This is a genomic window from Ruegeria pomeroyi DSS-3, assembly GCF_000011965.2.
Classification (GTDB): Bacteria; Pseudomonadota; Alphaproteobacteria; order Rhodobacterales; family Rhodobacteraceae; genus Ruegeria_B; species Ruegeria_B pomeroyi.
The window spans coordinates 265,001-319,192 of record NC_003911.12; the positions used below are offsets into that span (position 1 = coordinate 265,001).

Sequence of the window (54,192 nt, forward strand, 5' to 3'; positions counted from 1 at the left end):
GGAGGACCGAACCCACATCCGTTGAAAAGGATCGGGATGAGCTGTGCCTAGGGGTGAAAGGCCAATCAAACTCGGAGATAGCTGGTTCTCCGCGAAATCTATTTAGGTAGAGCGTCATCCGAATACCCCGGGGGGTAGAGCACTGGATGGGTAATGGGGCCCCACAGGCTTACTGATCCTAACCAAACTCCGAATACCCGGGAGTACTAGATGGCAGACACACTGCGGGTGCTAACGCCCGTAGTGGAGAGGGAAACAACCCTGACCTCCAGCTAAGGCCCCCAATTCATGGCTAAGTGGGAAAGCAGGTGGGATGTCCAAAACAACCAGGAGGTTGGCTTAGAAGCAGCCATCCTTTAAAGATAGCGTAACAGCTCACTGGTCTAATCAAGACGTCCTGCGGCGAAGATGTAACGGGGCTCAAGCCATGAGCCGAAGCTGAGGATGCCGTAAGGCATGGTAGCGGAGCGTAGTGTGACATAGTCTCATGTCTCTTTAGCTCATTTGATCTCGACCAATCGCTGAGTGGGTGCAGGCAACTGCCCTCAAGTAGCGAAGCGGTAGGGCATCAAAAATGAGCGTCGGAGACGCGAGGCTTTCGATGAAGCCGGGGCGTGAGCCATCCGGTGGAGAGATCACTAGCGAGAATGATGACATGAGTAGCGACAAAGAGTGTGAGAGACACTCTCGCCGAAAGTCCAAGGGTTCCTGCTTAAAGCTAATCTGAGCAGGGTAAGCCGGCCCCTAAGCCGAGGCCGAAAGGCGTAGGCGATGGGAACTAGGTTAATATTCCTAGGCCAGGAGGATGTGACGGATCACGGATGTAGTTCAGCCTTATCGGATTGGCTGGGCTGCTGAGTGGTCCCTGGAAATAGCCCTCCATCAGACCGTACCCTAAACCGACACAGGTGGACTGGTAGAGAATACCAAGGCGCTTGAGAGAACGATGTTGAAGGAACTCGGCAAAATACCTCCGTAAGTTCGCGAGAAGGAGGCCCGGGTTCAAGGCAACTTGGATCCGGGGGCACAAACCAGGGGGTGGCGACTGTTTATTAAAAACACAGGGCTCTGCGAAGTCGCAAGACGACGTATAGGGTCTGACGCCTGCCCGGTGCCTGAAGGTTAAAAGGAGGGGTGCAAGCTCCGAATTGAAGCCCAGGTAAACGGCGGCCGTAACTATAACGGTCCTAAGGTAGCGAAATTCCTTGTCGGGTAAGTTCCGACCTGCACGAATGGCGTAACGACTTCCCCGCTGTCTCCAACATCGACTCAGCGAAATTGAATTGCCTGTCAAGATGCAGGCTTCCCGCGGTTAGACGGAAAGACCCCGTGCACCTTTACTACAGCTTCGCACTGGCATCAGGATTGTGATGTGCAGGATAGGTGGTAGGCTTTGAAGCAGGAACGCCAGTTCCCGTGGAGCCAACCTTGAGATACCACCCTTCGCACTCTTGATGTCTAACCGCGGTCCGTTATCCGGATCCGGGACCCTGCGTGGCGGGTAGTTTGACTGGGGCGGTCGCCTCCTAAAGCGTAACGGAGGCGCGCGAAGGTTGGCTCAGAGCGGTCGGAAATCGCTCGTTGAGTGCAATGGCAGAAGCCAGCCTGACTGCAAGACTGACAAGTCGAGCAGAGACGAAAGTCGGCCATAGTGATCCGGTGGTCCCGAGTGGAAGGGCCATCGCTCAACGGATAAAAGGTACGCCGGGGATAACAGGCTGATACTGCCCAAGAGTCCATATCGACGGCAGTGTTTGGCACCTCGATGTCGGCTCATCTCATCCTGGGGCTGGAGCAGGTCCCAAGGGTACGGCTGTTCGCCGTTTAAAGAGGTACGTGAGCTGGGTTTAGAACGTCGTGAGACAGTTCGGTCCCTATCTGCCGTGGGTGTAGGATACTTGAGAGGAGTTGCCCCTAGTACGAGAGGACCGGGGTGAACGATCCACTGGTGGACCTGTTGTTGCGCCAGCAGCAGTGCAGGGTAGCTATGATCGGACAGGATAACCGCTGAAGGCATCTAAGCGGGAAGCCCCCCTCAAAACAAGGTATCCCTGAGGGCCGTGGAAGACCACCACGTCAATAGGCCGGAGATGTAAGCGCAGCAATGCGTTCAGTTGACCGGTACTAATCGCCCGATAGGCTTGATCCGATCCAGTAACAGAAAGACTGATCAAATGGCCTCAAGTAGCGCTCCGCGCGCCAGGCCAAATCAAGAACCAAAAGCACCAACTCGACTTGGACAACACCCGATTGATACTCCCGCCCGGACAATACGGGTGGCAACGCGCTTTCCTCCGGAAAACGCTGCCTGCCACCCTCACTGTCCGCAAGGCGGACAGTGAGTATTTATTCGGTTTGGTGGTCATAGCGAGCGCAATACACCCGGTCCCTTCCCGAACCCGGAAGTTAAGTGCCTCCGCGCCAATGGTACTCGGGCTCAAGCCCCGGGAGAGTAGGTCACCGCCAAACCTAATAAATACTCAATCCTCTCTACAACGATCAAAAACTACTCAAAAAAACAAACAGCCAGAAACGCATACATGTCGCGTTGTCTTCTGCATTCGTGCGTGCCGCAGGCGCGCATCGGTACCTGCGTCAGGTAACAGTTGACCCAATGTCGTAAGCGTCAGGTTTCACCGGCCGCTTACTAATGTCTGGGTCAGGCGCGCTTTTCGCCGATACGCCCGATACCAAGCACATCAAGCACTTTGGCTTCGATCTGGGGGGCGTTCATGCCCGCAACGGCATACATGTCGGCCGGGCTGGATTGGTCGATGAAGATGTCCGGCAGCACCATAGAGCGGAATTTCAGCCCGTGGTCGAACACGCCCTCATCCGCCAGAAGCTGCGCCACATGGCTGCCGAAGCCGCCCACGGCGCCTTCCTCGATGGTGATCAGCGCCTCGTGGTCGTGAGCCAGGTTCAGGATCAGGTCGCGGTCGAGCGGTTTTGCAAAACGGGCGTCGGCGATGGTGGGGGTAATGCCACGGGCGGCCAGCGCCTCGGCGGCCTTTTGCACCTCGGTCAACCGGGTGCCGAAGGAGAGGAGCGCGACGCGAGCGCCCTTCTGGATCATCCGGCCCTTGCCGATTTCCAGAACCTTGCCCAGTTCGGGCATTTCGACCCCCACGCCCTCGCCGCGCGGATAGCGGAAGGCGATCGGACCGTCATCATGCGCGGCGGCGGTGGCGACCATGTGCACCAGTTCGGCCTCGTCGGCGGCGGCCATGACCACCATGCCGGGCAGGTTGGCGAGGTAGGCAATGTCGAAACTGCCCGCATGGGTGGCGCCGTCGGCGCCGACCAGACCGGCGCGGTCGATGGCGAAACGGACCGGCAGGCGCTGGATTGCCACGTCATGCACGACCTGATCGTAGCCGCGTTGCAGGAAGGTCGAATACATCGCGCAGAAGGGTTTCAGCCCGCCCGCAGCCAGCGCGGCGGAGAAGGTCACGCCATGCTGTTCGGCGATGCCCACATCGAAACAGCGCGAGGGGTAGCGTTCGGCAAAGAGGTTCAGCCCGGTGCCATCAGGCATCGCGGCGGTGACGGCGACGATCTTGTCGTCGCGGGCGGCCTGATCGACCAGCGCCTTGCCAAAGACCGCAGTGTAGGAGGGCGCGTTCGAGGGGGCCTTTTTCTGCTCGCCCGTGACCACGTCGAATTTGGCGGTGGCATGGCCGCGGTCGCGCGCGCGTTCGGCAGGGGCATAGCCCTTGCCCTTTTTCGTCAGCACATGCAGCAGGATCGGGCCGGTGGCGCGAGCCTTGACGGTGCGCAGGACCGGCAGAAGTTGGCCCATGTCATGCCCGTCGATGGGGCCGATATAGGAAAAACCCAGCTCCTCGAACAATGTGCCGCCGACGGCCATGCCCTTGAGCATTTCCTTGGCGCGCTTGGCACCTTCGCGGAAGGGTTCGGGCAGGAGCGAGACCGCGCCCTTGGCGGCGGCTTTCAGCTCCTGAAACGGTTCTTCGGCATAGAGGCGAGAGAGATAGTTCGACAGCGCGCCGACCGGTGGGGCGATCGACATCTCGTTGTCGTTCAGGATGACGATCAGGCGCTTTTTCAGGTGACCCGCGTTGTTCATCGCCTCAAACGCCATGCCGGCCGACATCGAGCCGTCGCCGATCACGGCGATGGCGTCGCCCAACCCTTCGGGCGTCACCCCGCCCAGATCGCGGGCGACGGCGAACCCGAGTGCTGCACTGATCGAGGTGGAGCTATGGGCGGCGCCGAACGGGTCATAGGGCGACTCGGAGCGCTTGGTGAAGCCCGACAGACCGTCCTTCATCCGCAGGGTGCGGATGCGGTCGCGGCGTTCGGTCAGGATCTTGTGCGGATAGCATTGGTGGCCGACGTCCCAGATCACCTTGTCGCGCGGGGTGTCGAACACCGCATGCAGCGCCACGGTCAGTTCCACCACGCCAAGGCCCGCGCCCAGATGGCCGCCGGTGACCGAGACGGCCGAGACGGTTTCGGCCCTCAGCTCGCCCGCCAGCTGGGTCAGCTGCGCGTCCGAGAACCGTTTCAGGTCCGCCGGGCGGGTCACCTGGTCGAGAAGCGGGGTATGTGGGCGGTCAGACATGGCGATCCTTGCTGTGTCCCCTGCGGGTCAGTTGTCGCGGGCAATAACGAAACGGGCGGCTTCCTTCAAGGTTCCGGCCCGCTCACCGTAACCGTCCAGAGCGGCACAGCCCTGATCGACAAGGTCGCGTGCCCGCGCCTTGGCCGCATCCAGACCCAGCAGCGAGACAAAGGTCGCCTTGCCCGCGCCCGCGTCCTTTTGCAGCCGTTTGCCCGCCTTCTCGGCGTCGCCCTCGACATCCAAGATGTCGTCGGCGATCTGGAAAGCAAGGCCCAGCGCGCGGGCATATTGGCGCAAGGGGTCCGGATCGGCCCCAGCCAGCACGGCACCGGCGGCGGCGGCCCATTCGATCAGCGCGCCGGTCTTGCCCGCTTGCAACCGGGTGATCTGGTCCAGCGTCAGCGGTTTGGGCGCGGTTTCAGCGGCGATATCCAGCGCCTGACCCAGCACCATGCCGCGTGCGCCCGCGGCTTGCGCCAGCGTCAGCGCCAGGGTGGCGCGGGTCTCGGCGGTTCCGACCTCGGGGCGGGTGCAGAGCTCAAACGCCAGCGAATGCAGCGCATCGCCGGCCAGCACGGCGGTGCCCTCGTCCCATTTCACATGGGCGGTGGGTCGGCCCCGGCGCAGGTCGTCGTCGTCCATGCAGGGCAGGTCGTCATGCACCAGGCTGTAGGCATGCAGCGCCTCGATGGCGGTGGCGGGCCAGATTGCGCGGGCCTCGTCCACATCATGCAGCCGGGCGCTTTCCAGTACCAGAAAGCCGCGCAGGCGCTTGCCGCCCTCGGTGGTCCAGGCCATGGCGCGGGTGATGTCGAGCGGCTCCAGCGCGCCCAGCACAGTGTCGAAACTGCGCTGGATCAGCGCGGCGTCCTGCGCCAGCCTTTCATGGAACATGCTCAGAGACCTTCGACCGGCTTGGTCCCGGTGGGCTGGCCATTACTGTCGAGCGTGATGGCGGCAACCTTTTCCTCGGCGCGCTTCAACTCGTCCTCGCAGCGTTTCTTCAGCGCCGCGCCGCGTTCGTAAAGCGCGATGGACTGGTCCAGCGCAACATCGCCGCGTTCAAGCTGACCGACCACGGTTTCCAGCTCTTTCATCGCCTGTTCAAAGCTCATCTGGTCGACGGGGGTCTCGGTCATGTCGCGGCCTTTATCAATTCCTGTACATGCGCGCGCGTTGCGGCGGCGAGCGCGTTCAGATCATAACCGCCTTCGAGAGTCGAGACGATACGGCCCTGACACAGCTCTTGCGCCAATGCGCACAGCTCGGCGGTGAGCCAGGCGAAATCTGCGGTCGACCAGTTCAGGTTGGCCAATGGGTCGTCCTGATGGGCGTCGAACCCGGCAGAGATGATGATGAGTTCTGGTTTGAAGGCGCGCAGGCGGGGGAAGGCTTGCGCCATGTAGGCCGCGCGCATCTCGGCGCCGCCGGTGCCCGGGGCCAGCGGGATGTTGACGATCTGGCCATGCGCGCCGTCCTCGTCCGGGCGGCCCGAGCCGGGCCAGAGCGGCATCTGCTGGCTGGTGATCAGAAGCGCGCGCGCCTCGTCCCACAAAAGGTCCTGGGTGCCATTGCCGTGATGCACATCGAAATCCACCACCGCGACGCGGCGCAATCCGTGATGGTCAAGCGCGTGTTTCGCGGCCAGCGCGGCATTGCCGAACAGGCAAAACCCCATCGCGGTTTCGCGTTCGGCATGATGCCCCGGCGGGCGAATGGCGCAGAAGGCGTTCTGCGCCTCGCCGCCCAGCACCATGTCGACCGCGCGCACGACCGCGCCCGCGGCGCGGAACGCGGCATCGACCGATCCAGGCGACAGGAACGTGTCGCCGTCGATCTGGGCAAATCCCTCGTCGGGGCGGGCATCACGGATATCGGCGACATAGCCTGCGGGATGGATGCGCAGCAGGTCGTCTTCGGCGGCCAGCGGCGCGGTGACGCGGCGCAGGTCAAGCGGCTCCAGCGCGTGTAGCACATGTTCCAGGCGGGCCACCCGCTCGGGGTGTCCGGTCGGCGTGACATGGGTCAGGCAGTCGGCATGGGTGATCAGGGCGGTCGTCATCGGCGTTCCTTTGGGCGGGCGGGGATCAGTCCGGCGCCAGCATGTAGCCCGCGCCGCGCACGGTCTGCAGATAGCGCGGCTGTTTCGGATTGGGTTCGATCTTGCGGCGCAGGCGGGTGATCTGAACGTCGACCGCGCGTTCCTGCGCCTGGCCCCGATCGCGGCCCAGGTCTTCGACCAGCTTGGTGCGGGTGATCGCCTCGCCCGGGCGGGCGGCAAAGATCTTCATCAACTGGTTCTCGGTGGCGGTCAGGCGGACCAGCTGGTCGCCCTGCCACATCTCGCCGCGCTCGATGTCATAGCGGATTGGCCCCAGTTGCAGGAATTTGGGTGCCGCATCCTGGGCGCTGGTGTCGGGCACGCGGCGCAGGATCGCATTGATCCTGAGCAACAGCTCACGCGGCTCGAAGGGTTTGGCCAGATAATCGTCGGCGCCGGCCTCCAGCCCGGCGATCCGGTGCTCGGTCTCGCCACGGGCAGTCAGTAGCAGGATCGGCGTGCTCAGGGTCTGACGCAGGGCGCGGGTCAGGCTGACCCCATCCTCGCCCGGCATCATCACATCCATGACGATCAGGTCGAAATCCAGCCCAGACAGGATGCGCCGCGCATGTTCGGCATCACGCGCTGCGGTGACAAGGAACCCGTGGCGCATCAGGAATTTCTTGAGCAAATCACGAATGCGCTCGTCGTCATCGACGATCAGCAGATGGGCGTCAAATGCACTCATGAGCCGCTGTCCCGCAGCTTGGCATAGGCCCGGTGCATCTCGCGGTCCATCATCGCCTCTAGCACCTGGCGAAAGCCGGTTACCGCCTCGGGCCCGGCCTCCTTATAGGCGGCGCGCATTCGGGCGCGCTGCGCGTCGGACAGTTTCGCCTCAAGCGCAGCACCCGCCTCGGTCAGGAACAGATGCCGCTCGCGCTTGTCCTGGGTGCCGACCCGGCTTTCGACCAACCCGTCGGCGATCAGGGTGCGCAGCACCCGGTTCAGCGACTGCTTGGTGACGCCCAGAATGGCCAGCAGGTTGTTCACCGTGGTGCCCGGCGCACGGTTGATGAAGTGGATCGCGCGGTGATGGGCGCGGCCATAGGCCATCTCGGCCAGGATCCGGTCGGGATCGGCGGTGAAGCCGCGATAGGCAAAGAACATCGCCTCGATCCCCTGCCGCAGCTGCTCGTCGGTCAGAAACAGCAGGCTTTCACCCCCAAAGACCGGTGACGGTCGTGCCTCGGACATGGTGTGCCCCTTTGTTGTTCAGGATCACTTTATGTCAGTCTTGTTGACATTCCAATACTGAACAGGTAGTGAGTCGCAGTTTTTGCGCAATATAGTGTCCGGTGCGGAACTTATTGGCGCAATAATCGGAAATACTGCCTGGTCTGGAGGGAACACAATGGCGAGTTATGACGATCGCGATGGCGTGATCTGGATGGATGGGGAGCTGGTCGATTGGCGCGACGCCAAGGTGCATATCCTGACCCATGCCATGCATTATGCCTCGTCCGTGTTCGAAGGTGAGCGCGCCTATAACGGCAAGATTTTCAAAAGCCGCGAGCATTCCGAACGGCTGGTTGCCAGCGCCCAGGCGCTGGACATGCCGATGCCCTATACGGTCGATCAGATCGAGGCGGCCAAGGAGGAGACGCTGAAGGCCAGTGGTCTGACCGATGCCTATGTGCGCGCGCTGGTCTGGCGTGGCTCGGGCGAGGACATGGGCGTGGCCTCGGCTCGCAACCCGGTGCGGATGGCGATCGCGGTCTGGCCCTGGGGCGCCTATTACGGCGACGCCAAGATGCAGGGCGCCAAGCTGGACATCGCCGAGTGGAAGCGGCCCAGCCCCGAGACGATCCCGGTGCATGCCAAGGCGGCTGGCCTTTACATGATCTGCACCATCTCCAAGCACAAGGCCGAGGCCAAGGGCTGTTCGGATGCGCTGTTCATGGACTGGCGCGGTTATGTGGCCGAGGCGACCGGCGCCAACGTGTTCTTTGTCAAGGACGGAGAGGTGCATACGCCGCTGGCCGACTGCTTCCTGAACGGCATCACCCGGCAGACAGTGATCGGGATGCTCAAGGACAAGGGCATCACCGTGCACGAGCGCCGCATCAAGCCGGAAGAGATGGAAGGGTTCGAACAGTGCTGGCTGACCGGCACCGCCGCCGAGGTCACCCCGGTGGGCCAGATCGGTCCCTACACGTTCGAAGTGGGCCAGATGACGCGCGATATCGCGGCGGAGTACGAGGCGCTGGTTCGGGCGTAAGTTGCGACCCAATTTTTTTGGGAAGGGGCGCCGGGTTTCCGGCGCCCTTTTTCGTTCATGCGATCTCGGTCGTGACGACAATGTTGCCACGGGTGGCGTTGGAATAGGGGCAGATGGCGTGGCCCGCATCTGCGATGCGCTGCGCCTCGGCGGCATCGACGCCGGGCATCGAGACCTTGAGCGCCACGGTCAGGCCGAACCCGCCCTCGGCGCGGGGACCGATGCCGACCTCGGCATCGACCGAGATATCGGCGGGCACCTTGGCCAGCGTCTTGTCCTGGGTCGTGGCGAATTGCATCGCACCGATATAGCAGGCGGCATAGCCGGCGGCGAACAGCTGTTCGGGGTTATGGCCCTTGCCATTGCCACCCATCGCGGGCGGGGTGGCAAGCACCAGGTCAAGGCCGGATTCGGCGACCTGGGCCTGGCCATTGCGGCCGCCGGTGGCGCGGGCATGGGCGGTATAGACGGGGGAAACGGTCATTTGGGGCTCCATATATCGGCTGCGATTATATCGTGAGCGATTTAAATAGGGGTGCCTGTCAAAAAATGCAAGGCATTGCGAAATAATCGCGCGCGATCTATGTCTGAGGCATGCTGGACCGCGCCCTGACCCTCGACGAACTGCTTTGTTTTTCGCTCTATTCCGCCAATCACGCGATGGGGCGGCTGTACCGTCCGTTGTTGGCACGGTTCGATCTGACCTATCCGCAATACCTGGTGCTGGTGGCGCTGTGGCAGCGGGATGGCCGCAAGGTGAGCGCTCTGGGCGCGGAACTGCAGCTTGAATCGAACACGCTGACGCCGCTTTTGAAACGGATGGAGGCAGCTGGGCTGATCAGGCGCGCGCGCAACCCCGAGGATGAGCGCAGCGTGATCGTGACGCTGACCGACAAGGGCCGTGGGCTGGAGGGCGAGGCGGCGGAAATCTCGAACTGTATTCTGGCGGCGGCGGATGCGGATATCGCCGAACTGGCCGAGCTGCGCGACCGGCTGCACCGGTTGACGGCGCGGTTGCGCGAGGCCGGATAGCGGCCCCGCGCCTCAGGCGGTCACGATGACCGTCCCGGTCATGTGGGGATGATAGGCGCAGAAATAGGGATAGGTGCCGGGTGTGTCGAAACGGATCGCGGCTTGTGCGTCCTTTTCCAACTCGCCGGTATCCCAATTCACCTCGTCATCGGTGGCGGTATGCGGCGCGAAGTCGTGGTTGATCCAGACAATCGTCTCGCCCGCGCGGATGGTGATCTCGGCCGGTTCAAACACAAAGGACCGGATATCGACCACCACCGGGGTAGAGCCCGATGCGGGAAGGGCGGAACCCACGATCGCCCCCCCCGCACCGAAGCAGACCTGTCTGCGGGTTAGCCGCATTGCAGGCCGTTCACCATCTGCTCGGCATGGCCTTCGTGCACCTTGAAGGTGACAAGCGCGTCGGACAGCAGATCCTTGAGCGGTTCAACGGTCACGGCGGGGATGAACACGCCTTCGACCGTCTTGTTGACCACCTGGTGGTAGCCAAGTTCGTTCTGGGCATAGGCGCAGTCAAACGCCTTGCCGCTCAGCGATATCAGTTCGGCCCGCTTGTCGGCAGCGCCCTTGACCAGCGTGCGGCTCAGGTCGTTGTCCTGCGGGGTGACGTTCAGCTTGGTGATCAGGTCGCCGGCGGCCGCGTTCACCGCGGTATGGTCGCGGATCATGGTTTCGGCGAATGCGCGCACCTCGGCATTGTCGGACACGGCCAGCGCCAGATGCGCATAGCGGATGTCGAGTTGACCGGCGGTATATGCGGTATGTGCAATCTCGAGGTCATTCATCTTGTCGGCGGCGGAGGCCGATTGCGCGACAAAACCGACGGCGATGGCGGCGGCGAGAGTAAGGGTTTTCATTGTTCAGGCTCCATGAAAGGTTTCAGTGCCTATTGACCTAGCGAGATGCTGCGAATTTTGAATGCGCATGAGGTCAAAGAATATTGCAGATCGTTCAGCTATCTGGACGAGCCGAGGAAAATGGATATGCTGGCGTCATGTTGGACCTGCTCAGCGATATCCTCACCCGCCTGTCCCTGAAGGGGACGCTGTATTTCCGCACGTCGTTCACACCGCCGTTCGGGGTGCACGTGCCCTCGTATCAGAACGTGGCCCGGTTTCACTTCGCCTATCGCGGCGAATGCATGGTGCATGTGCCGGCGGCTAACGAGACGCTGCGGCTGACTCAGGGCGATCTGGTACTGATCCCGCACGGGGCCGAGCACATGCTAATGTGCCAGCATTCGCGCCCCGATTCGGCGTTGCCGCTGGATACGGTGCTCAGCCGGTCGGGCTATCGCGGCGAGGGGGTGCTGGTCTATGGCGGTGACGAGGAAGATCAGGACACGCAGCTGATCTGCGGGCATCTGACCTATGGCATGCATGGCCGGTCCTGCCCGGGCCATACGCTGTTGGAGCGTCTGCCGCCCTATATCCTGATCCGCGATTACGGCGAGGAGCGTGGCGTCTGGCTGGAGGCAACTTTGCGGGTGATCGCGGCCGAGGCGGGGCGCGATCGGATGGGCAGCGACCTGATCGCGCTGAAGATGACCGAGGCGCTGTTTGCTCAGGCGATCCGCGCACATCTGGAAACGGTTAGCCCGGATGACGGGGCGCTGGCTGGGTTCGCCGATCCCAACCTGTCGCGGGCGCTGAGCGCCTTTCACCGCGAACCCGCCAAGGATTGGACGGTCGAGGGGCTGGCCCGGATCGCGGGCCAGTCGCGCACCGGCTTTGCTCAGCATTTCGCCGCCAAGATGGGCATGACCCCGATGCAATACCTGACCTCGTGGCGGATGCAGATCGCCTGCGAGGGGCTGGTCGACAGCCGGTTGAGCGTGGCCGATGCCGCCGAACTGGCCGGCTATGCCTCGGAAGCGGCGTTCAGCCGGGTGTTCCGCAAGCAGCTTGGGGTGTCTCCGGCGGCCTATCGGCAGCAGTTTGAGAGTGCGAAACGACAGGCATTGGCCGCATCTTGAACGATCTGACCTAATTCCCGAACTTTGGGTCATTCAGCGTTCGCATTAATGTCTCCATATCAGGGGCATGCCGCCGTCGGGCGGTTCAACCAACCTGATAAGGACCCCAATCATGTCTATTCGTTTCGTGACACGTACCGTGCATGCCTATCTCGACTATCCCGTGGCGCTGGCCCTGATGGGCCTGCCCGTGATCCTGGGCCTTGGCGCCGAGAACCCGATGGCGCTGTGGCTGTCGGTGATCACCGGTTTCGCCGCCTTTGTGCTGACCCTGCTGACCGACCACCATCTGGGCGTCTGGCGCGTCCTGCCTTACAAATTCCATCTGGCCGTCGACCTGACCGTCGGCATCGTGTTCCTGCTGGCGCCCAGCCTGTTCGGCTTTTCGGGGCTGGATGCGTTGTTTTACTGGGTCAACGGCGCGGCAGTGGTGACCGTGATCTCGCTGAGCACGCCCGAGCAGAAACCGGCAATGTAAACCGGTGACGGGAGCGTTCCGTCACAAATACACTGTGACGGGAGCGTTCCGTCACAATAACATCGTGAGAAGTTCAAGAATCTGAGCCGCGGGTTTTACAAACCCGCGGCTCTCATGCGCCCTACCAATCGCGCGGACCGGACCCTCCGGCCGCCAGACAGGAGAGCATTCGCATGACACGACTTCTTCGCCCCTCGCGCCGGGCCTTTCTGGCGGGCGGCACCGCCTTTACCGCCACGCTGGCCATGCCCTCGATCAGCCGCGCCGCCTCGCGCCCGGTCTTTACCCATGGGGTGCAGTCCGGTGACGTCGACACCATGTCGGGCATGATCTGGACCCGCACCGACCGCCCGGCAAAGGTGATGATGGAAGTGTCGAGCACCGAGAGCTTTGCCGACGCGCGCCGCCTGTCGCCGATGTTCGCCACGCCTGAGAGCGATTTTGCCGTCAAGCGGCTGGTCGATAACCTGCCCGCCGATCAGGAGGTGTTCTATCGCTTTGTCGCCGCCGATCTGGACGATATCAGCGCGGTGTCCGAACCCCTCATGGGACGGTTCCGTACAGCGCCGACCGCCCGGCGCGACATCCGCTTTGCCTGGTCGGGTGATACCGCCGGCCAGGGCTGGGGCATCGACGACGAGGGCATGCGCACCTATGCCACGATGGCGCAGCACCAGCCCGATTTCTTTATCCATTCCGGTGACACGATCTATGCCGATGGCCCGATGAAGGACGAGGTCGAAAAGGACGGCGCGGTGATCTGGAAGAACACCACCCTGATCGACGAAAAGCGCAAGGTGGCCGAGACGCTGGCCGAGTTCCGTGGCCAGTGGAAATACAACCTGATGGACGAACATGTGCAGGCGATGAACGCGCTTTGCCCGACGTTTTTCCAGTGGGACGATCACGAGGTGGTCAACAACTGGTCGGACGCCAAGGACCTGAGCGCCGACGACCGCTATACCGAGAAATCGGTGCATGTGCTGCAAAGCCGTGCTGCGCGGGCCTTCCACGAGATGACGCCGCTCAGGATTACGCCTGCCGAGCCGGGCCGGGTCTATCGCAAGATATCCTATGGCCCGATGCTGGATGTGTTCTTCCTTGACCTGCGCAGCTATCGCGGCCCGAACGGTGCCTCGATGGAGGACGAGATCACCGATCAGAGCCGCATTCTGGGGGCGGAGCAACTGGCCTGGATCAAGCGGGAACTGGCAGCCTCGACCGCGACCTGGAAGGTGATCGCCTCGGACATGCCCATCGGGCTGATTGTCTGGGATAACTGGAAGGAAAAGGCAGGCGCCGAGGCGATCTCGAACGGCGATCACGGCCCCGCCAAGGGGCGCGAGCTGGAGATCGCCGATCTCCTGCGCTTCATCAAGAGCGCGGGCGTGCGCAACACGGTCTGGTTCACGGCCGATGTGCATTACACCGCCGCGCATCACTACAGTCCGGAGAGGGCGCAGTTCCAGGACTTCGATCCGTTCTGGGAATTTGTCTCGGGCCCGCTGCATGCCGGGACCTTCGGCCCCAACGATCTGGACCGGACCTTTGGCCCCGAGGTGAAGTTCGTTAAGGCACCGACGCCGGAGCAGGGGGTGAACCTGCCGCCCAGCATGGGTCTGCAGTTCTTTGGTCTCGTGGATATCGACGCGGCCAGCCAGCAGATGAAGGTCCGCCTGATGGATCGCGGCAATACCGAGCTGTGGTCGGTCACGCTCGACCCGGTTCTGTCGGCAATCTGACGTTTGCCACGGGTCAGAAAATTGAAAATTTTCTGGAGACAGAATTTCTGCGAAATTCTGCGGCTGGCCCCGTTGGGGCCAGTCAGCGTCTGGAGCGGCCCTCGCGCAGAATGTTGTAGATGCCGCCTGCGACGATGATGGCGCTGCCGATCCAGGTGGCGGCGTCCGGGGTTTCGCCGAACACGACAATCCCGAGGATCATGGCAAAGACCAGTCGCGAATAGCGGAACGGTGCGATCACCGAGATTTCACCCCGTCGCATCGCACGGGTCAGGCATTCATAGGCCAGTACACCGAACAGGATCGCGGCGCCCAGTTGCAGTGCAGTATGGGCATCGGGCAGGGTTGCGCCGCCGGTCCAGACCAGAGCCAGCACGCCCGAGACCACCAGCGCGCCAAAGCCGTAGACGCCCAGTTGCGCGTTGCTCAGCCGGGGCCGCGCGGCGCGGGTGGCCAGGTCGCGCCCGGCAAAGCCGATCATGCCGAGCACGGCAAAGATCGAGGCGGGCACGAAGCCCTGCATCCCGGGACGCAGGATCAGCAGCACGCCCGCGAGCCCGATCAGGATCGCCACCCAGCGCCGCCAGCCCACCGTCTCGCCAAGAAACAGCGCGGCCCCCATTGCCACCACCAGCGGTGTCGCCTGAAGGATGGCGGAGGTGCTGGTGAGAGGGGTCAGCGCCAGCGCCAGCGTATAGCAGATGCGCCCCATCACCTCGAAGCTCGAGCGGATCGCGAGCGTCCGGTCGGGGCGGACAAACGCGGCCTCGCCCCGCCAGCGGGCCAGCAGGGCAAAGATGCCCATGCCGCCCAGCCCGAAGAGGATCAGCACCTGTCCCACCGGCAGCACAGCGGTGGCGGATTTGACGAACATGTCCTCGAGCGCAAAGGCGCCCATGGCGGCCACCATGTAGAGGCTGCCGCTGAGGTTTTCGGCCTGCCGGCTCATGTGGGTCAGAAATCCACGCCGCGTTGCGCCTTGATCCCGGCCTCGAACGGGTGTTTCTCGACCGTCATCTCGGTCACCAGATCGGCATAGTCGCGCAGCGCCTGCGGTGCGTCGCGCCCCGTCAGGAACACGCTGGTGCGGTCCGAGCGCGCCTGAAGCCCGTCGAGTACCGTATCGACCGAGAGGTATTCATAGCGCAGCGCGATATTGATCTCGTCGAGCACCACGAGGTCGTAGTCGCCGCTTTCCATCAGCTCGCGCGCCTTGCCAAAGGCGGCTGTGGCGGCGGCGATGTCGCGGTCGCGATCCTGGGTGTCCCAGGTGAAGCCCTCGCCCATCGTGTGCCAGGTCACCAGGTTGTGTTCCTCGAAAAAGCGGCGCTCGCCGGTCTTCCACTTGCCCTTGATGAACTGGACCACGGCAACCTTTTGCCCCCAGCCGAGCGCGCGGATCACCACGCCGAAGGCGGCCGAGGATTTGCCCTTGCCTTTGCCGGTATTGATCAGCACCAGCCCGCGGCCGGGGTCGACCGCCTCGGAGACTTTCTTGCGGTGTTCGGCCTGTACGGCCTTCATCTTTTCCTTGTGGTCCTGCGCGTCGGTCATTTGTGTTCCTTTCCCGGTTGCGCGCTACCCTAGGGCGTGGCGCGGAAAGGTAAAGGTCAGCCTTTGGGGTCGGTGACCGAGCGGGCCTTGCCGCGCTCCAACCCAAGCTGCCGCTCACGCCAGATCACCACCACGTTGCCCGCGATCACCAGCATGGCGCCGGCCAGCATGACCAGCGTCGGCCATTCGTCGAACCAGATGTAGCCGATGATGATGGCGAACAGCATCGAGGCATAGTCGTATGGCGCCAGCATCGAGGCCTGGCCAAAGCGGTAGGAGGAGGTGACGAGGATCTGCGCCACCCCGCCCACCAATCCGGTCAGGATCAGGATCGCCGCCTGTTCCGGGGTCGGTGTGACCCAGCCGAAGAACGCGGTCAGTCCCGACAGCAGCGTCGCCGTCAGCGAGAAGTAGAACACGATGGCCGCGGCATGATCGACCTGCACCAGTTGCCGGATATGGATCTGGACAAAGGCGCGGGCGACCGTGGCCGCCAGCACGCAGAGCGCGCCGATGGTGGCCGCCTGATCCAGCGAGGCGCCGGTGCCCAGACGCGGCCAGAGCATGATCAGAACCCCGAGCAGCCCTAGCGCCACAGCGCCGATACGCACCAGCCGTATCGTCTCGCCCAGCATCAGCGCCGCCAGAATCAGGGTAAAGATCGGGGTGGCATAGCCGATGGCTGTGACCTCGGGCAGGGGAAGCAGGCCCAGACCGGTGAAGGTCAGCCCCATGGCACCGGTTCCCAGTACTCCGCGCCAGAAATGGCCCATCGGTTTCTTGACGATCAGGCCCTGACGCAATTCACCCCGCGCCAGCAGCCACAGGATGATCACCGGAATGGCAAAGAGCGAGCGAAAGAACACCATTTCTCCGGCCGGAAAATCGGCGGACAGCACCTTGATCAATGCGGACATCGAGGTGAACAGAACCAACGCGCCAAGCTTGAGCGAGACGGCCAGAATCGGTCGATGCGATGTTAAGGGTTTGGCCATGGCGCGACCCTGCGCCTTTGCCCGGGAAAGATCAATTGCTTGATTATTGGTAACGGTAACGGCCATTGTGCAAACGCAGAAACAAGTCTGGGAGTCTGCCGTCATGGATCAGATCGCAAGCGCCTTTGGCCCGCAGGGTTTTGACGTTCAGGGTGAGGGCACGTGGCCGTCCCGGTTCGCGGTGACCGATCTGGCAACCCGCTGCTTTGGTGCGGTGGGCGCGGCGCTGGGCGCGGTGATTGAGGCCAGGGGTCTTGGCCCGCGTCCGGCGATCAGTGTCGACAGGCGTTTGGCCTCGCTGTGGTATTCCTGGTCGATCCATCCGCAGGGTTGGCAGATGCCCGGCGCCTGGGATGCGATTGCTGGCGACTATGCGGCGGCGGATGGCTGGATCAAGCTGCATACCAACGCGCCCCATCACCGCGCGGCGGCGCTCTCGGTGCTGGGATGTGGGGCCGAGCGCGCAACGGTGGCCGAGGCAGTGCGCGGCTGGCAGGCCGATACGTTGGAAGCGGCCATTGTCGGTGCGGGCGGAGCAGCGGCGGCGATGCGCAGCCGGGCGGCCTGGCTGGCGCATCCGCAGGGGGCGGCGGTGGCGGCGGAACCGCTGGTGCATTGGGCGACGCGCGCGGGCGTCTTACGCGATTTCGGCGGCACGCGGGCGCGGCCGCTGGCGGGGCTGAGGGTGCTCGACCTGACGCGGGTGCTGGCAGGGCCGGTGGCGACGCGGACGCTGGCCGGATACGGGGCCGAGGTGCTGCGCATCGACCCGCCAAGCTGGTCGGAACCGGGGGTGGTGCCGGATGTGACGCTAGGCAAGACCTGCGCCCATCTGGATTTGAAACAGGCCGCCGACCGGGCCCGGTTCGAGGCGCTGCTGGCGGGGGCGGATGTGCTAGTGCATGGCTATCGGCCCGGCGCGCTGGATGCGCTGTGTTCGCCCGAACGGCGCTTGGCGCTGGCGCCGAACCTGATCGAGGTGAGCCTTTGCGCCTATGGCTGGACCGGGCCCTGGGCCGGGCGGCGCGGATTTGATTCGCTGGTGCAGATGAGTTGCGGCATAGCCGAGGCGGGCATGGGCTGGGCCGGGGCCGACCAGCCGCATCCGCTGCCGGTGCAGGCGCTGGACCATGCGACGGGGTATTTGATGGCGGCGGCGGTCCTGACGGCGCTGGCACGGGCGGCCCGGGGGGAGGGCGTGTCTGCGGCGCGGCTGTCGCTGGCGCGCACGGCGGAGCTGCTTTGCGGCCTAGAGACGGGTGAGGAGGGTCCGGCGATTACCGGCTCCACCCCCGAAGACCTGTCGGATTGGGACGAGCAGACATCTTGGGGCCCGGCGCGACGGCTGAAACCGGCTCTGAGCGTCGAGGGGGCGGAGATGCGCTGGGACAGTGCGGCTTGCGAGCTGGGATCGTCGCCTGCCGCCTGGCGCTGATCAGGTCAGCCACCAGAGCAGGCCGGAGAGGGTAAAGAAGGCCAGCGTCGTTGCCGTGAGCAGGGCGATCGAGGCCATGCCCTCGTGCCCCAATTCCTGCGCAAGAACGGCGTAGATGCCGAACATCGGCATCGCCGCCGACAGGATCAACGCGGTGCCCATGTCGGGATCAAGCGGCAGGCCGATAGCGGCGACCAGGATGACCGCCAGAAGGGCCAGCGCCGGGTGCAGCAGCAGTTTCAGCGCCGAGATCTGTACGGCATGCCAGCGGCTGCCTTTCCAGCTGAGCCCGGCCAGAGAGCCGCCGATCACCACAAGCGCCAGCGCCGAGGCGGAGGCGGCCAGCATCTGCATCAGCCGGGTCACGGTCTGCGGCACGGGCACACCGGCGAGGCTGACCGCGAGGCCCAGCAGCAGACCGATCACCATCGGGCGCTTCAGAACGCCCCAGAGGATGCCCGCGATCCGCTGGCCGATGCCGCCCTGACCGCGTCCACGCGCCATGTCCGTCAGGATCAGGCAGGCGGGGATGATCAGCACGTTTTCGACCAGCATGTTCAGCGCCAGGATCACGCCCGCCAGATCGGGAAAGGTGAGCAGCATCACCGGATAGCCGACAAAGCCGGAATTGGGGCAGGAACTGCCCATCACCGCCACGGCGCGGCGGCGGGCCTCGGTGCCCGTGAGCGTGAACCACAGATAGCTGAGCGCGACAGTGGCAAGGCCGGCGGCGGCAAAGGCCAGCATATAGCCGGGGTGGAACACCTCGGCCACGTCGCGGCTGGCCACCGCGTTGAAGAGGAGCGCGGGCAGGGCGATATCCATCACGTAGCGGCCCAGAACCCGCATATCGGCACTGCTGAACCAACCCTGTCGGACCACCAGAAACCCGACCGCAAGTGCGGCGTAGATCGGGAAGGTGATGGTCAGGATCTGGCTCATCCCCGCGTCCAGCCTTCGGGCAGGGGGGTGCCGATCTCGGCCGCGAAATCGTCGAGGAAGCGCAGCATCAGGGCGATGCGCGCCTCGGCCAGCGCCCGGCCCTTGTCGGTTAACATGCCTTGCGGCAGCGACAGCAGCTTTACCCGCCAGTGATCGAGCGAATAGAGCGCATCGTCGGGCGTGCGGCGTTCACAGAAGGGATCGGCGGGATCATAAAGCGCCCGGCCCAGCGAGCCGGAGACCGAGAAGTTGCGCGCGATACCAATGGCGCCAAGCGCATCCAGCCGGTCGGCGTCGCGCAATATGCGCGCCTCCTCACTCTCGGGCGAGATCCCGGCGGAAAAGCTGTGCGCGGCGATGGCGTGGCCGGTGGCGGCGATCTGCGCCTCGTCAAAGCCCAAGTCGCGCAGGATCGGCGCGGCCTCGTCGGCCGAGCGGCGCGAGGCGGTGTGCCGGTCGGGCGCGTTCTTGGGCAGGTTCACCAGATCGTGCAGGTAGCTGGCGGCCAGCAGCACGTCCCGGTCTGCGCCGGGGCTGGCGATGGCCTGCACATTGACCCAGACCCGGTCCAGATGGGCGAGATCATGCGCCGGGTCGGTCGCCATGCGCTGGGCGACGATGCCGCGCAGCGCCTGATGCAGGTCAGCCGATATGGCCACGGTTGGCCCCGATCTGGCCCCGGTGCAAAAGCAGGTGGTCAAGGATCACGCAGGCCATCATGGCCTCGCCCACCGGCACGGCGCGGATGCCGACGCAGGGGTCGTGGCGGCCCTTGGTGATGATTTCGGTCTCTTCGCCGGACTTGGTGATGGTCTTGCGGGTGGTCAGGATGGACGATGTGGGTTTGACGGCAAAACGCACCACGATGTCCTGCCCGGTCGAAATGCCGCCTAGGATACCACCGGCGTGGTTCGAGCTGTATTGCGGACCGTTCTGGCCCATGAAGATCTCGTCGGCATTGGCCTCGCCGGTCAGTTCGGCGGCCGCCATGCCCTCGCCGATCTCGACGCCCTTGACGGCGTTGATCGACATCATCGCGGCGGCCAGATCGGTGTCGAGCTTGCCATAGACCGGCGCGCCGAGGCCCGCAGGCACGCCGCGCGCGACCACCTCGATCACCGCGCCGACCGAGCTGCCGGATTTGCGCAGCCCGTCGAGGTAATCTGCCCAGTCAGAGGCGGCCTGGGCGTCGGGCACCCAGAACGGGTTCTGCTCGATCTGCGCCCAGTCGAAGCGGGCGCGGTCGATGCGGTGCGGTCCCATCTGCACCATGTAACCGGTGATCTGGGCATTGGGGGCCAGGGCGCGAATAGCCTCGCGCGCGAGGCCACCCGCTGCCACCCGGGCTGCGGTTTCACGGGCCGAGCTGCGGCCGCCGCCGCGATAGTCGCGGATGCCGTATTTCTGGAAATAGGTGATGTCGGCATGGCCGGGGCGGAACTTGTCCTTGATATCCCCGTAATCCTTGGACCGCTGGTCGGTGTTCTCGATCATCAGCTGTACCGGGGTGCCGGTGGTCTGGCCCTCGAACACGCCCGAGAGGATCTTGACCTCATCCGCTTCGCGGCGCTGGGTGGTGTATTTGTTCTGGCCGGGTTTGCGGCGGTCGAGCCAGTGCTGGATCATCGCCTCTTCGATGGGCACGCCGGGCGGGCAGCCGTCGACGGTGGCGCCAAGCGCGGGACCGTGGCTTTCACCCCAGGTGGTGACACGGAAGAGATGGCCAAAACTGTTCATCGACATGGGGGCGCTCCTTTGCGCGATGTGCTTAGCGGGGCGCGTCCCCGGCCTCAAGGGGTTTGCTGAGTGAAGGGGGGAAGGGGGCGCTGGCCCCCGCCTACAAAATTCGTCGAATTTTGTAGGCTCCCCCCGGAGTATTTGTGGTGGAATGAAGATCAGGCCGCTTGCGCCAGTTTCGAACGGGTCGCGGTGATCTGAAGCGCGGCGCGGGCGGCCTCGCGTCCCTTGTCCACGAAATGGGCGCGGAAGATGGCGTTGTGGTGATCGGTTTCCTGGTACTGGTGCGGGGTCAGCGAGACCGACAGGATCGGAACACCAGTATCGAGCCCCGCGCGCATCAGCCCGTCGACCACCGCCTGGGCGACGAAATCGTGCCGGTAGATGCCGCCGTCGACGACAAAGGCGGCGCAGGCCACGGCGGCATAGCGCCCGGTCTGGGCAAGGTCACGGGCGAGCAGCGGCATCTCGAACGCGCCGGGCACGTCGTAGACGTCGACCTGTTCCGGCGGGATGAGCTCGAGGAACCCCTCGAGCGCGCGATCGACGATATCGGCATGCCAGTTGGCCTTGATGAAGGCATAGCGGGTGTGTGTCATCGTAATCTCCTTGTGTTTTGACACGTCACCCAAGGCGATCACGAACGGACGAGCACACGCGGAGGCGTGGCCTGGCCGTGCGTTCTCTTTCATCCGGACTGTAACCGTCGGCTCTGGTCTCTCACCAGATCTGCTGACACCCCGGACGTGGGCCGGGGCCGCTCGCGGGCTGGCGGGATCAAGCCCCGCATACCGCCGGTGGGGAATTTCGCCCCGCCCTGAGAACGACACGGAGCTTGCCAAGGAGCGTTCGCCGCTGCAAGACGAAATCGGTGCAACAGGAGGGCCATCATGCATCCCAACCCGGCATTTCGCGGCGAAAGCGTGGCACGTAATCTGGAATTTGCCCGCGACCGGGGCTTTGGCGTGCTGGCCGTGGCGGTGGACGGCGCACCCCTGATCAGCCATGTGCCGTTTCTGGTGTCCGGCGATGGCAGCGAGGTCGAGTTGCATCTGGTGCGTTCCAACCCGATCGTGCAGGCACTCAAATCGCCGCTCCCGGCGCGGATCGCCGTAAGCGGGCCCGACGGATATATCTCGCCCGATTGGTACGGGGTGGCGGACCTGGTGCCGACCTGGAACTATGTCGCGGTGCATCTGGCGGGTGAGTTGGATCTGCGGCCCGAGAGCGAGTTGCCGGGCCTGCTGGACCGTCTCTCGGCCCGGTTCGAGAAGCAGCTCTTGCCCAAGCCCGCCTGGACCCGTGCCAAGATGACACCCGGTGCGTTTGATCGGATGTTGCGTATGATCGTGCCCTGCCGGATGCGTGTTTCAGATGTACAGGGCACCTGGAAGCTGGGGCAGAACAAGCCCGAGGCGGCGCGGATGGGTGCGGCCGAGGGGGTTGCGGCAAGCACCATCGGCACCGAGCTGGAAACGTTGGCCGTATTGATGCGGGGGGCTTGAACCCGGCAGCGCGCGGAATACCACTAAAGATGATCGCGGATCAGACCGCACGGACAAAGAAACAGGGAGAACATGCGATGAAGCTCTATTACAGCCCGACCTCGCCCTATGTGCGCAAGGTCATGGTCCTGCTGCACGAATCCGGGCAACTGGATGACGTAGACCTGGACACCGCCGGCGGCACGCCGCTTGCCCCGGCCGAAGCGCTGGTGGGCAAGAACCCCCTGGCCAAAGTGCCCGCGCTCGAGCGGCCCGATGGCCCGACCCTGTTCGACAGCCGGGTCATCTGTGCCTATCTGGATGCGCGGGGCGGGGCGGGGTTTTATCCCGATGGCGCCCGGCGCTGGGATGTGCTGACGCTGGAGGCCCTGGCCGACGGGATGCTGGATGCCGCCCTGCTGATAACATACGAGGCCCGGCTGCGCCCCGAGGACAAGCGCTGGGACAGCTGGACCGACAGCCAGTGGGACAAGATCGCCCGCGCTTGCAGCGCGCTGGAAGAGCGGTGGATGGCGCATCTGAGCGGCCCGCTCGACATGGGTCAGATCGCGGTGGGCTGCGCGCTGGGGTATCTGGACCTGCGGCATGATGCCCGTGGCTGGCGGGAGGGGCACCCGGCGCTGGCCGCCTGGTTCGCCGGCTTCGAATCGCGCCCCTCGATGATGGCAACCCGGCCTCCGGCAGGGTAACGGTGCCTGTTTCGGTATCAACGGGACTTGAAATTGTGTGACACCATGGCGACATGAATTGGGTTCTGCGGCGTCCTGCGCGCCTATGACCGCTGGACGAACCGATTTCTCCCGGATAGATACCCGCGTTGAGTCACCGTAGTTATCTGCGGTGCACATGCATGTTTGCCCGGACCCGGGCGCTGGAATCGGAGAAAACCTCGTGTCCCACGCAGAAGATCACGAAGGCACCCGCAGAGATTTCCTCTACTACGCCACGGCTGGCGCAGGTGTCGTAACCACCGGGGCCGCTGTCTGGCCGCTGGTCAACCAGATGAACCCGTCGGCGGATGTTCAGGCGCTGTCGTCGATTCGCGTTGACATCAGCGGTGTCGAGGTCGGCACCCAGATCAGCGTCAAGTTCCTGGGCAAGCCGGTGTTCATCCGCCGCCGCACCCAGGCCGAGATCGACGAAGCCCGCGCGGTCGATCTGTCCGATCTGATCGACAACGACTCCCGCAACCCCAACCTGAGTGGTGGCGGTGATGGCGGTGACGAAAACCGCTCGCTGGACGAAAACGGCGAATGGCTGGTGATGATGGGTGTCTGCACCCATCTGGGCTGTGTGCCGCTGGGCGACGGCGCCGGCGACTTCCACGGCTGGTTCTGCCCCTGCCACGGCTCGCACTACGATACCTCTGGCCGGATCCGCAAAGGTCCCGCGCCCGAGAACCTGCACATTCCGGTTGCAGAGTTCGTCGACGAAAACACCATCAAGCTGGGATAAGGAAGCGCGCTCATGGCCGGTATTCCGCACGACCATTACGAACCGAAGACGGGCGCAGAGAAGTGGCTGAACAGCCGCTTGCCCATCGTCGGCCTGATCTATGACACCATCATGATCCCCACCCCCAAGAACCTGAACTGGTGGTGGATCTGGGGCATCGTCCTGGCCTTCTGCCTGGCGCTGCAAATCGTCACCGGCATCGTGCTGGTGATGCATTACACGCCGCATGTCGACATGGCCTTTGCCAGCGTCGAGCATATCATGCGCAACGTGAACGGCGGCTATATGCTGCGGTATCTGCATGCAAACGGCGCCTCGCTGTTCTTTGTCGCCGTCTATATCCACATCTTCCGCGGCCTGTTCTACGGCTCGTACAAGGCCCCGCGCGAGATCACCTGGATCGTCGGCATGCTGATCTATCTCTGCATGATGGGCACCGCCTTCATGGGCTATGTGCTGCCGTGGGGACAGATGTCGTTCTGGGGCGCAACCGTGATCACTGGCCTGTTTGGCGCCATCCCCTTTGTGGGCGAGGCGATCCAGACCTGGCTGCTGGGCGGGCCCGCCGTGGACAATGCCACGCTGAACCGCTTCTTCTCGCTGCACTATCTGCTGCCCTTCGTCATCGCGGCGCTGGTCATCGTGCATATCTGGGCCTTCCACACCACCGGCAACAACAACCCCACGGGTGTTGAGGTGCGTCGCGGATCGAAGGCCGAGGCCGAGAAGGACACGCTGCCGTTCTGGCCCTATTTCGTGATCAAGGACCTGGTGGGGCTGGCCATCGTGCTGGTGATCTTCTGGGCGATCGTCGGCTTCATGCCGAACTATCTGGGCCATCCCGACAACTATATCGAGGCCAACGCGCTGGTGACGCCCGCGCATATCGTGCCCGAATGGTACTTCCTGCCGTTCTACGCCATCCTGCGTGCCTTCACCTCCGAAGTCTGGGTGGTGCAGATCGCCAGCTTTGTGACCGGCGGCATCATCGACGCCAAGTTCTTTGGCGTGCTGGCGATGTTCGGCGCGATCCTGGCCATGGCGCTGGCGCCCTGGCTCGACACCTCGTCGGTGCGTTCGGGCAAGTACCGTCCGATGTTCAAATGGTGGTTTTACCTGCTGATCATCGACTTCTTCGCCCTGATGTGGCTGGGCGCGATGCCAGCGGAAGAACCCTATGCATCCTTCTCGCTAATCGCTTCGGCCTATTGGTTCGGCTACTTCTTCGTGATCCTGCCCATCCTGGGCGTGATCGAGAAGCCGCTGCCGCAGCCGGCCACGATCGAGGAAGACTTCAACGCGCACTACGGCACGGCGTCTGACGCCACTCCGGCCGAGTAAGAAGAGGGACCGGAACTCATGTTCAAGAAACTTGCAATCGGTGCCGCTTTTGCCCTGGCGCTTGCTCCTGTCGCATCCCATGCGGCAGGTGGCGGTGAGCAGCATATCGAGGATTTCCAGTTCTCGTTCGAAGGCCCCTTTGGCACCTATGACCAGAACCAGCTGCAACGCGGCCTTCAGGTCTATACCGAGGTCTGCGCTGCCTGCCACGGCCTGAAATACGTGCCGCTGCGCACGCTGGGCGACGAGGGTGGCATCGGATGGACCGACGAACAGGTCCGCGCCTATGCCTCCGAGACCTTCTCGGTCTACGACCCGGAACTGGAAGACGATCGTCCGGCGATCCCGACCGATCACTTCCCGGCCAATACTGGCGCCGGCGCACCCGACCTTTCGCTGATGGCGAAGGCGCGGGCCGGCTTCCACGGTCCCTACGGCACCGGCGTAAACCAGCTGGTGCGCGGCATGGGCGGCCCGGAATACATCTTCTCGATCCTCACTGGCTACGAAGACCCGCCCGCCTGTGCGCCCGAGGAAATGGACGGCTATTACAACGTGGCCTTCGCCCCTGGCGGCTATCCGGACGAATGCAAGATTTTCGACGACGAAGGCGTCGAGATCGGCCGCAAGGCGCCGGGCTCTTGGATCTCCATGGCGCCGCCGATCTCGGATGAGCAGGTGGAGTTTGCAGATGGTCATGCCAACGACCTGCACCACATGTCGGCTGACGTGTCGGCCTTCCTGATGTGGGCGGCCGAGCCCAAGATGATGGCCCGCAAGCAGGCAGGTCTGGTCGGCGTGATCTTCCTGACCATTCTGGCCAGCATGCTGTACCTGACCAACAAGCGCCTCTGGGCGCCGCACAAGGGCAAGAAGCACTAAGCTGCTTTTGCACTTTGGTTTCGAAAACCCCCGCACCCCGGTGCGGGGGTTTTCTTTTGGCTTTTTTGGACGTGACTGCAGTTGCGGCGAGCGTTCAGACCCATCAGCAGGCGCTTATTTAGGCGCAGTAAGCCCCGTTCCCATGGCAGCGGGGCCGGGTGCATGGCCAGTTTCGGGACAGACGGCGGATGGTCCGCCTGTCGCAACTTCAGGAGATGTCCCATGAAACCCTTTGCCCTGATCGCCGCACTCGCCCTGGCCGCCAGTCCGGTTCTGGCCCTTGATCTCACCACCGACACCCAGCTGGGCAGCACCCCGGACGAGATCCGCACCAGCCTGAAAGACCTGGGCTACGACGTCCGCAAGATCGAGGACGAGGACGGCAAGATCGAGGCCTATGTGGTCAAGGACGGCAAGATGGCCGAGGTCTATGTCGACCCCAAGACCGGCAAGATCAGCAAGATCGAGATGGAGTGACGACGGATGGCCGGGACTCCGGGTGGGCGTGAAGGCGCCCGCGAGATTCGCGTCTGGGATCCGCTGGTGCGGCTGACGCATTGGGGGGTGGCGCTGGGCGTGCTGGTCAACAGTGCGCTGACCGATCCCGATGGTGCACTGCACGAGCAGGTCGGCTATGGCGTGCTGGCGCTGGTTGTGCTGCGGCTCTTGTGGTGTATCGTTGGGCCGAAACCGGCGCGCTTCTCCGCCTTCCCACCCAGCCCCGCTGCTGCGCTGGGGCACCTTCGGGCGATGCTGCGGGGCGAGCGCAAGGTTCACCTGTCGCATAATCCCCTGGGGGCGTTGATGGTCTATAACCTGTGGCTGACTTTGCTGGCGCTGAGCGCCACGGGCATCATGATGGGCACGGTCACGTTCTTTGGCGTCGACTGGGTCGAAGAGCTGCACGAGGCTGCCTTTGGCTGGCTGATGTTCTCGGTGGCACTGCATGTGGGCGGTGTGCTGTTTGACCAATGGCGCACCGGCGTACCGCTGGCCCGCGCGATGGTGACAGGGCGCAAGCGGATACAAGCGGAACGGCTGGACGGATGACCCCATGGCTCCGCCCCCTGATGCGGCCCGGCGACGCGGATGAGCGCCGGGCCGCGATCCTGGCCTGGATGATCGTGTTGCAGGCCCTGTGCGCCCTGTTCTTCATCGGTGATGTGCTGGCCGATCTGCGCGCCGGGAATGACGACACGGGCACCCACCTTTGGCTGGAGGGGAGCGTGGCGCTGGTTCTGTGCATCGGGCTGGGCGTGCTGATGTACGAGCTGCGCCAGTTGCTGATGCGGATGGAACGCGTCACCACCACCCTGCGCGCGGCACGAGGCGAGATGGCCGAGGTGATCGAGGGCTTCTTTGCCGATTGGGGGCTGACACCTGCGGAGCGCGATGTGGCGCTGATGATCCTCAAGGGGCTGGACAATGACAGCATTGCCACCGTCCGGGGAAGGGCTGCCGGAACTGTGCGGGCGCAATCGGCGGCGATCTATGCAAAGGCGGGGGTCGATGGGCGGACCCAGTTCCTCAGCCTGTTCATGGAAGAGCTGCTGGCTGATCCGGATTAGGGAAGGGGCGCTGCCCCTCTTGCCCTGCGGGCAATTCACCCCGGAGTATTTCTGACCAGAAAGAAGCCCAAGGGCGCTGTCACGCGGTCAGCGCGTTGCCTGAGGTGCCGGTTATCGTGGTGGTAACGATCTGGCCTTCGGGCTGGGGCGTGTCGAAATGCACTTCGGTGAATTGCTCGGTGCGGCCCATGTGCGGGCTTTCCATCAGGATGCGGTGGCTGCGGCCGACCTGTTCGGCAAGGTGCAGCGCCACGCGCCTGTCGCCTGCGGCGCGCAGGCGGGCGGCGCGCTCCTTGATGATCTTGCCGTTCACCTGGCTGGGGATTTTGGCGGCGGGCGTGCCCTCGCGCCGGGAATAGGGGAAGACATGTAGCCAGGTCAGGTGGCAGTCATCGACCAGCTTCAGCGAGTTCTCGAAATGCGCCTCGGTCTCGGTCGGGAAACCGGCGATGATATCGGCGCCGAAGGTCATCTCGGGGCGCAGGCGGCGGGCCTCTTCGGCAAAGCGGATGGCGTCGTCGCGCAGGTGGCGGCGCTTCATCCGTTTCAGGATCAGGTCGTCGCCATGTTGCAGGCTGAGATGCAGATGCGGCATCAGGCGGGGTTCGGTGGCGATGCCCTGCATCAGGTTCTCGTCCACCTCGATCGAGTCGATGGAGCTGATCCTGAGGCGCGGCAGGTCGGGCACCAGCCGCAGGATGCGCATCACCAGATCGCCCAGTTTCGGTTGTGCGGGCAGATCGGCGCCCCAGGAGGTGAGGTCGACTCCGGTCAGCACCACCTCGTTATAGCCGCGATCCACCAGCCGCTTGATCTGGTCCACCACCACGCCCGCCGGAACGCTGCGCGAATTGCCGCGGCCATAGGGAATGATGCAGAAGGTGCAGCGGTGATCGCAGCCGTTCTGCACCTGCACATAGGCGCGGGAACGGGTGCCGAAGCCGTCGATCAGGTGACCGGCGGTTTCGGTCACGCTCATGATGTCGTCGACCTGCACCGCCTCGGTCTCGCCGATGAAATCGGCGGTCATGCTCTTCCAGGTTTCGGGCCGCATCTTTTCGGTGTTGCCGATCACCGCGTCGACCTCTGCCATGGCGGTGAAAGTCTCGGGCTCGGTCTGGGCGGCGCAGCCGGTGACGATCAGCCGCGCGGTGGGGTTCTCGCGGCGCAGGCGACGGATTTCCTGACGGGCTTTGCGCACGGCCTCGGCGGTGACGGCGCAGGTGTTGACGATGACGGCATTATCCAGCCCGGCCTGGGCGGACAGTTCCTTCATCGCTTCCGTCTCATAGGCGTTGAGGCGGCAGCCGAGCGTGGTGAACTTGGGCGCGCTCATCCCAGGCTGGCCAGGAATTCGGGCGTCAGCGTGGCGCTGAACACATGCATGGTGGGGCCGGTCATCCAGACGCCGTCCTCGCGCCAGTCGATCCAGATGGTTCCGCCGTCGAGGTCGATCTGCACCTTGCGCCCCGTCAGGCCCCGGCGTGCGGCGGCCACGGCCGTGGCGCAGGAAGAGGAGCCGGAGGCCAGGGTGATGCCGACGCCACGCTCCCACACCCGCATGCGAATACGGTCGGGGCCGGTGATTTGCGCCACCTGCAGATTGGTACGCTGCGGATAGAGCGGGTGATGCTCGTAGCGCGCACCGAACTCTGCCAGCGGAATCGCCTCGGCATCCGCAACGAAAAAGGTGCAATGCGGGTTGCCCATGCCGGTGGCGGTCGGGCCACCCTCGATCGGCAGTTCCAACGTATCCATCTCTTCGGCCAGCGGGATCTCGTGCCACAAAAGTTGCGGCGCGCCCATGTTGACCGAGGTTAGCCCATCGCCCGCGTCGCGCGCATATAGATCGCCACGGTCGGTGGTCAGGTGCAACTCGGTCTTGCCGGTCTCGTCCATCAGATGCCGTGCAATACAGCGGGTGGCATTGCCACAGGCGGCCGAGGTCGAACCGTCGGCATTGTAAAACACCAGATGGGCATCGCCCTTGCCCGGCTCGATCACTGCCAGCTGATCGAAGCCCACGCCGAGATGGCGATGCGCGATTCCCCGGGCCAGCGCCCCGGTAATGCGCACCGGATGCAAGCGCGCATCGACAACGACAAAATCGTTGCCCAGCCCGTGCATCTTCATGAAGGTCATACCGGTACTCTGCTGTGTCATGGCGGGCATATAACGCTGCGGGAACACTTAATCCAGCCTGCCGCGCGGTTTCGGCAAAAAAGGGGGTTGACCCCCCTTTGCCACCTGCCTAATTAGGCCGCCTATCGGGTCGCCGGACACGCCGGAAACGAAAGCGACGCGAGGTGCAAATAAGCTCTTGAACCTCATCGGTGAATTGGCTTAGAGAGCGCCACGGGTCGAAAGACCGGACAAGAGAGTGGGCCGTTAGCTCAGTTGGTAGAGCAACTGACTTTTAATCAGTGGGTCGCAGGTTCGAATCCTGCACGGCTCACCACTTCTCATAAACTATCCTTTCCCTGCTTGGGTCTAGTGTTGGATTTGACGAACCTCTTGGGAAGGTTCGCCAAATTGCGCTTGCCATTGGGGCAGGCGATCAGTTTCTCAATCCCTGAATCGTTCATGCCTATGCGACCAGCTGCGCAATCGCCTCTCTCGTGCGATTGCCACAAATGCACCGCTGGGCAGCGATCGAGATCATGTTCAGCGGGCTGAAGGAGTGGCGACCGGCCGCAACTCGATACGATAGATGCCCAAAGGTCTTCCTCTCAGCAAGCGTGCCGGCTGCAACCGTCCTTTACCGGCCGAGAGTCCTGGTCCTGTAGCGGCCTCAATCCAGTGCCGGATATGGGCTGACACACCGGGAATGGTTGCCCCTGCCCGAACGGAAAACGGCGGCAGATCGCTCTGCCGCCGTTCTCACTTTCTGGGGCGAACTCAGTTTTGCAGTTCGGCCGGGGCCTTGTCGGCGATGTCGGTCCAGTTGGCGTTGGCCTTCACGATGAAACCGGGGACGTCCTCTTCCCACTTGGCCTGGATCTCGTCGGACAGGTTCAGGTACAGCTTGTCGTCGACGATCTTCCAGTTGTCCGGGTCGCCATCAAATTTGAAGCCCATCGCGGCGCCAAAGGCGCAGTAACCGCCATAAGCCGGCAGATAGGCTTCCGGGTTCGCCTCGAACGTCGCCTTGTTCTCGGCGTTGGCAAAGCGATAGGTAGCATCATCATAGACCGCGGTGATCTTCCAGTCGCCTTCAGTGGCTTCGCCCACGGTGAAATAGGCCACCGGGTCATAGCCTTGCAGTGCCAGACCGGTCGAGCTGGCGTTCAGGTCGACACCGGCTGCCATGGCCGAACCGGCCAGCGTCAGCGACAGGGCGACGCCGCCGATGAAGGATTTGAGAGTGTTCATTCTAAGTGCCTTTCGCGTTGTTGGGCCCTTGGCGATTGATGCGCGATAGGGTCCCTTTGATCCCGCACGGCGTAATTGCACCGTGGTGACCCCGATTTGGGTGGTGGGTCGTTCACGTTCAAAGCAACTCTTTTTGACCGGTCGTGTTGATCTGGTGAGCGGTCACGGGTCGGCCCGTGATCAGGCCTGTTTCCCCTCGGGGCGCAACTCGCTCAGAAAGGCCAGCACCTTGGCCAGTGGCATTTCGCAGGGGGCCAGGCGCGGGGCTTGGGCCAGCTCGTAGAGGTTGAGGCTGATGTAATCGGTGCCACCCAGCTCGGTCGCGACAAGCTTGATGGATCTGCCGCTCGCGTATGCGGATTTGGACACGGCATAACGCCGCCCACCGGACAGGCCGATTGTGGTGCCTAGCGGCCAGTCCCGCAATCGGGCGAGCGCAAGTTCCTGAAGGTTCAAGCCGATTTCTGACCGATCTTGGGTTCGGTGCGGGCCTTTAGCCGCGCGATATTGGCCCGGTGGCGCCAGAACACCATCAGCGTCAGAACGATGCCTAGCACAAAGCCCGCGCCCTGATCAAGAAGTACCAGCCAGAACGTCGAGCTGGCCGCCGCCACCAGTGCCCCCATGGACGAGATCCGCGTCACCGCCGCCCCCGCCAGCCAGCTCAGGCAACAGGCGACCCCGACGGGCCAGGCCAGTGCCAGCCAGAGGCCCAGAAAGGTCGCAACCCCCTTGCCGCCCTTGAACCCCAGCCAGATGGGATAGCAATGGCCGACAAACGCCGCCAGCGCCGCCACCTGCGCTGCGTCCTCTCCGGCAAAGGCGCGCGCCAGCAGCACCGCGACGGCGCCCTTGCCGCCATCTAGCAGCAAGGTCAGCGCCGCCGCCCCCTTGTTGCCGGTGCGCAGTACATTGGTGGTGCCGATATTGCCCGAGCCGATCTGGCGCAGATCCCCCATCCCCATCGCGCGGGTCAGGATCAGGCCAAAAGGGATGGACCCCAGGCCATAACCGATCACGGCCCAGAGGATCAGCATCATCGCCGGTGTGTCGAAAGCGGGCATCAGTCTCTCCGGTAAACGGCCTGTCCGGCCACATAGGTCGCCAGCACCCTACCTTGCATTCGCTGGCCGTCAAACGGGGTGTTCTGCGATTTCGATTTCAGCGTGAACCGGTCCAGCACAAAGGGCACATCCGGGTCGAACAGCACCAGATCGGCGGGCGCGCCCGCGCCCAGCCGCCCCGACGCCAGCCCCAGCCGCCGCGCCGGGTTCAGCGCCATGGCGCGGAACAGGGTGGGCAGATCCAGCTGCCCGGCATGATAGAGCCTGAGTGCCGCGGGCAGCAGCGTTTCCAGCGCCACCGCGCCGCTTGCGGCCTCTTCGAAGGGCAGCCGCTTGCTTTCCTCGTCCTGCGGTGTGTGCATGGAACTGATCGTGTCGATCAGGCCGGTGCGCACCGCCTCGATCACCGCCTGCCGGTCATCCTCGCTGCGCAGGGGCGGTTTGACCTTGAAAAAGGTGCGATAGCCCGACACATCCAGCTCGTTCAGGGTCAGATGGTGGATCGAGGTTCCGGCGGTGATGTCCAGCCCATTCTTCTTGGCGCGTTCCAGCGCGGGCAGGGCGCGTGCGGTGGTGATCTGGTCGGCGTGGTATTTCGCGCCCGTCATCTCCAGAAGGGCGATATCGCGATCCAGTCCCATCCGTTCCGCCATCGGCGAGACGGCGGGCAGGCCATAAAGCGCCGCGAACTTGCCGCTGGTGGCCGCCGCCCCCTCGCTCAGCCCCGGGTCCTGCGGATGGGCGATGACCAGCGCGCCGCAGGATTTGGCATAGGTCAGAGCGCGGGAAAACACCTTGGTATTGGTGACCACATGGTCGCAATCGGTGAAGGCCACCGCGCCTGCATCCAGCAGGAACCCGATCTCGGTCATCTCGCGGCCCTGCCGTCCCTTGGTCAGCGCCGCCATCGGCAGCACGTTGACCGGCGTATCGGCCTGTGCCCGGCGGGTGACGAATTCCAGCGCCTCGGGCGTGTCGATGGCCGGATTGGTGTCGGGCCGGGTGATGATGGTGGTGACACCGCCCGCCGCCGCCGCCTGTCCTGCCGACTTGTAGCTCTCCTTGTGGCGCTCGCCCGGCTCGCCAACCTTGACCCCGATATCGACGATACCGGGGGCCAGGCATTTGCCGCCGCAATCGAGGGTTTCGGCAGGCGGCTCCTCCAGCCCTTGCGGGCTGTCCTCGCCGGTTGCCACGATCCGGCCCCCAGTGACACGCAACCAGCCGATCCGGTCGGTGCCGGCCTCGGGATCGATCAGCCGGGCATTGGTGAAAAGGATGTTGCTCATGTCATCGCCCTTTCGATGGCGGCCTTGGTGGCGGCCGGATCCGCCTGGTACTTGATCAGGTGCTTGTCACCGCCCTTGGTAATCACCTGCACATAGCTGCCCATGGTGCGCACAATCTCGATCTGGCTGAGCGGCACGCGGGGGCCGGGCCCGCTGAGCGTGTCCTCGGAGATCTCCCAGACCACCGCCAGTTCCTCGGACGCCAGATACCAGCCGCGCAGGGCAATCGCGGCCAGACCCGCAGGGGCGCCGGTCCAGATATAGGGATTGCCCAATGCCCAGAGCACCGCCATGGCGCCGCCCATGGCGATTGCCGCCATCCACGTGTGGTTGCGCAGATAGGCCTGCCGGTCTGCAACAAAGCGGATCACAGGATCAGCCATGCGAGCCCCGCGATGATCAGTGACATGATGATGGCAAACATGGTGAAGCCGATATTGCGTGCCTTGCGCCGTGCCTCGCGCGGAGAAAGGCGGGGCGCGGAATGGGGCAGGGCGCTGGCGGTCTTTATCAGGGTGCCGGACCAATCGGTCCCGGCCTCGCGATAGGTGCCGATCAGCGTCATCACCGCGGGCAGCGGCAGGTCCAGCGCCCGCCCGCCAAAGGCCCGGCTGCGCAGCATCAGCACCCAGCCGGTGCGCGCCCGCAGCGCGGCACGGTCGAACTGGTCCTCGGGCACGCCCAACCCCTCGGCCAGATACCCGTCAAGGCCAAGTTCTTCGAGATCAGCAACCGGAAAGACCTCGACATGATCCATGTCGAGCGTCTCGACCCCAAGGAACTGCGCCACCGCGCCCGGCTCTTGCAGGAACCGCGCCTCCTCGGGCCGCATGTCGAGGGAATAGAGCCGGATCACGCCGTGTTCGGTTGCGGAAACGTCAAGCCGGGTCATGTGGCCTCTCGCAGGTTGCGGGCCAGCAGCTCCATCGCGGCCATGCGCACGGCGACACCCATTTCCACCTGTTCCTGGATCACCGAGCGGTTGATATCGTCGGCCAGTGTTCCGTCGATCTCGACCCCCCGGTTCATCGGGCCGGGATGCATCACAATGGCATCTGGCTTGGCCAGCCCCAGCTTCTCGCGATCCAGCCCGTAACGGTGGTAATACTCGCGTTCGGACGGGATGAAACCGCCATCCATCCGCTCGCGCTGAAGGCGCAGCATCATCACTACATCGACGTCCTTCAACCCCTCGCGCATGTCGTCATAGACCTCGGCGCCGAACTCGGCGAACTGGGCGGGAACCAGCGTCGGCGGGCCGATCAGGCGGATGCGGTTTTCCATCTTGCCCAGCAGGATCAGGTTCGAGCGGGCCACGCGGCTGTGCGCGATGTCACCACAGATGGCGATGTTCAGCCGGTGCAGCCGCCCCTTGGCCCGGCGGATCGTCAGCGCATCCAAGAGCGCCTGTGTCGGATGTTCGTGCCGCCCGTCGCCCGCGTTCAGCACCGCGCAATTGACCTTCTGCGCCAGCAGGTCCACAGCGCCCGAATGCGGATGCCGCACCACCAGCAGGTCGGGATGCATGGCGTTCAGCGTCATCGCGGTGTCGATCAGGGTCTCGCCCTTCTTGATCGAGCTGGCCTGCATCGACATGTTCATCACATCCGCGCCCAGCCGCTTGCCCGCCAGTTCGAAACTGGCCTGCGTCCGGGTGGAGTTTTCAAAGAACATGTTGATCTGGGTCAGCCCCGACAGCACGTCGGAATGCTTGGCCGATTGCCGGTTCAGGGCCACATAGGTCTCGGCCAGGTCCAGGATGGCGGTGATATCGGCGGGAGACAGCTGTTCGATGCCAAGCAGGTGTCGGTGGGCAAATGACATGGGCGGCTCCGGTCAGGCGATTGCGCCGCTTATAGAAAGCGTGCGGGCCGGGGGCAATACGGCCCTTCGCCTCATTCGACCGGGGCGCAGCCGCCCTCGGGCAGGCAGATCTCGCCCGGTTTGCACCATTTTCCCTGCCCGCAATCGACAGCCTTGAGTGGGACACAGCCCCGTTCGGCCGAGCATTTGAAGCCGGGGCGGCATTGCGATCCGGTCTCTTCGCACAGATACCAGCCGACACGGCTGCACCCGCCGCCGGGCAGGCATTGGGTGCCTGCCGGGCAGACCCGCCCATCCTTGCAGGGTGTGTTTATGGGGAGGTCCAGATCGCGCGTGGTGGCGGGAACGCATCTGCCGCTGGCGGTGCAGGTCATGCCGGGGCCGCAGGTCAGGCCGGTCTGGCACCTGCCTGTGTCCCTGGGCGCGCATTGGGTACCACCCGCCACACATTGCTCGAACGGGCCGCACGAGCGACCACCGCCGCAATAGGTCGCGCCCAGCGGGATGCAGTAGCCGTCCCAGGAGCAGGTCTGCGCCCCCGAACAACAGCTTGTCGCGCCACACCGCAAGGTTCCGGGCGGGCAATCGCCGGTCGCGGCGCTCGCGGAAACCGCGGCGCAGAGCCAGAGCAGAACGGACAACAGCAAGAGGTGGACGCGGGACATGACCCCATGCTCGACCCCGTCGCGCGGGCTGTCCAGCCCAATCCGCTTTCCCTTGCCGCAGGGAAGGTTAGATTGGGGGCATGGAATCGGCACTTGACCCTCATACCGCGCTGGCCCTGCTGCAATGGCAGGTCGAACTGGGCGTGACCGAGACGATCCTGGATGCGCCGCTGGATCGCTATGCGCTGCCGGAAACCGCGCCGCGCCCGCCCGCGCAGGCCGCTGCCGATCCGCGCCGCCCGGCTATGCCCGCCCCGCCCCCAAAGGCACCCGAAGTCGATCCGGCGCAAGAGGCTGTCCGCGCCGCGCGCGCGGTGGGCTCGCTTGACGCGCTGCGCACGGCATTGGCCGAGTTTGAACATTGCGAGCTGAAGCGCGGCGCCCGTAACCTGGTCTTTGCCGATGGCGTGCCCGGCGCGCGGGTGATGATCATCGGCGAGGCGCCGGGCCGCGACGAGGACCGCGAGGGGCGGCCCTTTGTCGGGCGGGCCGGACAGTTGCTGGACCGGATGCTGGCGGCGATCGGCCTCAGCCGGTCGGAAAGCGTCTATATCACCAACGTCCTGCCCTGGCGGCCCCCGCAGAACCGCGACCCGCTGCCGGTGGAAATCGGCATGATGAAACCGTTTCTGGAACGGCATGTGGCATTGGCCAAGCCCGAGGTGCTGGTGCTGATGGGCAATATCAGCTGCGAGACGGTGCTGGGCCGGCGCGGCATCACCCGGTTGCGCGGGCAATGGACCCAAGCCATGGGCCTGCCGGTGCTGCCGATGTTTCACCCGGCCTATCTGCTGCGTCAGCCGCAGATGAAGCGGCAGGCCTGGGCCGATCTGCTGGAACTTCAGGCAAAACTGAGAGAGTCGTGATGCGCATTCTGGCCTTTTCCGATCTGCACATGGCGCGCGCCCGGGCCGCCGATCTGGTCGCCGCCAGTCTTGAGGCCGATCTGGTCATCGGGGCGGGTGATTATTGCAACGGGCGTCAGGGGCTGGATCAGGCGATGGCGATGCTGGCCGGGATCATGGTGCCGCTGGTGCTGGTACCCGGCAATGCCGAAAGTGCTGATGAACTGCGCGCCGCCGCCCCCGACGGCGCCCATGTGCTGCATGGCTCTGGCGTGCGCATCGACGGGTTGCGCCTGTTCGGTCTGGGATATGGCGTGCCGCCCACCCCCTTTGGCGACTGGTCCTGTGACCTGACCGAGGGGGCGGCGGCCGAATTGCTCGACCGCTGCACAGGTGCCGATATCCTGATCACCCATTCGCCGCCCAAGGGGATCGGCGATGTGACCTCGACCGGGCTTTCGGTCGGATCAACCGAAATCCGCGACGCCATCGAACGGGTGCAGCCCAGGCTGGCGCTGTGCGGTCACATTCATGACAGTTGGGGCGCCGAGGGCATGATCGGGCGCAGCCGGGTCGTCAATCTTGGTCCCACCGTAAACTGGTTCGAGGTGCCGGCATGATCGACCCTGTCACCCTTTTGACGTTTGTTCCCGCGGCACTTGCGCTGAACCTGACACCGGGGGCCGACATGATGTTCTGCCTCGGGCAGGGGCTGCGCGCGGGTCCGCGCGCGGGCTGGGCCGCCAGCGCCGGTATCTCGGCGGGCGGCATGGTACATGTCTCGATCGCGGGACTGGGTCTGGGCGCGGCGGTGCAGGCGATGCCCTGGCTGTTCGACGTGATCCGCTGGGTCGGGGTCGCCTATCTGCTGTGGCTGGCCTGGGGCGCGCTGCGGCAGGAGTTCGGTACCTCCGAGGCGCCGATCCGGCCCGCGCGCCGCGCCTTTCGCGACGGGATGCTGGTCAACCTCACCAATCCCAAGGTGATCCTGTTCGTGCTTGCCTTTATCCCGCAGTTCATCGACCCGGCTGCCGGGCCGATCCTGGCCCAGTTCCTGGTCTTTGGCGTGGTGATCGCGATTGGCGGGTTCATCGTCAACGGCATGGTGGGGCAGTTCGCCGGGGGCTTGGGCCGTCGCCTGACCGGCGATCCGCGGCTTGGCCGCGTGCTGAGCCGTCTTACCGCCGGAATCTTCGCTGCGCTGGCGCTGCGGCTTGCCCTGTTAGAGAGGACCTGACCCCTTGTCCCGCATCGACGAAAGCCTCGATTTCATTCCGGTCCGCATCGCGGTGCTCACCGTATCCGATACCCGCTCGATCGAGGAGGACCGTTCGGGCCAGACGCTGGTCGACCGGATCGCGCGGGCGGGTCATCTGCTGGCCGACCGCCGCATCGTTCGCGACGAGCGCGCCCAGATCGCCGATCAGCTGCGGGCCTGGGTTGCAGATCCAGAGATCGACGTGATCATCTCGACCGGCGGCACCGGCCTGACCGGGCGCGATGTGACGGTCGAGGCCCATCGCGATGTTTATGAAAAAGAGATCGAGGCCTTTGCCACCGTCTTTACCCTGATCTCGATGGAAAAGATCGGCACCTCGGCGGTGCAGTCGCGCGCGACGGGGGGTGTGGCGGGGGGCACCTATCTGTTTGCACTGCCCGGCAGCCCCGGCGCCTGCAAGGATGCCTGGGATGGAATCCTGGAAAAACAGCTCGATTATCGGCACCGGCCCTGCAATTTCGTGGAAATAATGCCCAGATTGGACGAACATCTGCGACGGAAATAGCTTTGGACCCCGTTCAAGCACTTGGGGCTTGGCGATTTTCCACGTCCTGCTAGTTCTGTTACAGTGCGATCCTGAGCGAGCGGGGTGCGAAAACCGATGCGATTTCTGCGGCAGAGCCTTTTGGGCGTCTTTCTGGCCTCGGTGGCGCTTGCCCTGCTGATCTGGGCCGGTCAGCTGGTGATAGAGGCGGTACAGGCCAGGATGGCCGGTGACCGCAAGCCGCCGGCCGCGCGTGAACGGGTCTTTGCCGTCAATGTTCAACGCGCCGAATACGGTACCGTCACCCCGGTTCTCGAAGCCTTCGGTCAGATCCAAAGTCGGCGCACGCTGGAACTGCGCGCCGCGATGGGCGGGCGCGTGATCGACCTGTCGGACAATTTCGTCGAGGGCGGCACGGTCGCGATGGGCGAGGTGCTGGTGCGCATCGACCCGGCCAAGCCGCAGACCGAACTGGACCGCGCGCGATCCGACCTGATGGATGCCGAGGCCGAGGAACGCGATGCCGCAAGGGCGCTGATCCTGGCCGGTGACGAGTTGCAGGCCGCCGCGGATCAGTCGGCCTTGCGAGCCCAGGCGATGAAGCGGCAGCAGAACCTTGTCGAACGCGGTGTCGGCAGCGCCGCCGCCGCCGAGACCGCCGAACTGGCCGATGCCCAGGCCCGTCAGGCGGTGCTGGCGCGGCGCATCGCGGTGGCCCAGGCCGAAGCGCGCGTGGATCAGGCCGCGACCCGTCTGGCCCGTGCTCAACTGGCGCTGGAACAGGCCGAACGCGATCTGACTGAGACCGAGGTGACCGCCCGGTTCGACGGCACGCTCAGCGGTGTCACCCTGGTCGAGGGGCGGCTGGTGGCGGTGAACGAGAAACTGGCGGAACTGGTCGATGCCCGCGCGCTTGAGGTGGTGTTCCGCGTCTCGACCGCCCAGCATACGCGGCTGTTGGATGCGGCGGGCCGGCTGATCGGCGCGCCGGTCGAAATCGAACTGGATGTGGCCGGGGCCGATCTGACCGCCACCGGCACCATCAGCCGCGACAGCGCGGCGGCGGGCGAGGGGCAGTCGGGCCGGGTCATCTATGCCCGCCTCGATGCGGCTCCGGGATTCAAGCCCGGTGATTTCGTGACCGTCCGGGTCGAGGAACCGCCGCTGGCCGATGTGGTCCGCCTGCCGGCATCGGCGCTGGACGCAGCCGGCACGGTACTGGTTCTGGACAGTGAGGACCGGCTGGAGCAATTGCCGGTCACCCTGATCCGGCGGCAGGGTGACGCGGTCCTGATCCGGGGCGAGGGGCTGGCCGGGCGCGAGGTGGTGCTGGGCCGCACGCCGCTCTTGGGCCCCGGCATCCGGGTCCGCCCCCTGCGGGACGAGGCGCAGGCGGGCAGTCCCGATCTGTCGATGCTGGAGCTGAGTGACGAACGCCGCGCCCGGCTGGTGGCGTTGGTCGAGGCCAATGAGCGGATGCCCTCCGAAGTCAAGGCCAAGGTGCTGGGCCAGCTCGCCGAAACCCGCGTTCCCGCCAGGCTGGTGGCCCGGCTGGAAGACCGGGCCGGGGGCTGATCCGCGATGGTGCGCGGCATCCCCAGCGCGGCGGGCGGCTTGCTCAGCTATTTCACCCGGCACCGGACGGTGGCGAACCTGCTCTTGATGGTGCTGCTGGTGCTGGGTGCGGCGGCGATCCCCAACATGCGGGCGCAGTTCTTTCCCGATGTGATCGTGCAAAGCGTTTCGGTCAATGTCGAATGGGAGGGCGCGGGCCCAGAGGATGTGGACAGTGCCATCGTGCAGGTGCTGGAACCAGCGCTTCTGGCGGTCGACGGGGTGGAAAGCACCACCGCCAGTTCCCGCGAAGGGCGCGCCGATATCGAACTGGAATTCGAGCCCGGCTGGGACATGTCCCAGGCCGCCGACGATGTGCAGGCCGCGGTCGACGCGGTCACCACCCTGCCCGAGGATGCCGAGGACCCCTCGGTCCGCCGGGGCGCCTGGCGTGACCGGGTCACAGATGTGGTGATCACCGGGCCGGTCGGCCCGCAACAGCTGGCGCTTTTTACCGACGAACTGGTCGTGCGCCTGTTCGAGATCGGCGTTACCCGCACCACCATTCGTGGCATCGCTGCGCCGCGCACGGTGGTCGAAGTATCCTCGGCCAAGCTGATTGCCAATGATATCTCGATGAACGAGATCGCCACGGCCATTGCGGCCGAGGTCACCGGTGATCCGGCGGGCGATGTCTCGGGTGCCAATGCGCGCATCCGGACGGGGGTGGAAAAGCGCAGCCCCGAGGATATCGCCGGCATTGTCCTGCGCTCGAACCCGGACGGGTCCAAGCTGCGGATCGCGGATGTGGCCCAGATCCGGGTTGAAGGCGTCACCCGTGATCGCGCCTATTGGGTCGGGGATCAGCCGGCCATGTCGATCCGGGTCGACCGTTCGGACCGGGGCGACGCGATCCGGGTGCAGCACCAGGTTGCCGAGGTGGTCGAGCGGATGCAGGCCAGCCTGCCCCAGGGCGTCACCGTGCAGTTGATCCGCACTCGGGCCGAGGCGATCAGCGACCGTCTCAACATCCTGGTCGACAACGGGCTGATGGGGCTGGCGCTGGTGGTGATGCTGCTGTTCCTGTTCCTGAACGCGCGCACCGCCTTCTGGGTGGCGGCAGGGATCCCGGCCTCGATGTTTGCGGCCATCGCGCTCATGTATGTGGGCGGGCTGACCATCAACATGGTGTCCCTCTTTGGCCTGATCATCACGCTGGGCATCGTGGTGGACGATGCCATTGTCGTCGGCGAGCACGCCGATTTTCGCGCCCGGCGCCTGGGCGAACACCCTGTGGTCGCCGCCGAGACCGCCGCGCGCCGCATGGCGATGCCGGTCTTTGCCGCGACGCTGACCACAATCATCGCCTTTTTCGGCCTGACCGCCATCGGTGGCCGGTTCGGAGAGCTGATCCGCGACATCCCCTTTACGGTGATCGCGGTACTCGCTGCCTCGCTGGTCGAATGTTTCCTGATCCTGCCCAACCACATGTCCCATGCCATCGCCCATTCGGCCAAGGAGCATTGGTATGACTGGCCAAACCGGGTGGTGAACCGCGGCTTTCGCTGGCTGCGCGATCACCTGTTCCGGCCCTTTGTCGGCTGGGTGGTTCATGCCCGCTATGTGGTGCTGGCGGCGACCGTCGCGGTGCTGGCCAGTCAGGCGGCGCTGTTCATCACCGGCGATGTGCAATGGCGCTTCTTCAACGCGCCCGAGCGCGGCTCGGTCACCGGCAATTTCATCATGGCCGAAGGCGCCACGCGGGCCGACACGCTGGAGATGATGCGCGAATTGCAGCGCGCCACCGAGGAGCTGGGCCGCATCTACGAAGAGCGTCACGGTCGCAACCCGATCGACTATGTCCTGGCCGAGATCGGCGGCAATGCCGGGCGCGGTCTGGCGGGGGCCGAGACCAAGGATGCCGATCTGTTGGGCGGTATCTCGATCGAGTTGATCGACGCCGATCTGCGCCCGTATTCCAGCTTTGCCTTTGTCGGCGAGTTGCAGGATTTCGTCACCCGTCACCCCAAGGTCGAAACGCTCAGCTTCCGCGGTTGGCGCTCGGGGCCGGGCGGCGATGCGCTGGATGTGCAATTCTATGGCGCCTCGGCACAGGTGCTCAAGGCGGCGTCGAACGATCTTCAGGCGGCGCTGCTGCGCTACCCCGAGGTCTCGGCGGTCGAGGACGATCTGGCCTATGACAAGGAGGAGGTGGTGCTGGACCTGACTGCGCAGGGTCAGGCGCTGGGCTTTACTGTCGATGCGCTGGGCCGGGCGCTCAGGGCGCGGCTCAACGGGATCGAGGCGGCCACCTATCCAGACGGCCCCCGCAGCGCCGAGATCCGGGTGGAACTGCCCGAGGGAGAGCTGACCGCCGATTTCCTGGAACGCACGCTGATGCGGGCACCCGCAGGGATCTATGTGCCGCTGGCCGATATCGTCTCGGTCAGCCAGCGCACCGGCTTTTCTACCGTCCGGCGCGAAAACGGCATTCGCCGCATCTCGGTCACCGGCGACATATCCGAGGATGAGCCGGCCCGGGCCACCGAAATCTCGGCCGCGCTGGAAACGCAGATCCTGCCGCGTATCGCCAGCGAACGGCAGGTCGAATGGCGCATGGCCGGGCTGAGCGAGCAGGAGGATACCTTCCTGTCCGAGGCGGCAACCGGTCTGACCCTGTGCCTGACCGGTATCTACCTTGTGCTGGCCTGGGTTTTTGCCAGCTGGACCCGGCCATTGGTGGTGATGGCGATCATTCCTTTCGGTTTGGTCGGCACCATCTGGGGCCATTACATCTGGGAGGTGCCGCTGAGCATGTTCACGGTGGTGGGTCTGCTGGGCATGACCGGCATCATCATCAACGACTCCATCGTGCTGGTGACCACCATCGACGAATATGCCGAGAGTCGGGGGCTGCTGCCCTCGATCATCGAGGGCACCGCCGACCGGTTGCGACCGGTGCTGCTGACCTCGCTGACCACGGTGCTGGGTCTGGCGCCGCTGCTCTATGAAAGCTCGCAACAGGCGCAGTTCCTGAAACCCACGGTGATCACGCTGGTCTATGGGCTGGGCTTCGGCGTGCTTCTGGTGCTGCTGGTGGTTCCGGCGCTGCTGGCGGTGCAGAACGATGTGGCGCGCCCGATGTCGGCGCTGCGCCGGGCGCTGCGCGGCGGGGCGCCGCTGGCGCGCGCGGCCGTGACGGCAAGTGCGGTACTGACCCTGGCCTGGCTGGGTGTCACGGTGGCCTGGGTGGCGGCGACCGGGGCGCTGCCTGCACGGCTTCTAGGGCTGTTGCCCCCGCTAGAGGGGCTGTCTCCGATGCCCGCCGCGCTGGCGCTGTTCATCCTGGGCGCGCTGCTGGTCTGTCTGCTGGCGATGGCGGTCTCGGCCATGATCATGATGCGGGCCGGCGGGCGCAACGCGGCCTGAACGGGCCTTAACTCGCGCTCAGGGCGATCTCCATCAGCTCGCTGACCCGGTCGATCAGCGGCACGGTGCCTTCGCGCACATGGTCGATGGGAAACCAGCGCGCGTCCATGGCATCGTCGCCGGCCTGCGGGGCGCCCGCCTGATAGCGGCAGAGCACGCCGACCAGCAGGTAATGCACCACCGCCTGTCCGGCGTCATCGCGGTGGATCAGGTCGAAATGGGTCAGATAACGTTGCGCGCGGGCCTCGATCGCGGTTTCCTCGTGCAGTTCCCGCAGGGCGGCGTCACGCACCGTCTCGCCCCATTCCACATGGCCGCCGGGAAAGCCCCAAAGCCCGCGCCCGGGATCCTTGCCGCGCTGTGCCAGCAAGACTTGGCCTTCGTGGATCACCACGGCCAATGCTCCGATCCTGGGCTGCGCCGTCACCGTTCAGCCTGGCAGACAGCCACGGATATCCACTGCCCGCTTGGCGCCCAGCACGGTGATGCGGATGCGCGAGCGGTCGAGCGCAAAGGCGGTGCCGCCATCGTTGAGGATTTCCGAGCTGGCGATCAGGGTATTGCCCTGACGCCGGGTCTGCGCCTCGCCGGCCCAGAGCGCCGGATCACCCGGTTCGAACACGGCAAGTTCCGATCCACCGGCTGAGGGCATCGCGATCCGCGCCTCGATCCGCATGCCGCCCTGACTGGGGCTGATCCGGCAGGTGGCCGAGGTCACGCCGGCCTCGGCTGCCGAATAGGGCCGCCGGGCCAGGGCCGCGACGATGGCCGGGTTGCGCGGCGCGCTGGCGTCCAGCGTGTGATCGAAGTCCAGATTGCCGGGCACGCAGATATCCTTGCAGACGCCGAATTCCATCTCTCCACGCAGCCGAACCGGGCGGTTGGCATCCTTGGGGGTGATTTCGATCGGCAACACCATCTGATCGGTATAGCCGATCGAGCGCAGGCCGCTCTGCTCGAACACTTCGGGTGCGGGCCAGGTGATGCTCAGCTCGCCCAGGTTGCGCGAGCCACGCCAGTCGAAACTGGGCGGAATGCCTGCCTCGCCCGGCGCGCGCCAATAGGTCTTCCACCCCTCGGACAGGGTCATGCGGATGGCGCCCAGATAGGTGCCGCTGGGGGTCAGACCGCCATCGAGGATTTCAATCTGCACCAGATCGTCCAGCCCCGCGGCGGGGGCCGGGGCGGCAAGCGGTAGGCTCAGCAAGGCGGCAAGCGCCAGCATGGGAAAGCGGGTCGACATGCCCAATACATGCGCTTTCAGCGGCGGTTTGCCAAGTCACGATCCGGTCAGGCGCGGGATTTCCGCGCGCCCCGGCGGCTGTCCCTTGCGCCTGCGCGCGCGGATGCCCATTGTGGGGCAAAGGAGAGCCTTTGCCGATGATGGATCTGACCGGAAAACTGCTGATCGCGATGCCGGGCATGGGCGATCCGCGCTTCGAGCGCTCGGTGATCTTTCTGTGCAGCCATGGCGAGGATGGTGCCATGGGGCTGATCGTGAACAAGCCCGCCGATCTGAATGTGTCCACCCTGCTTGAGCAGTTGGAGATTCCCTCGAGCTCGGCGGCGGCTGCCCGGGCACCGGTGCGGCTGGGCGGGCCGGTCGAGATGGCGCGCGGCTTTGTGCTGCATTCGCCCGATTACGCGGGCAAGCTGCAATCGCTCAAGGTGTCGGATGGCTTTGTCATGACGGCGACGCTGGATATCCTTGAGGATATTGCCCGTGACAATGGTCCGGCACGCGCGGCGCTTATGCTGGGCTATTCCGGCTGGGGACCGGGGCAGCTGGAGGCGGAGATCGGCGATAATGGCTGGCTGACCGCCGATGCCGATCCCGATATCGTGTTTGGCAGCCGCGATGACGGAAAATGGGAAGCGGCGCTGAAACTGCTGGGTATCGACGCTCTGCTGCTGTCGGCCAGCGCCGGCCACGCCTGACCCAATTGAGCGCCTGCGGCGCGCTCGATGTCTCGTCGTCGTTCCTCCTCCTCGGCGCCTGTGGCAGCGTGATATGCCGTCTTGGGGTTCGGATTGTGAGGGGGCGGTGATGCCTCCGGCGGGCGTATTTGGGGCGAAATGACGGGGCCGCTCAGGGATCGCGCGGCGCGGCAGCGCGGCGCAGGCGATCGTTGATGGCTAGGCCAAGCCCGCGCTCTGGGATCGGGGCGATCGCGATGGGTTTGCCAGTCGTGTCGAGTCGGTGCAGCGCGGCAAAGAGATTGGCCGCCGCCTCGGTCAGGTTGCCCGAAGGGGAGAGGTTTTCGTCGCAATCCATCGGGCCGAAGCCGAGGAAGACTTCGCCATCCGACGGGGCGCGGGCGTTGAGGCGGACTGTGCTCTGGGGCGCGTAATGCGATAGGAGCTGACCCGGCGCGCTGATGTTGTCGCCCTGTTGGTGCCGCGCCAGAGGCTGGCCCAGCAACGCCTCGATCTCTTCGGTGGGCAGGCCGCCGGGGCGCAGCAGGATGGGTGTGCCGGACAGGCCGACGATGGTCGATTCCACGCCCACGCCGCAGGGGCCTGCGTCGAGCACCGCCGCGATCCGGCCATCGAGGCCTGCCAGCACATGATCCGCCGTGGTCGGGCTGATCCGGCCCGAGGGGTTGGCCGAAGGGGCGGCGACCGGCCGGTCGAGCGTGGCAAGCAGCGTGCGCGCGGTGGGGTGGGCCGGCACCCGCACCGCCAGCGTGTCGAGCCCGGCGGTGACCAGTTCCGATATCCCATGGTTGGCGCGCAACGGCAGAACCAGCGTCAGTGGGCCGGGCCAGAAGGCGGTTGCGAGCCGCTCGGCGGTTTCGGACCAGTGTACATGGCGCCGGGCCGCCTCGGCGCTGGCGACATGGGCAATCAGCGGGTTGAAGCTGGGGCGTCCCTTGGCGGCATAGATGCCGGCCACCGCCTGCCCGTTGGTGGCATCGCCACCCAGCCCATAGACCGTCTCGGTCGGGAAGGCTACAAGCCGGCCGTCCCGCAGCAGCTCTGCCGCGCGGGCGATGCCGTCGGGATCGGCGGCAAGGCGAAGGGTGGGTTGGACTGGCATGGCGGGCTGGTGACGCGGCGTTTTGGTTGCTTGCCGGATGGCTCTGGATAGGTAATCGAACAAGCCTTGATACATACCGCCGCGCCGGCGGCTTGCCAAGCCGCCAAGACCACCACCGAGGGGACCCTATGCCATACCGTTCGCCCGTGACCGATTATACGTTCCTGCTGAGCCATGTGGTGGGATATGACCGGGTGTCCGGGACCGAGAAATATGCCGAGGCGGGCGCCGATATGGTGAGTGCCATCCTGACCGAGGCCGGGCGCATGTGCGACGAGGTGATGGCGCCCTTGCAACGCGGCGGCGATCTGAACCCTGCGCGGCTGGAAAACGGGGCGCTGCGCAGTTCGCCCGGCTTTGCCGAGGGGTGGAAGGCGATTGCCGAGGGCGGCTGGATCGGCATGAGCGGGTCGCCGGAGCATGGCGGCATGGGGCTGCCGATGGCGGTGACCACGGCAGTGAACGACATGATGAGCGGTGCCTGCCTGTCGCTGCAGTTGGCGCCGCTGATGAGCCAGGGCCAGATCGAGGCGCTGGAGCATCATGCCAGCGACGCGATCAAGGCGCTGTACCTGCCCAAGCTGATCTCGGGCGAGTGGTCGGGCACCATGAACCTGACCGAACCGCAGGCCGGGTCGGATGTGGGCGCGCTGAGCTCCAAGGCCGAGCCCAATGGCGACGGCACCTATGCGGTGACCGGGCAGAAGATCTTCATCAGCTGGGGCGACAACGATTTCTGCGACAATGTCTGCCACCTGGTGCTGGCGCGGCTGCCCGATGGGGTGCCGGGGACCAAGGGCATCTCGCTGTTCCTGGTGCCGCGAAACCTGCCGGATGAGAATGGCAATGCGGGCGTGGCCAACAGCCTCAAGGTGGTGTCGCTGGAGCACAAGATGGGCCTGCACGGCTCTCCCACCTGCGTGATGCAGTATGACGGCGCCACCGGCTGGCTGGTGGGCGAGGAACATGGCGGCATGGCGGCCATGTTCACCATGATGAACAACGCCCGCCTTGGCGTGGGCGGGCAGGGTGTCGGCGTGGCCGAGGCGGCCTGGCAGCACGCGATGGCCTATGCGATGGAGCGCAAGCAGGGCAAATCCGCCTCAGGCACCATTGCCGACCATGCGGATGTGCGCCGGATGCTGACCAGCATGAAGGCCGATGTATTCGCCGCCCGTGCGATCCTGGCGGCCTGTGCCGTGGCGATCGACATGGGTAATGCGACCGGATCGGCCGAGTGGAAGGCGCGGGCGGCTTTCCTGACCCCGATTGCCAAGGCGTTCGGCACCGATACCGGTATCGCGGTCTCGGAAACCGGGGTGCAGGTGCATGGCGGCATGGGCTTTATCGAGGAAACCGGCGCAGCGCAGTTCTATCGCGATGTGCGGGTGACCGCGATCTACGAGGGCACCAACGGCATTCAGGCGATGGATCTGGTTGCCCGCAAGATGATGGATGGCGGCGAGGCTGCGGCCAAGCTGCTGGACGAGATCGAGGATCATGCCGAGCGCGCCCGTGGTCGCCTGCCGGAACTGGCCGGACCCGTCTGGGAGGCCACCGAGACCCTGCGCGAGGCCACCGAATGGATGGTGGCACAAGGAGAGCTGAACGACCGCTTTGCCGGGGCGGTGCCATTCCTGCGCGCCTTTGCCCGGGTGCTGGGTGGCCATTTCCACCTGATCGCGGCCCTGGCCGATCCCGGTGGTCCGCGCGAGAAACTGGCGCGGTATTACATCAACGCGCTGTTGCCCGAACATGCCGGCCTGCTGGAACAGGCGCAGGGCGGTTGTGCCGACCTTTATGCCATCAGCCTTGAAGAGTTGTCGGCGTGATGGATCGGACACCGGGCCTGGCCATGCGCTACCCCTGGGACGAGCCGCCCGCCCATGGTTCTGCGATCGAAGTGGCCGAGGGCGTGTTGTGGATGCGCCTGCCGCTGCCGATGAAGCTGGATCATGTCAATGTCTATGCTTTGGACGATGGCGATGGCTGGACGGTGATCGACACCGGGTTTTCGTCGAAAAAGACGCGGGCGATCTGGCAGGCGCTGATCGACGGGCCGCTGGCGGGCAAGCCTGTGCGCCGGGTGGTCGTGACCCATCACCACCCCGACCATATGGGCAATGCCGGCTGGTTCCAGTCTGAACTGGGTGCCGAGCTGGTCACCACACGCACCGCATGGCTGTTCTCGCGCATGCTGACACTGGACGTGCAGGAAAGCTGGCCCGAGGAAACGCTCGACTATTACCGCAGCGCGGGCATGGCGCCCGAGGTGCTGGCAAAGCGGATGGCCGAGCGGCCGTTCAACTTTGCCGATATGGTCTATCCGATGCCATTGGGCTTTGCCCGGATCAAGCAGGGCGACGTGTTCCGCATGGGCGGGCGCGACTGGGACGTGCATATGGGCAACGGCCACGCGCCCGAACACGCGACCTTCTGGAGCCGCGATGACAATCTGGTGATCACCGGCGATCAGATCCTCAGCTCGATCAGCCCCAATATCGGAGTCTATGCGACCGAGCCGATGGCCGACCCGCTGGCCGACTGGCTGGAAACCTGCGAACGGCTGGCGCCGCTGGCCCGGCCCGAGCATCTGGCACTGGGCGGGCACAAGCTGCCCTTTACCGGCCTGCCGATCCGGATGCGGCAGCTGATCGACAACCACCATGGCGCGCTGAAGCGTCTGCGCGACCACCTCGATACGCCGAAAGCGGCCTCGGACTGTTTTGCGCCGCTGTTCAAGCGCACCATCGGCGAGGGCGAATACGGGCTGGCGCTGGTTGAAGCGGTTGCCCATGTCAACCATCTCTATCATACCGGAGAGGTGACACGGACCCGGCGCGCGGATGGCGCCTGGCTCTATCAGCGGAAAGGATGAGCCATGCAGAACAAGATCGAGACCTCGGCCGAATATGCCGAGGCGGCAGCGTTGCCGCCCCGTTGCCACGAGGTACATGCCGATCCCGACAGCCCCGCCCGCATGACCGATGTGCCCGTGCCGATGCAGCAGCCGGTCCAGAACAAAAGCCCGGCGCAATGGGCCTATGAACGTCTGATCCTCTACATCCGCAACTTCGAAGAACAGCTCGACGCCAGCCAGGAGGTGGCGATGGGCTTTGTCGGCGGCGATGCCGGGGTGTTGCGGATCGAGGGGATCGGGTTTTTCGATCCCGATATCGTCACGTTTTACGGGGCCGATGGCACCGGGGCGCGGACCCAGCTGGTTCAGCATGTGAGCCAGCTGAACGTCATGTTGCGCGCCATGCCGGTTGCAACCGAGGACCGGCCGGCCCAGCGCATCGGCTTTCGTCTGGCGGCGGATCTCGAGGCGGACTAGACGCTTTCGGCTTGCCTTGGTGACAGCGGGGCCGTTCAATACCTGCATTGTCCGCAGGAGATAGCCGCCCGTGTCGCATTTTACCCATGTCCGCAACGCCTGGTCCGGCTCCTGGTCCCGGCGGCGAGTCTTTGTCCCGCTCTATGCCGCGCTGCGCCTGCTGGTTCTGGCGCTGATCGCCCCGGCGCTGGCCGGGCTGATCAATCTCGCCGTCAGCCTGTCGGACCAATCGGCGCTTACCGATCAGGATATCGCGCGTTTTGTCCTGTCTCCGCTGGGGTTTGCCGCAACGCTGGCGGTACTGAGCGTCCTTCTGGTGGCCGAGGTTCTGAGCTTTGCGGTGATGGCCGCGACCCTGCGCAGCGGCGCCAGCAATGTCTGGCACGCAGGCAGCGCGGGGTTGGCGCTGGTGCTGCGGCGTCTGCGGCCGCTTCTGATCTTTGCCGCGCTTTTTGTCTTGCGGGTTCTGGCGCTGGCGGCGCCCTTTGTCGCCCTTGCCGGGCTGATTGCCTGGTGGGTGCTGGTGGATTACGACATCAACTATTACCTGACCTTCCGGCCGCCCTCGTTCCGGCTGGCCATGGCGGGTATCGCCGTCCTGGTTCTGGTTCTGGCCTGGCTCTTGATGCTGCGACTGTCGGGTTGGGCGCTGTCGCTGCATCTGGTCATATTCGAAGGGACCCGGCCTGCCCAGGCCTTTGCCGAAAGTACCCGCCGCATGGGGACGCGGCGCGGTGCGCTCAAGATCGAGCTGGTGCTCTGGCTGCTGACACGGCTGGCGCTGGCCGCTGCCCTGGGCGCGCTGGCAAGCGCGGCGCTGGCACTGGTGCCGATCCCTCAGGAGGGCGCGCTGCGCCGGGCGCTGGTGCTTGTGGTGCTGGTGATGGGGCTCTGGTCGCTGGCCGGGCTGGCGCTGGCGGCGACGGCGCTGGGGGCTCTGACCAAGCTGCTGGACCGGTTCTATGACGGCGCGGCTGCTGCGGCACCGCTGTCACCTTCGCGTCCGCAGGGTCTGCGCGGGCGGCTGATCGGCGCGGCGCTACTGGCCGCGCTGGCGCTGGGCGCGGGGATGTGGGTCAGCGACGGGCTGCTGACACAGCTGACCGCCAAGGATGAGGTGAGCGTGATCGGCCATCGCGGCGCCGCCGGGGCGCGGCCCGAGAACACCATGGCGGCGATCGTCAAGGCGATCGAGGATGGCGCCGACTGGGTCGAGATCGACGTGCAGGAGACCGCCGATGGCGAGGTCGTCGTCATGCATGACAGCGATTTCATGAAACTCGCCGGGGTGCCGACCAAGATCTGGGATGCCACAATGCAGGATCTGGCGGAAATCGACATCGGCAGTTGGTTCTCGCCCGATTACGCGGCCGAGCGCGCGCCGACCCTGCGCGCGGTGCTTGAGGCCGCTAGGGGCAAATCCAACGTCCTGATCGAACTGAAATACTACGGGCATGACGTGGATCTGGAAAATCGTGTGATCGCCCTGGTCGAGGAATTCGGCATGCAGGACCAGATCGCCACCATGTCGCTGAAATATCCGGCGGTGCAGAAGATGCGGGCGCTGCGCCCCGACTGGCGCACCGGTGTGCTGGCGGCGACGGCAGTGGGCGATTTGGCCGGGCTCGAAGGCGACTTTGTCGCGGTCAGCAGTGCCAGCCTGCGCCCCTCGCTTTTGCGTGCCGCCCATGCGGCGGGCAAGGATGTCTATGTCTGGACGGTGAACGAACCGCTCTTGATGTCCAAGATGATCTCGATGGGGGTCGACGGGCTGATCACCGACGAACCCGCCATGGCGCGCGAGGTTCTGGCGGTGCGCGCGACGCTGAACCCCGCCGAACGGCTGCTGTTGTGGCTGACCCAGGAACTGGGGTGGGAGCTGAATGCAAAGGCCTATCGCGATGACAGCCCGTAACCTGCTGATCCTGTGCCTTTGCGCCGGAAGTCCGGCGATGGCGCAGGATCTGACTCAGATGCTCGAAATGCCGGCGCACCGCGCGCTGATGGCGGCGCAACAGGCGGCACCGCTGACCCCCTTTACCACCGATGGCTGTTCGGGCGGGCTCAGCGCCGGTTGGACCATGGTTGGCGACACCTTTCCCGATTTCGCCGCCGCGCAAGGCAACCTGCCACCATGGGAGGCCTGCTGCGTCATCCATGACCGCGCCTATCACGATGCGGGCGGAGCGCTGACCCCCGAGGACAGCTATGCCGCGCGCCAGCAGGCGGATCGCGCCTTGCAAAGCTGTGTGCGCGACACCGGAGAAAGCCATCTGGCGGATCTGGCGGTGCGTTATGACACCACGCCCGAAAAAGTGCGCTCTGCCTATGGCACCATCGCCGATGCGATGTATCTGGCGGTGCGCTTTGGCGGCGGTCCCTGCTCTGGTCTGCCGTGGCGATGGGGCTATGGATATGCCCACTGCACCCCTTTCGACTCTACCGCGCCTGCGCGCGATTGACGTCGTGACAGAGCGGCGAGAATCCGCTATCCAACCGAAAACACGCGAATAGGATGACTGCAATGGCTGACTTTAAACCCGGTTCGATGGACATCACCACTCAGACCAATACCTTTGACGGGTTCATCAAGGCGATGATCCGGGTCTGTGTCGTGATCTTCTTCGTCCTGCTGTTCATGGCCGTGTTCACCGCCTGATCCCGAAGGGGGCTTTCCCGTGAAGCTGATTTTTCTTGCCGGCGCGCTGGCGCTGAGCCTGATGGCTTGCACCCGCCAGAGCGCGCCGCCTGCGGATGACGCAACTGTGGCCGCCGTGCGTTATCGCGATCCGGGGCCGGCGAAGCTGACGCTTTACACGATGGTGAACAACCGTTCGGGCGCGGGGGCGCATACCTCGCTGATGATCAATGCCAGCGAACGGGTGATCTTTGACCCGGCGGGATCGTTCTGGGCGGATATCGTGCCGGAACAGAATGACGTGCTTTATGGCATCACCCCGGCGGTCGAGACCGCTTATCGCGGGTCACATGCGCGCGAAACCCATCACGTTGTGGTGCAGGAACTGGAAGTGACCCCCGAACAGGCCGAGGCGGCCTATCGTCTGGCCCGCAGCATGGGGCCGGTGCCGGGGGCCTATTGTGCCAATTATACCGCCCGCCTGCTGCAGCAGGTGCCGGGCTTTGGCGACATCAAGGTGACGTTCCAGCCAACCAAGCTGGCCGATCAGTTCGGGTCGCGCCCCGGTGCAGTGACGAACAGGTATTACGAGCAGGACGATGCCGACCTGCAAAAGGGTCTGGCCGCCAACAACGCCAAGCTGAACCAGCCGGGCTGAGCCTCGATCTCAGCCCAGCAGGTAGAGCAGGCCGTAAAGCGTGCCTGCCCCTGAAAATATCGCGACCAGGACGTTTTTCGACCAGTATCCGGCGGCAAGCGCCACTGCCGCCGCGCTCATCCGGGGCACATCGGGCTGGCCGCCGGTGGCCTGCGGCCAGATCACCAGCGGTGCGATCAGCGCGGGCAGGATGGCCACGGCGGTATAGCGCAGGTGCCGCAGCAGCCAGCCGGGCAGCGGACGGTCGCCCACCAGCCCGATAAAGACAAAGCGCAGGCCAAAGCTGCCAAAGGCGAGCCCGGCGATGACGATCCACATGGTTGATGGGTCGATCCCGTTCATGTCCGTTTGCTCCTGCGCTCCAGTATTACCTCGGCCCGCGCACCGGCCATCATCCCGGCGGTGCCCGCAATCAGCAGGCCCAGGTTGAACGGCACAGCTGCCGTCAGCAGCGCGGTCACGATCGCAACCAGTGCCGCAATCACATGCGGCAGGGTGCGCAGCATCGGCCCGATCATCGCCAGAAAGGTGATCGGCAGGGCGAAATCCAGCGCCCAGCTGTCGGGGATGCGGGTGCCCAGTACCGCACCCAGATAGGTCGCCAGATACCAGGCGGGCGCCAGCGGCGTCACGGTGCCAAAGAAGTAAGCCATCCGCTGCGGCACGGTCAGGTCCGGCTCGGTCTCGAACCGCACCACCGACAGGGCATAGGACTGATCCACCGTGAAATAGGCGGCAACCGCGCGCTGCCACAGCGGCGCCGCGCCCAGATAGGGCGTCAGCGCGGCGGAATACATCGCCACCCGCAGATTGACCGCCAGCGCCGACAACAGCACGATCAGTGTCGGCGTGTCATCGAGCAAGAGTTGCAGCGCTGTGAACTGCGCCGCGCCGGCAAAGACGGTGGCGGTAAAGGTCATCACCTGTACCAGGTTCAGCCCTGCCTCGGTCGCAAAGACGCCAAACAGGGTGCCAAAGGGGGCCGCCACCATGATGAAGGGCGCGCCGTCGCGAAAACCCTTCCAGTAGACGGATTTGGATGTGGTGAAGGACATGCCTAAATCCTAAGGTAAGCCCAACCGCTGTACCGGGCCATCGAAAGGGTTGCAATTGGCTATCTCGGACGACCTGTCGGATTACATCATCGCCCCCGACCCGGGCGC

The 54,192-nt window shown here is 64.9% G+C and carries 60 protein-coding genes, 1 tRNA gene, 2 rRNA genes and 1 riboswitch (2 of these 64 only partly in view); of the genes, 32 read left to right on the forward strand and 31 right to left on the reverse strand.

The features are described 5' to 3' along the window. A 23S ribosomal RNA gene (locus tag SPO_RS01250) occupies nt 1–2,149 on the forward strand; it begins 747 nt to the left of the window's first position. Between the two features lie 205 nt (nt 2,150–2,354). Further along, nucleotides 2,355–2,469 (forward strand): 5S ribosomal RNA (rrf, locus tag SPO_RS01255). 190 nt (nt 2,470–2,659) lie between these two features. Here the strand turns inward: rrf and dxs are convergent. The 6 genes from dxs to SPO_RS01285 are packed head-to-tail and all read right to left on the reverse strand — an operon-like array spanning nt 2,660 to nt 7,886. Continuing rightward, entirely contained in the window at nt 2,660–4,588 is a 1,929-nt protein-coding gene (gene dxs, locus SPO_RS01260; RefSeq protein WP_011046009.1) for a 1-deoxy-D-xylulose-5-phosphate synthase, read from the reverse strand. Between the two features lie 27 nt (nt 4,589–4,615). Beyond that, complete coding sequence (locus SPO_RS01265; protein ID WP_011046010.1) at nt 4,616–5,482, reverse strand: polyprenyl synthetase family protein; 867 nt, start codon at nt 5,480–5,482, stop codon at nt 4,616–4,618. Between the two features lie 2 nt (nt 5,483–5,484). Further along, on the reverse strand, nt 5,485–5,727 hold the full coding sequence (locus SPO_RS01270) for an exodeoxyribonuclease VII small subunit (RefSeq protein WP_044027791.1): 243 nt from the start codon (nt 5,725–5,727) through the stop codon (nt 5,485–5,487). Further along, a complete protein-coding gene (locus tag SPO_RS01275; protein WP_011046012.1) occupies nt 5,724–6,650 on the reverse strand; it encodes a histone deacetylase family protein in 927 nt (308 codons plus the stop codon). The genes SPO_RS01270 and SPO_RS01275 overlap by 4 nt, the downstream gene beginning before the upstream one ends. A gap of 25 nt (nt 6,651–6,675) precedes the next feature. Further along, nucleotides 6,676–7,377, reverse strand: a complete 702-nt coding sequence (locus tag SPO_RS01280) for a response regulator (protein ID WP_011046013.1) — start codon at nt 7,375–7,377, stop codon at nt 6,676–6,678. Next, nucleotides 7,374–7,886, reverse strand: coding sequence for a MarR family winged helix-turn-helix transcriptional regulator (locus SPO_RS01285; protein ID WP_011046014.1), 513 nt, complete (start codon nt 7,884–7,886; stop codon nt 7,374–7,376). The genes SPO_RS01280 and SPO_RS01285 overlap by 4 nt, the downstream gene beginning before the upstream one ends. A gap of 157 nt (nt 7,887–8,043) precedes the next feature. Between SPO_RS01285 and SPO_RS01290 the strand changes: the two genes are divergently transcribed. After that, a complete protein-coding gene (locus tag SPO_RS01290; protein WP_011046015.1) occupies nt 8,044–8,910 on the forward strand; it encodes a branched-chain amino acid aminotransferase in 867 nt (288 codons plus the stop codon). Between the two features lie 55 nt (nt 8,911–8,965). On the opposite strand, the gene SPO_RS01295 is transcribed toward SPO_RS01290, so the two are convergent. Further along, nucleotides 8,966–9,394, reverse strand: a complete 429-nt coding sequence (locus SPO_RS01295) for an organic hydroperoxide resistance protein (protein ID WP_044027792.1) — start codon at nt 9,392–9,394, stop codon at nt 8,966–8,968. A 110-nt stretch (nt 9,395–9,504) separates the two neighbouring features. On the opposite strand from SPO_RS01295, the gene SPO_RS01300 reads away from it, so the two are divergent. After that, nucleotides 9,505–9,942 carry a MarR family winged helix-turn-helix transcriptional regulator gene (locus SPO_RS01300; RefSeq protein ID WP_011046017.1) on the forward strand — a complete coding sequence of 146 codons (438 nt, stop codon included), beginning with the start codon at nt 9,505–9,507 and terminating at the stop codon, nt 9,940–9,942. 12 nt (nt 9,943–9,954) lie between these two features. Here SPO_RS01300 and SPO_RS01305 read toward each other — a convergent pair whose 3' ends face one another. Next, entirely contained in the window at nt 9,955–10,236 is a 282-nt protein-coding gene (locus SPO_RS01305) for a cupredoxin domain-containing protein (protein ID WP_230981761.1), read from the reverse strand. A 38-nt stretch (nt 10,237–10,274) separates the two neighbouring features. After that, entirely contained in the window at nt 10,275–10,799 is a 525-nt protein-coding gene (locus tag SPO_RS01310; RefSeq protein ID WP_011046019.1) for a DUF4142 domain-containing protein, read from the reverse strand. Between the two features lie 137 nt (nt 10,800–10,936). Between SPO_RS01310 and SPO_RS01315 the strand changes: the two genes are divergently transcribed. From SPO_RS01315 to SPO_RS01325, 3 genes are all read left to right on the forward strand, one after another. Beyond that, the gene (locus tag SPO_RS01315; protein WP_011046020.1) at nt 10,937–11,917 is read left to right on the forward strand and encodes an AraC family transcriptional regulator; all 981 of its coding nucleotides are present in this window, start codon (nt 10,937–10,939) and stop codon (nt 11,915–11,917) included. A 112-nt stretch (nt 11,918–12,029) separates the two neighbouring features. Beyond that, complete coding sequence (locus SPO_RS01320) at nt 12,030–12,395, forward strand: hypothetical protein (RefSeq protein ID WP_044028922.1); 366 nt, start codon at nt 12,030–12,032, stop codon at nt 12,393–12,395. Between the two features lie 173 nt (nt 12,396–12,568). Next, nucleotides 12,569–14,137 (forward strand): alkaline phosphatase D family protein, encoded by a 1,569-nt coding sequence (locus SPO_RS01325; RefSeq protein WP_011046022.1) that lies wholly within the window; start codon nt 12,569–12,571, stop codon nt 14,135–14,137. Nucleotides 14,138–14,219: 82 nt separating this feature from the next. Here SPO_RS01325 and SPO_RS01330 read toward each other — a convergent pair whose 3' ends face one another. From SPO_RS01330 to SPO_RS01340, 3 genes are read right to left on the reverse strand one after another with little or no spacing between them, the layout of a single operon-like run. Continuing rightward, entirely contained in the window at nt 14,220–15,086 is an 867-nt protein-coding gene (locus SPO_RS01330) for a DMT family transporter (RefSeq protein WP_011046023.1), read from the reverse strand. Nucleotides 15,087–15,091: 5 nt separating this feature from the next. After that, nucleotides 15,092–15,691 carry a cob(I)yrinic acid a,c-diamide adenosyltransferase gene (gene cobO, locus SPO_RS01335; protein WP_011046024.1) on the reverse strand — a complete coding sequence of 200 codons (600 nt, stop codon included), beginning with the start codon at nt 15,689–15,691 and terminating at the stop codon, nt 15,092–15,094. Between the two features lie 56 nt (nt 15,692–15,747). Further along, a complete protein-coding gene (locus SPO_RS01340; RefSeq protein WP_044027793.1) occupies nt 15,748–16,686 on the reverse strand; it encodes a DMT family transporter in 939 nt (312 codons plus the stop codon). A 103-nt stretch (nt 16,687–16,789) separates the two neighbouring features. Between SPO_RS01340 and SPO_RS01345 the strand changes: the two genes are divergently transcribed. After that, complete coding sequence (locus SPO_RS01345) at nt 16,790–18,121, forward strand: CoA transferase (RefSeq protein ID WP_011046026.1); 1,332 nt, start codon at nt 16,790–16,792, stop codon at nt 18,119–18,121. Here the strand turns inward: SPO_RS01345 and SPO_RS01350 are convergent, their stop codons facing one another. The 4 genes from SPO_RS01350 to SPO_RS01365 form a co-directional block, all read right to left on the reverse strand. Further along, nucleotides 18,122–19,063: an AEC family transporter gene (locus SPO_RS01350; RefSeq protein WP_011046027.1), complete on the reverse strand. Its 942-nt coding sequence runs from the start codon at nt 19,061–19,063 to the stop codon at nt 18,122–18,124. It lies immediately after the preceding gene. Further along, entirely contained in the window at nt 19,060–19,722 is a 663-nt protein-coding gene (locus tag SPO_RS01355; protein ID WP_144083943.1) for an HD domain-containing protein, read from the reverse strand. Before SPO_RS01355 ends, SPO_RS01350 begins: the two co-directional genes overlap by 4 nt. Continuing rightward, entirely contained in the window at nt 19,706–20,806 is a 1,101-nt protein-coding gene (aroC, locus tag SPO_RS01360; RefSeq protein ID WP_011046029.1) for a chorismate synthase, read from the reverse strand. The genes SPO_RS01355 and aroC overlap by 17 nt, the downstream gene beginning before the upstream one ends. Before the next feature lie 152 nt (nt 20,807–20,958). Beyond that, nucleotides 20,959–21,399: a 6,7-dimethyl-8-ribityllumazine synthase gene (locus tag SPO_RS01365; protein WP_011046030.1), complete on the reverse strand. Its 441-nt coding sequence runs from the start codon at nt 21,397–21,399 to the stop codon at nt 20,959–20,961. Between the two features lie 77 nt (nt 21,400–21,476). Further along, nucleotides 21,477–21,629, reverse strand: a riboswitch (FMN riboswitch). Between the two features lie 61 nt (nt 21,630–21,690). On the opposite strand from SPO_RS01365, the gene SPO_RS01370 reads away from it, so the two are divergent. From SPO_RS01370 to SPO_RS01405, 8 genes are all read left to right on the forward strand, one after another. Beyond that, nucleotides 21,691–22,305: an FMN-binding negative transcriptional regulator gene (locus SPO_RS01370; RefSeq protein ID WP_011046031.1), complete on the forward strand. Its 615-nt coding sequence runs from the start codon at nt 21,691–21,693 to the stop codon at nt 22,303–22,305. A gap of 77 nt (nt 22,306–22,382) precedes the next feature. Continuing rightward, nucleotides 22,383–22,994 carry a glutathione S-transferase gene (locus SPO_RS01375; RefSeq protein ID WP_011046032.1) on the forward strand — a complete coding sequence of 204 codons (612 nt, stop codon included), beginning with the start codon at nt 22,383–22,385 and terminating at the stop codon, nt 22,992–22,994. 202 nt (nt 22,995–23,196) lie between these two features. Then, nucleotides 23,197–23,760, forward strand: a complete 564-nt coding sequence (petA, locus tag SPO_RS01380) for a ubiquinol-cytochrome c reductase iron-sulfur subunit (RefSeq protein ID WP_011046033.1) — start codon at nt 23,197–23,199, stop codon at nt 23,758–23,760. Between the two features lie 12 nt (nt 23,761–23,772). Then, complete coding sequence (gene petB / locus SPO_RS01385; RefSeq protein ID WP_011046034.1) at nt 23,773–25,101, forward strand: cytochrome b; 1,329 nt, start codon at nt 23,773–23,775, stop codon at nt 25,099–25,101. 18 nt (nt 25,102–25,119) lie between these two features. After that, complete coding sequence (locus SPO_RS01390; protein ID WP_011046035.1) at nt 25,120–25,983, forward strand: cytochrome c1; 864 nt, start codon at nt 25,120–25,122, stop codon at nt 25,981–25,983. Between the two features lie 222 nt (nt 25,984–26,205). Further along, nucleotides 26,206–26,460: a PepSY domain-containing protein gene (locus SPO_RS01395; RefSeq protein WP_044027794.1), complete on the forward strand. Its 255-nt coding sequence runs from the start codon at nt 26,206–26,208 to the stop codon at nt 26,458–26,460. 6 nt (nt 26,461–26,466) lie between these two features. Further along, the gene (locus SPO_RS01400; protein WP_011046037.1) at nt 26,467–27,033 is read left to right on the forward strand and encodes a cytochrome b/b6 domain-containing protein; all 567 of its coding nucleotides are present in this window, start codon (nt 26,467–26,469) and stop codon (nt 27,031–27,033) included. Then, on the forward strand, nt 27,030–27,551 hold the full coding sequence (locus SPO_RS01405) for a helix-turn-helix transcriptional regulator (protein WP_044027795.1): 522 nt from the start codon (nt 27,030–27,032) through the stop codon (nt 27,549–27,551). The genes SPO_RS01400 and SPO_RS01405 overlap by 4 nt, the downstream gene beginning before the upstream one ends. A 79-nt stretch (nt 27,552–27,630) precedes the next feature. Here SPO_RS01405 and mtaB read toward each other — a convergent pair whose 3' ends face one another. After that, nucleotides 27,631–28,887: a tRNA (N(6)-L-threonylcarbamoyladenosine(37)-C(2))-methylthiotransferase MtaB gene (gene mtaB / locus SPO_RS01410; protein ID WP_011046039.1), complete on the reverse strand. Its 1,257-nt coding sequence runs from the start codon at nt 28,885–28,887 to the stop codon at nt 27,631–27,633. Continuing rightward, on the reverse strand, nt 28,884–29,723 hold the full coding sequence (gene dapF / locus SPO_RS01415; RefSeq protein ID WP_044028925.1) for a diaminopimelate epimerase: 840 nt from the start codon (nt 29,721–29,723) through the stop codon (nt 28,884–28,886). The genes mtaB and dapF overlap by 4 nt, the downstream gene beginning before the upstream one ends. Nucleotides 29,724–29,933: 210 nt before the next feature. Between dapF and SPO_RS01420 the strand changes: the two genes are divergently transcribed. After that, nucleotides 29,934–30,009 (forward strand) — tRNA-Lys (locus SPO_RS01420). 440 nt (nt 30,010–30,449) lie between these two features. On the opposite strand, the gene SPO_RS01425 is transcribed toward SPO_RS01420, so the two are convergent. The 8 genes from SPO_RS01425 to SPO_RS01460 all read right to left on the reverse strand — a co-directional run bounded on the left by SPO_RS01425 (nt 30,450) and on the right by SPO_RS01460 (nt 35,765). Next, entirely contained in the window at nt 30,450–30,923 is a 474-nt protein-coding gene (locus SPO_RS01425; protein WP_011046042.1) for a YHS domain-containing (seleno)protein, read from the reverse strand. Nucleotides 30,924–31,103: 180 nt separating this feature from the next. After that, entirely contained in the window at nt 31,104–31,379 is a 276-nt protein-coding gene (locus SPO_RS01430; RefSeq protein ID WP_011046043.1) for a hypothetical protein, read from the reverse strand. After that, nucleotides 31,376–31,987 (reverse strand): glycerol-3-phosphate 1-O-acyltransferase PlsY, encoded by a 612-nt coding sequence (gene plsY, locus SPO_RS01435; RefSeq protein WP_011046044.1) that lies wholly within the window; start codon nt 31,985–31,987, stop codon nt 31,376–31,378. Before plsY ends, SPO_RS01430 begins: the two co-directional genes overlap by 4 nt. After that, nucleotides 31,987–33,276, reverse strand: a complete 1,290-nt coding sequence (gene pyrC / locus SPO_RS01440) for a dihydroorotase (RefSeq protein WP_011046045.1) — start codon at nt 33,274–33,276, stop codon at nt 31,987–31,989. The genes plsY and pyrC overlap by 1 nt, the downstream gene beginning before the upstream one ends. After that, the gene (locus SPO_RS01445) at nt 33,273–33,659 is read right to left on the reverse strand and encodes a hypothetical protein (RefSeq protein WP_011046046.1); all 387 of its coding nucleotides are present in this window, start codon (nt 33,657–33,659) and stop codon (nt 33,273–33,275) included. The genes pyrC and SPO_RS01445 overlap by 4 nt, the downstream gene beginning before the upstream one ends. Further along, entirely contained in the window at nt 33,644–34,168 is a 525-nt protein-coding gene (locus tag SPO_RS01450; protein WP_011046047.1) for a hypothetical protein, read from the reverse strand. The genes SPO_RS01445 and SPO_RS01450 overlap by 16 nt, the downstream gene beginning before the upstream one ends. After that, nucleotides 34,165–35,100, reverse strand: a complete 936-nt coding sequence (locus SPO_RS01455) for an aspartate carbamoyltransferase catalytic subunit (protein WP_011046048.1) — start codon at nt 35,098–35,100, stop codon at nt 34,165–34,167. The genes SPO_RS01450 and SPO_RS01455 overlap by 4 nt, the downstream gene beginning before the upstream one ends. Nucleotides 35,101–35,171: 71 nt before the next feature. Continuing rightward, nucleotides 35,172–35,765 (reverse strand): hypothetical protein, encoded by a 594-nt coding sequence (locus tag SPO_RS01460; RefSeq protein WP_044027797.1) that lies wholly within the window; start codon nt 35,763–35,765, stop codon nt 35,172–35,174. Nucleotides 35,766–35,845: 80 nt separating this feature from the next. Between SPO_RS01460 and SPO_RS01465 the strand changes: the two genes are divergently transcribed. The 6 genes from SPO_RS01465 to SPO_RS01490 all read left to right on the forward strand — a co-directional run bounded on the left by SPO_RS01465 (nt 35,846) and on the right by SPO_RS01490 (nt 43,356). Next, on the forward strand, nt 35,846–36,631 hold the full coding sequence (locus tag SPO_RS01465) for a uracil-DNA glycosylase (RefSeq protein WP_011046049.1): 786 nt from the start codon (nt 35,846–35,848) through the stop codon (nt 36,629–36,631). Continuing rightward, on the forward strand, nt 36,631–37,230 hold the full coding sequence (locus SPO_RS01470) for a metallophosphoesterase family protein (protein WP_011046050.1): 600 nt from the start codon (nt 36,631–36,633) through the stop codon (nt 37,228–37,230). Before SPO_RS01465 ends, SPO_RS01470 begins: the two co-directional genes overlap by 1 nt. Beyond that, the gene (locus SPO_RS01475; RefSeq protein ID WP_011046051.1) at nt 37,227–37,847 is read left to right on the forward strand and encodes a LysE family translocator; all 621 of its coding nucleotides are present in this window, start codon (nt 37,227–37,229) and stop codon (nt 37,845–37,847) included. Before SPO_RS01470 ends, SPO_RS01475 begins: the two co-directional genes overlap by 4 nt. 4 nt (nt 37,848–37,851) lie before the next feature. Then, nucleotides 37,852–38,394 (forward strand): molybdenum cofactor biosynthesis protein B, encoded by a 543-nt coding sequence (gene moaB, locus SPO_RS01480; RefSeq protein WP_011046052.1) that lies wholly within the window; start codon nt 37,852–37,854, stop codon nt 38,392–38,394. Between the two features lie 96 nt (nt 38,395–38,490). Continuing rightward, nucleotides 38,491–39,948, forward strand: a complete 1,458-nt coding sequence (locus SPO_RS01485) for an efflux RND transporter periplasmic adaptor subunit (protein ID WP_011046053.1) — start codon at nt 38,491–38,493, stop codon at nt 39,946–39,948. Between the two features lie 6 nt (nt 39,949–39,954). Further along, complete coding sequence (locus SPO_RS01490; protein ID WP_011046054.1) at nt 39,955–43,356, forward strand: efflux RND transporter permease subunit; 3,402 nt, start codon at nt 39,955–39,957, stop codon at nt 43,354–43,356. A 7-nt stretch (nt 43,357–43,363) separates the two neighbouring features. Here the strand turns inward: SPO_RS01490 and SPO_RS01495 are convergent, their stop codons facing one another. Both SPO_RS01495 and SPO_RS01500 read right to left on the reverse strand, forming a co-directional pair. Continuing rightward, the gene (locus SPO_RS01495; RefSeq protein WP_011046055.1) at nt 43,364–43,783 is read right to left on the reverse strand and encodes an NUDIX hydrolase; all 420 of its coding nucleotides are present in this window, start codon (nt 43,781–43,783) and stop codon (nt 43,364–43,366) included. Nucleotides 43,784–43,786: 3 nt separating this feature from the next. Then, complete coding sequence (locus SPO_RS01500) at nt 43,787–44,599, reverse strand: protein-disulfide reductase DsbD domain-containing protein (protein ID WP_044027798.1); 813 nt, start codon at nt 44,597–44,599, stop codon at nt 43,787–43,789. 140 nt (nt 44,600–44,739) lie between these two features. Between SPO_RS01500 and SPO_RS01505 the strand changes: the two genes are divergently transcribed. After that, nucleotides 44,740–45,294, forward strand: a complete 555-nt coding sequence (locus SPO_RS01505; RefSeq protein WP_044028928.1) for a YqgE/AlgH family protein — start codon at nt 44,740–44,742, stop codon at nt 45,292–45,294. A 151-nt stretch (nt 45,295–45,445) separates the two neighbouring features. Here SPO_RS01505 and SPO_RS01510 read toward each other — a convergent pair whose 3' ends face one another. Then, entirely contained in the window at nt 45,446–46,396 is a 951-nt protein-coding gene (locus tag SPO_RS01510; protein ID WP_011046058.1) for an L-threonylcarbamoyladenylate synthase, read from the reverse strand. A gap of 128 nt (nt 46,397–46,524) precedes the next feature. Between SPO_RS01510 and SPO_RS01515 the strand changes: the two genes are divergently transcribed. From SPO_RS01515 to SPO_RS01545, 7 genes are all read left to right on the forward strand, one after another. Then, nucleotides 46,525–48,228, forward strand: a complete 1,704-nt coding sequence (locus tag SPO_RS01515; protein ID WP_011046059.1) for an acyl-CoA dehydrogenase — start codon at nt 46,525–46,527, stop codon at nt 48,226–48,228. Then, on the forward strand, nt 48,228–49,274 hold the full coding sequence (locus SPO_RS01520; RefSeq protein ID WP_044027799.1) for an MBL fold metallo-hydrolase: 1,047 nt from the start codon (nt 48,228–48,230) through the stop codon (nt 49,272–49,274). The genes SPO_RS01515 and SPO_RS01520 overlap by 1 nt, the downstream gene beginning before the upstream one ends. Before the next feature lie 3 nt (nt 49,275–49,277). Further along, nucleotides 49,278–49,733 (forward strand): DUF6173 family protein, encoded by a 456-nt coding sequence (locus SPO_RS01525; RefSeq protein ID WP_011046061.1) that lies wholly within the window; start codon nt 49,278–49,280, stop codon nt 49,731–49,733. A gap of 70 nt (nt 49,734–49,803) precedes the next feature. Next, entirely contained in the window at nt 49,804–51,648 is a 1,845-nt protein-coding gene (locus SPO_RS01530; RefSeq protein ID WP_011046062.1) for a glycerophosphodiester phosphodiesterase, read from the forward strand. Then, nucleotides 51,635–52,195 carry a hypothetical protein gene (locus SPO_RS01535; protein ID WP_044027800.1) on the forward strand — a complete coding sequence of 187 codons (561 nt, stop codon included), beginning with the start codon at nt 51,635–51,637 and terminating at the stop codon, nt 52,193–52,195. Before SPO_RS01530 ends, SPO_RS01535 begins: the two co-directional genes overlap by 14 nt. Nucleotides 52,196–52,257: 62 nt before the next feature. Next, on the forward strand, nt 52,258–52,392 hold the full coding sequence (locus SPO_RS01540) for an aa3-type cytochrome c oxidase subunit IV (RefSeq protein ID WP_011046064.1): 135 nt from the start codon (nt 52,258–52,260) through the stop codon (nt 52,390–52,392). A 19-nt stretch (nt 52,393–52,411) separates the two neighbouring features. Further along, a complete protein-coding gene (locus SPO_RS01545) occupies nt 52,412–53,029 on the forward strand; it encodes a hypothetical protein (RefSeq protein WP_011046065.1) in 618 nt (205 codons plus the stop codon). Between the two features lie 9 nt (nt 53,030–53,038). Here the strand turns inward: SPO_RS01545 and SPO_RS01550 are convergent, their stop codons facing one another. After that, nucleotides 53,039–53,371, reverse strand: a complete 333-nt coding sequence (locus SPO_RS01550; RefSeq protein WP_044027801.1) for an AzlD domain-containing protein — start codon at nt 53,369–53,371, stop codon at nt 53,039–53,041. After that, a complete protein-coding gene (locus SPO_RS01555) occupies nt 53,368–54,084 on the reverse strand; it encodes an AzlC family ABC transporter permease (protein ID WP_011046066.1) in 717 nt (238 codons plus the stop codon). Before SPO_RS01555 ends, SPO_RS01550 begins: the two co-directional genes overlap by 4 nt. A 49-nt stretch (nt 54,085–54,133) precedes the next feature. Here SPO_RS01555 and fdhD point away from each other — a divergent pair, with 49 nt between their 5' ends. Beyond that, on the forward strand, nt 54,134–54,192 hold the beginning of the coding sequence (fdhD, locus tag SPO_RS01560; protein WP_044027802.1) for a formate dehydrogenase accessory sulfurtransferase FdhD. The gene runs 829 nt beyond the window's last position; only the first 59 of its 888 coding nucleotides appear in the window; the start codon lies at nt 54,134–54,136; its stop codon lies off the right edge, out of view.

Excerpts from the sequence above, each read along its gene's own strand:
- dxs (WP_011046009.1), bottom strand. The coding sequence starts at position 4,588 with ATGTCTGACCGCCCACATACCCCGCTTCTCGACCAGGTGACCCGCCCG.
- SPO_RS01265 (WP_011046010.1), bottom strand. The coding sequence starts at position 5,482 with ATGTTCCATGAAAGGCTGGCGCAGGACGCCGCGCTGATCCAGCGCAGT.
- SPO_RS01270 (WP_044027791.1), bottom strand. The coding sequence starts at position 5,727 with ATGACCGAGACCCCCGTCGACCAGATGAGCTTTGAACAGGCGATGAAA.
- SPO_RS01275 (WP_011046012.1), bottom strand. The coding sequence starts at position 6,650 with ATGACGACCGCCCTGATCACCCATGCCGACTGCCTGACCCATGTCACG.
- SPO_RS01280 (WP_011046013.1), bottom strand. The coding sequence starts at position 7,377 with ATGAGTGCATTTGACGCCCATCTGCTGATCGTCGATGACGACGAGCGC.
- SPO_RS01285 (WP_011046014.1), bottom strand. The coding sequence starts at position 7,886 with ATGTCCGAGGCACGACCGTCACCGGTCTTTGGGGGTGAAAGCCTGCTG.
- SPO_RS01290 (WP_011046015.1), top strand. The coding sequence starts at position 8,044 with ATGGCGAGTTATGACGATCGCGATGGCGTGATCTGGATGGATGGGGAG.
- SPO_RS01295 (WP_044027792.1), bottom strand. The coding sequence starts at position 9,394 with ATGACCGTTTCCCCCGTCTATACCGCCCATGCCCGCGCCACCGGCGGC.
- SPO_RS01300 (WP_011046017.1), top strand. The coding sequence starts at position 9,505 with ATGCTGGACCGCGCCCTGACCCTCGACGAACTGCTTTGTTTTTCGCTC.
- SPO_RS01310 (WP_011046019.1), bottom strand. The coding sequence starts at position 10,799 with ATGAAAACCCTTACTCTCGCCGCCGCCATCGCCGTCGGTTTTGTCGCG.
- SPO_RS01315 (WP_011046020.1), top strand. The coding sequence starts at position 10,937 with ATGTTGGACCTGCTCAGCGATATCCTCACCCGCCTGTCCCTGAAGGGG.
- SPO_RS01320 (WP_044028922.1), top strand. The coding sequence starts at position 12,030 with ATGTCTATTCGTTTCGTGACACGTACCGTGCATGCCTATCTCGACTAT.
- SPO_RS01325 (WP_011046022.1), top strand. The coding sequence starts at position 12,569 with ATGACACGACTTCTTCGCCCCTCGCGCCGGGCCTTTCTGGCGGGCGGC.
- SPO_RS01330 (WP_011046023.1), bottom strand. The coding sequence starts at position 15,086 with ATGAGCCGGCAGGCCGAAAACCTCAGCGGCAGCCTCTACATGGTGGCC.
- cobO (WP_011046024.1), bottom strand. The coding sequence starts at position 15,691 with ATGACCGACGCGCAGGACCACAAGGAAAAGATGAAGGCCGTACAGGCC.
- SPO_RS01340 (WP_044027793.1), bottom strand. The coding sequence starts at position 16,686 with ATGGCCAAACCCTTAACATCGCATCGACCGATTCTGGCCGTCTCGCTC.
- SPO_RS01345 (WP_011046026.1), top strand. The coding sequence starts at position 16,790 with ATGGATCAGATCGCAAGCGCCTTTGGCCCGCAGGGTTTTGACGTTCAG.
- SPO_RS01350 (WP_011046027.1), bottom strand. The coding sequence starts at position 19,063 with ATGAGCCAGATCCTGACCATCACCTTCCCGATCTACGCCGCACTTGCG.
- aroC (WP_011046029.1), bottom strand. The coding sequence starts at position 20,806 with ATGTCGATGAACAGTTTTGGCCATCTCTTCCGTGTCACCACCTGGGGT.
- SPO_RS01365 (WP_011046030.1), bottom strand. The coding sequence starts at position 21,399 with ATGACACACACCCGCTATGCCTTCATCAAGGCCAACTGGCATGCCGAT.
- SPO_RS01370 (WP_011046031.1), top strand. The coding sequence starts at position 21,691 with ATGCATCCCAACCCGGCATTTCGCGGCGAAAGCGTGGCACGTAATCTG.
- SPO_RS01375 (WP_011046032.1), top strand. The coding sequence starts at position 22,383 with ATGAAGCTCTATTACAGCCCGACCTCGCCCTATGTGCGCAAGGTCATG.
- petB (WP_011046034.1), top strand. The coding sequence starts at position 23,773 with ATGGCCGGTATTCCGCACGACCATTACGAACCGAAGACGGGCGCAGAG.
- SPO_RS01390 (WP_011046035.1), top strand. The coding sequence starts at position 25,120 with ATGTTCAAGAAACTTGCAATCGGTGCCGCTTTTGCCCTGGCGCTTGCT.
- SPO_RS01395 (WP_044027794.1), top strand. The coding sequence starts at position 26,206 with ATGAAACCCTTTGCCCTGATCGCCGCACTCGCCCTGGCCGCCAGTCCG.
- SPO_RS01400 (WP_011046037.1), top strand. The coding sequence starts at position 26,467 with ATGGCCGGGACTCCGGGTGGGCGTGAAGGCGCCCGCGAGATTCGCGTC.
- SPO_RS01405 (WP_044027795.1), top strand. The coding sequence starts at position 27,030 with ATGACCCCATGGCTCCGCCCCCTGATGCGGCCCGGCGACGCGGATGAG.
- mtaB (WP_011046039.1), bottom strand. The coding sequence starts at position 28,887 with ATGAGCGCGCCCAAGTTCACCACGCTCGGCTGCCGCCTCAACGCCTAT.
- dapF (WP_044028925.1), bottom strand. The coding sequence starts at position 29,723 with ATGCCCGCCATGACACAGCAGAGTACCGGTATGACCTTCATGAAGATG.
- SPO_RS01425 (WP_011046042.1), bottom strand. The coding sequence starts at position 30,923 with ATGAACACTCTCAAATCCTTCATCGGCGGCGTCGCCCTGTCGCTGACG.
- plsY (WP_011046044.1), bottom strand. The coding sequence starts at position 31,987 with ATGCCCGCTTTCGACACACCGGCGATGATGCTGATCCTCTGGGCCGTG.
- pyrC (WP_011046045.1), bottom strand. The coding sequence starts at position 33,276 with ATGAGCAACATCCTTTTCACCAATGCCCGGCTGATCGATCCCGAGGCC.
- SPO_RS01445 (WP_011046046.1), bottom strand. The coding sequence starts at position 33,659 with ATGGCTGATCCTGTGATCCGCTTTGTTGCAGACCGGCAGGCCTATCTG.
- SPO_RS01450 (WP_011046047.1), bottom strand. The coding sequence starts at position 34,168 with ATGACCCGGCTTGACGTTTCCGCAACCGAACACGGCGTGATCCGGCTC.
- SPO_RS01455 (WP_011046048.1), bottom strand. The coding sequence starts at position 35,100 with ATGTCATTTGCCCACCGACACCTGCTTGGCATCGAACAGCTGTCTCCC.
- SPO_RS01460 (WP_044027797.1), bottom strand. The coding sequence starts at position 35,765 with ATGTCCCGCGTCCACCTCTTGCTGTTGTCCGTTCTGCTCTGGCTCTGC.
- SPO_RS01465 (WP_011046049.1), top strand. The coding sequence starts at position 35,846 with ATGGAATCGGCACTTGACCCTCATACCGCGCTGGCCCTGCTGCAATGG.
- SPO_RS01470 (WP_011046050.1), top strand. The coding sequence starts at position 36,631 with ATGCGCATTCTGGCCTTTTCCGATCTGCACATGGCGCGCGCCCGGGCC.
- SPO_RS01475 (WP_011046051.1), top strand. The coding sequence starts at position 37,227 with ATGATCGACCCTGTCACCCTTTTGACGTTTGTTCCCGCGGCACTTGCG.
- SPO_RS01485 (WP_011046053.1), top strand. The coding sequence starts at position 38,491 with ATGCGATTTCTGCGGCAGAGCCTTTTGGGCGTCTTTCTGGCCTCGGTG.
- SPO_RS01490 (WP_011046054.1), top strand. The coding sequence starts at position 39,955 with ATGGTGCGCGGCATCCCCAGCGCGGCGGGCGGCTTGCTCAGCTATTTC.
- SPO_RS01500 (WP_044027798.1), bottom strand. The coding sequence starts at position 44,599 with ATGTCGACCCGCTTTCCCATGCTGGCGCTTGCCGCCTTGCTGAGCCTA.
- SPO_RS01505 (WP_044028928.1), top strand. The coding sequence starts at position 44,740 with ATGGATCTGACCGGAAAACTGCTGATCGCGATGCCGGGCATGGGCGAT.
- SPO_RS01510 (WP_011046058.1), bottom strand. The coding sequence starts at position 46,396 with ATGCCAGTCCAACCCACCCTTCGCCTTGCCGCCGATCCCGACGGCATC.
- SPO_RS01515 (WP_011046059.1), top strand. The coding sequence starts at position 46,525 with ATGCCATACCGTTCGCCCGTGACCGATTATACGTTCCTGCTGAGCCAT.
- SPO_RS01520 (WP_044027799.1), top strand. The coding sequence starts at position 48,228 with ATGGATCGGACACCGGGCCTGGCCATGCGCTACCCCTGGGACGAGCCG.
- SPO_RS01525 (WP_011046061.1), top strand. The coding sequence starts at position 49,278 with ATGCAGAACAAGATCGAGACCTCGGCCGAATATGCCGAGGCGGCAGCG.
- SPO_RS01535 (WP_044027800.1), top strand. The coding sequence starts at position 51,635 with ATGACAGCCCGTAACCTGCTGATCCTGTGCCTTTGCGCCGGAAGTCCG.
- SPO_RS01540 (WP_011046064.1), top strand. The coding sequence starts at position 52,258 with ATGGCTGACTTTAAACCCGGTTCGATGGACATCACCACTCAGACCAAT.
- SPO_RS01550 (WP_044027801.1), bottom strand. The coding sequence starts at position 53,371 with ATGAACGGGATCGACCCATCAACCATGTGGATCGTCATCGCCGGGCTC.
- SPO_RS01555 (WP_011046066.1), bottom strand. The coding sequence starts at position 54,084 with ATGTCCTTCACCACATCCAAATCCGTCTACTGGAAGGGTTTTCGCGAC.